At 67.1% G+C, this 51,944-nt stretch carries 50 protein-coding genes (1 of these 50 only partly in view); 22 read left to right on the top strand and 28 right to left on the bottom strand.

The window, feature by feature from the left end; all coding sequences use genetic code 11:
* The 4 genes from AC3A6B_RS26245 to AC3A6B_RS26230 form a co-directional block, all read right to left on the bottom strand.
* A partial coding sequence (locus tag AC3A6B_RS26245) for a HAMP domain-containing protein (RefSeq protein ID WP_487839577.1) occupies window positions 1-551 on the bottom strand: 551 nt, incomplete at its 3' end.
* 111 nt (window positions 552-662) lie between these two features.
* On the bottom strand, window positions 663-872 hold the full coding sequence (locus AC3A6B_RS26240) for a hypothetical protein (RefSeq protein ID WP_487839576.1): 210 nt from the start codon (window positions 870-872) through the stop codon (window positions 663-665).
* Window positions 873-925: 53 nt separating this feature from the next.
* Complete coding sequence (locus AC3A6B_RS26235) at window positions 926-2,314, bottom strand: phenylacetate--CoA ligase family protein (protein ID WP_487839575.1); 1,389 nt, start codon at window positions 2,312-2,314, stop codon at window positions 926-928.
* Between the two features lie 86 nt (window positions 2,315-2,400).
* Window positions 2,401-3,348, bottom strand: coding sequence for an adenylate/guanylate cyclase domain-containing protein (locus AC3A6B_RS26230; RefSeq protein WP_487839574.1), 948 nt, complete (start codon window positions 3,346-3,348; stop codon window positions 2,401-2,403).
* A 192-nt stretch (window positions 3,349-3,540) separates the two neighbouring features.
* On the opposite strand from AC3A6B_RS26230, the gene AC3A6B_RS26225 reads away from it, so the two are divergent.
* Window positions 3,541-3,984, top strand: a complete 444-nt coding sequence (locus AC3A6B_RS26225; RefSeq protein WP_487839573.1) for a hypothetical protein — start codon at window positions 3,541-3,543, stop codon at window positions 3,982-3,984.
* A gap of 30 nt (window positions 3,985-4,014) precedes the next feature.
* Here the strand turns inward: AC3A6B_RS26225 and AC3A6B_RS26220 are convergent, their stop codons facing one another.
* The 4 genes from AC3A6B_RS26220 to AC3A6B_RS26205 are packed head-to-tail and all read right to left on the bottom strand — an operon-like array spanning window position 4,015 to window position 6,839.
* Complete coding sequence (locus tag AC3A6B_RS26220) at window positions 4,015-4,947, bottom strand: LD-carboxypeptidase (RefSeq protein ID WP_487839572.1); 933 nt, start codon at window positions 4,945-4,947, stop codon at window positions 4,015-4,017.
* Window positions 4,944-6,020, bottom strand: a complete 1,077-nt coding sequence (gene tadA, locus AC3A6B_RS26215; protein ID WP_487839571.1) for a tRNA adenosine(34) deaminase TadA — start codon at window positions 6,018-6,020, stop codon at window positions 4,944-4,946. Before tadA ends, AC3A6B_RS26220 begins: the two co-directional genes overlap by 4 nt.
* Window positions 6,010-6,204, bottom strand: coding sequence for a hypothetical protein (locus AC3A6B_RS26210; protein WP_487839570.1), 195 nt, complete (start codon window positions 6,202-6,204; stop codon window positions 6,010-6,012). The genes tadA and AC3A6B_RS26210 overlap by 11 nt, the downstream gene beginning before the upstream one ends.
* Window positions 6,201-6,839 carry an FMN-binding negative transcriptional regulator gene (locus AC3A6B_RS26205; protein WP_487839569.1) on the bottom strand — a complete coding sequence of 213 codons (639 nt, stop codon included), beginning with the start codon at window positions 6,837-6,839 and terminating at the stop codon, window positions 6,201-6,203. The genes AC3A6B_RS26210 and AC3A6B_RS26205 overlap by 4 nt, the downstream gene beginning before the upstream one ends.
* A 214-nt stretch (window positions 6,840-7,053) precedes the next feature.
* On the opposite strand from AC3A6B_RS26205, the gene AC3A6B_RS26200 reads away from it, so the two are divergent.
* A complete protein-coding gene (locus AC3A6B_RS26200) occupies window positions 7,054-9,324 on the top strand; it encodes a glycoside hydrolase family 3 N-terminal domain-containing protein (protein ID WP_487839568.1) in 2,271 nt (756 codons plus the stop codon).
* A 43-nt stretch (window positions 9,325-9,367) separates the two neighbouring features.
* Window positions 9,368-10,420 carry a DUF72 domain-containing protein gene (locus AC3A6B_RS26195; RefSeq protein WP_487839567.1) on the top strand — a complete coding sequence of 351 codons (1,053 nt, stop codon included), beginning with the start codon at window positions 9,368-9,370 and terminating at the stop codon, window positions 10,418-10,420.
* Here the strand turns inward: AC3A6B_RS26195 and AC3A6B_RS26190 are convergent.
* The gene (locus AC3A6B_RS26190; protein ID WP_487839566.1) at window positions 10,391-10,975 is read right to left on the bottom strand and encodes a TetR/AcrR family transcriptional regulator; all 585 of its coding nucleotides are present in this window, start codon (window positions 10,973-10,975) and stop codon (window positions 10,391-10,393) included. The two genes, AC3A6B_RS26195 and AC3A6B_RS26190, sit on opposite strands and share 30 nt — an antisense overlap.
* 110 nt (window positions 10,976-11,085) lie before the next feature.
* Between AC3A6B_RS26190 and AC3A6B_RS26185 the strand changes: the two genes are divergently transcribed.
* The 5 genes from AC3A6B_RS26185 (at window position 11,086) to AC3A6B_RS26165 (ending at window position 15,300) form a co-directional block, all read left to right on the top strand.
* Window positions 11,086-12,108 carry an NAD(P)-dependent oxidoreductase gene (locus AC3A6B_RS26185; protein WP_487839565.1) on the top strand — a complete coding sequence of 341 codons (1,023 nt, stop codon included), beginning with the start codon at window positions 11,086-11,088 and terminating at the stop codon, window positions 12,106-12,108.
* Window positions 12,105-13,109: an NAD(P)-dependent oxidoreductase gene (locus tag AC3A6B_RS26180; protein WP_487839564.1), complete on the top strand. Its 1,005-nt coding sequence runs from the start codon at window positions 12,105-12,107 to the stop codon at window positions 13,107-13,109. The genes AC3A6B_RS26185 and AC3A6B_RS26180 overlap by 4 nt, the downstream gene beginning before the upstream one ends.
* A 32-nt stretch (window positions 13,110-13,141) precedes the next feature.
* Window positions 13,142-14,248: an alpha/beta fold hydrolase gene (locus tag AC3A6B_RS26175; protein WP_487839563.1), complete on the top strand. Its 1,107-nt coding sequence runs from the start codon at window positions 13,142-13,144 to the stop codon at window positions 14,246-14,248.
* Between the two features lie 66 nt (window positions 14,249-14,314).
* Entirely contained in the window at window positions 14,315-14,794 is a 480-nt protein-coding gene (locus AC3A6B_RS26170) for a tetratricopeptide repeat protein (RefSeq protein ID WP_487839562.1), read from the top strand.
* Window positions 14,795-14,823: 29 nt separating this feature from the next.
* A complete protein-coding gene (locus AC3A6B_RS26165; protein ID WP_487839561.1) occupies window positions 14,824-15,300 on the top strand; it encodes a tetratricopeptide repeat protein in 477 nt (158 codons plus the stop codon).
* A 136-nt stretch (window positions 15,301-15,436) separates the two neighbouring features.
* Here the strand turns inward: AC3A6B_RS26165 and AC3A6B_RS26160 are convergent, their stop codons facing one another.
* Window positions 15,437-15,982 carry a 2'-5' RNA ligase family protein gene (locus tag AC3A6B_RS26160; protein WP_487839560.1) on the bottom strand — a complete coding sequence of 182 codons (546 nt, stop codon included), beginning with the start codon at window positions 15,980-15,982 and terminating at the stop codon, window positions 15,437-15,439.
* A gap of 26 nt (window positions 15,983-16,008) precedes the next feature.
* Window positions 16,009-17,352 carry an MFS transporter gene (locus AC3A6B_RS26155; RefSeq protein WP_487839559.1) on the bottom strand — a complete coding sequence of 448 codons (1,344 nt, stop codon included), beginning with the start codon at window positions 17,350-17,352 and terminating at the stop codon, window positions 16,009-16,011.
* Window positions 17,353-17,524: 172 nt separating this feature from the next.
* Here AC3A6B_RS26155 and cyoA point away from each other — a divergent pair, with 172 nt between their 5' ends.
* The 8 genes from cyoA (at window position 17,525) to AC3A6B_RS26115 (ending at window position 25,113) form a co-directional block, all read left to right on the top strand.
* Window positions 17,525-18,583, top strand: coding sequence for a ubiquinol oxidase subunit II (gene cyoA / locus AC3A6B_RS26150; protein WP_487839558.1), 1,059 nt, complete (start codon window positions 17,525-17,527; stop codon window positions 18,581-18,583).
* A gap of 13 nt (window positions 18,584-18,596) precedes the next feature.
* The gene (gene cyoB / locus AC3A6B_RS26145) at window positions 18,597-20,600 is read left to right on the top strand and encodes a cytochrome o ubiquinol oxidase subunit I (RefSeq protein ID WP_487839557.1); all 2,004 of its coding nucleotides are present in this window, start codon (window positions 18,597-18,599) and stop codon (window positions 20,598-20,600) included.
* The gene (gene cyoC, locus AC3A6B_RS26140) at window positions 20,593-21,234 is read left to right on the top strand and encodes a cytochrome o ubiquinol oxidase subunit III (protein WP_487839556.1); all 642 of its coding nucleotides are present in this window, start codon (window positions 20,593-20,595) and stop codon (window positions 21,232-21,234) included. The genes cyoB and cyoC overlap by 8 nt, the downstream gene beginning before the upstream one ends.
* Window positions 21,231-21,671, top strand: coding sequence for a cytochrome o ubiquinol oxidase subunit IV (gene cyoD, locus AC3A6B_RS26135; protein ID WP_487839555.1), 441 nt, complete (start codon window positions 21,231-21,233; stop codon window positions 21,669-21,671). Before cyoC ends, cyoD begins: the two co-directional genes overlap by 4 nt.
* Before the next feature lie 5 nt (window positions 21,672-21,676).
* Window positions 21,677-22,441, top strand: a complete 765-nt coding sequence (locus AC3A6B_RS26130; RefSeq protein ID WP_487839554.1) for an SURF1 family protein — start codon at window positions 21,677-21,679, stop codon at window positions 22,439-22,441.
* Entirely contained in the window at window positions 22,425-23,723 is a 1,299-nt protein-coding gene (locus AC3A6B_RS26125) for an ATP-binding protein (RefSeq protein WP_487839553.1), read from the top strand. Before AC3A6B_RS26130 ends, AC3A6B_RS26125 begins: the two co-directional genes overlap by 17 nt.
* Window positions 23,713-24,252 (top strand): response regulator transcription factor, encoded by a 540-nt coding sequence (locus AC3A6B_RS26120; protein WP_487839552.1) that lies wholly within the window; start codon window positions 23,713-23,715, stop codon window positions 24,250-24,252. Before AC3A6B_RS26125 ends, AC3A6B_RS26120 begins: the two co-directional genes overlap by 11 nt.
* A 117-nt stretch (window positions 24,253-24,369) precedes the next feature.
* Window positions 24,370-25,113: an EAL domain-containing protein gene (locus AC3A6B_RS26115; protein WP_487839551.1), complete on the top strand. Its 744-nt coding sequence runs from the start codon at window positions 24,370-24,372 to the stop codon at window positions 25,111-25,113.
* Window positions 25,114-25,117: 4 nt separating this feature from the next.
* Here AC3A6B_RS26115 and AC3A6B_RS26110 read toward each other — a convergent pair whose 3' ends face one another.
* From AC3A6B_RS26110 to guaB, 5 genes are all read right to left on the bottom strand, one after another.
* Window positions 25,118-27,007, bottom strand: a complete 1,890-nt coding sequence (locus AC3A6B_RS26110; protein ID WP_487839550.1) for a GspE/PulE family protein — start codon at window positions 27,005-27,007, stop codon at window positions 25,118-25,120.
* A 5-nt stretch (window positions 27,008-27,012) separates the two neighbouring features.
* Window positions 27,013-30,153, bottom strand: coding sequence for a sensor domain-containing diguanylate cyclase (locus AC3A6B_RS26105; RefSeq protein ID WP_487839549.1), 3,141 nt, complete (start codon window positions 30,151-30,153; stop codon window positions 27,013-27,015).
* A 98-nt stretch (window positions 30,154-30,251) separates the two neighbouring features.
* The gene (locus AC3A6B_RS26100; RefSeq protein ID WP_487839548.1) at window positions 30,252-31,622 is read right to left on the bottom strand and encodes a hypothetical protein; all 1,371 of its coding nucleotides are present in this window, start codon (window positions 31,620-31,622) and stop codon (window positions 30,252-30,254) included.
* Between the two features lie 281 nt (window positions 31,623-31,903).
* Window positions 31,904-33,517, bottom strand: a complete 1,614-nt coding sequence (gene guaA / locus AC3A6B_RS26095; RefSeq protein WP_487839547.1) for a glutamine-hydrolyzing GMP synthase — start codon at window positions 33,515-33,517, stop codon at window positions 31,904-31,906.
* A gap of 94 nt (window positions 33,518-33,611) precedes the next feature.
* Complete coding sequence (gene guaB, locus AC3A6B_RS26090) at window positions 33,612-35,081, bottom strand: IMP dehydrogenase (protein WP_487839546.1); 1,470 nt, start codon at window positions 35,079-35,081, stop codon at window positions 33,612-33,614.
* Window positions 35,082-35,230: 149 nt separating this feature from the next.
* On the opposite strand from guaB, the gene AC3A6B_RS26085 reads away from it, so the two are divergent.
* The gene (locus AC3A6B_RS26085) at window positions 35,231-35,752 is read left to right on the top strand and encodes a DUF4124 domain-containing protein (protein WP_487839545.1); all 522 of its coding nucleotides are present in this window, start codon (window positions 35,231-35,233) and stop codon (window positions 35,750-35,752) included.
* Window positions 35,753-35,759: 7 nt separating this feature from the next.
* On the opposite strand, the gene AC3A6B_RS26080 is transcribed toward AC3A6B_RS26085, so the two are convergent.
* On the bottom strand, window positions 35,760-36,092 hold the full coding sequence (locus AC3A6B_RS26080; RefSeq protein WP_487839544.1) for an RnfH family protein: 333 nt from the start codon (window positions 36,090-36,092) through the stop codon (window positions 35,760-35,762).
* The gene (locus tag AC3A6B_RS26075; RefSeq protein ID WP_126835366.1) at window positions 36,092-36,538 is read right to left on the bottom strand and encodes a type II toxin-antitoxin system RatA family toxin; all 447 of its coding nucleotides are present in this window, start codon (window positions 36,536-36,538) and stop codon (window positions 36,092-36,094) included. Before AC3A6B_RS26075 ends, AC3A6B_RS26080 begins: the two co-directional genes overlap by 1 nt.
* A 62-nt stretch (window positions 36,539-36,600) precedes the next feature.
* Here AC3A6B_RS26075 and smpB point away from each other — a divergent pair, with 62 nt between their 5' ends.
* From smpB to AC3A6B_RS26050, 5 genes are all read left to right on the top strand, one after another.
* The gene (gene smpB, locus AC3A6B_RS26070; RefSeq protein ID WP_028250248.1) at window positions 36,601-37,077 is read left to right on the top strand and encodes an SsrA-binding protein SmpB; all 477 of its coding nucleotides are present in this window, start codon (window positions 36,601-36,603) and stop codon (window positions 37,075-37,077) included.
* A gap of 13 nt (window positions 37,078-37,090) precedes the next feature.
* On the top strand, window positions 37,091-37,666 hold the full coding sequence (locus AC3A6B_RS26065) for an LbetaH domain-containing protein (RefSeq protein WP_487839543.1): 576 nt from the start codon (window positions 37,091-37,093) through the stop codon (window positions 37,664-37,666).
* A 51-nt stretch (window positions 37,667-37,717) separates the two neighbouring features.
* A complete protein-coding gene (locus AC3A6B_RS26060) occupies window positions 37,718-38,227 on the top strand; it encodes an RNA polymerase sigma factor (RefSeq protein ID WP_487839542.1) in 510 nt (169 codons plus the stop codon).
* 17 nt (window positions 38,228-38,244) lie between these two features.
* Entirely contained in the window at window positions 38,245-38,967 is a 723-nt protein-coding gene (locus tag AC3A6B_RS26055) for an anti-sigma factor family protein (RefSeq protein WP_487839541.1), read from the top strand.
* A gap of 73 nt (window positions 38,968-39,040) precedes the next feature.
* Window positions 39,041-39,430 (top strand): COG4315 family predicted lipoprotein, encoded by a 390-nt coding sequence (locus AC3A6B_RS26050; RefSeq protein ID WP_487839540.1) that lies wholly within the window; start codon window positions 39,041-39,043, stop codon window positions 39,428-39,430.
* Window positions 39,431-39,433: 3 nt separating this feature from the next.
* Here AC3A6B_RS26050 and AC3A6B_RS26045 read toward each other — a convergent pair whose 3' ends face one another.
* From AC3A6B_RS26045 to AC3A6B_RS26000, 10 genes are all read right to left on the bottom strand, one after another.
* Entirely contained in the window at window positions 39,434-39,862 is a 429-nt protein-coding gene (locus AC3A6B_RS26045; protein WP_487839539.1) for a hypothetical protein, read from the bottom strand.
* Window positions 39,863-39,933: 71 nt separating this feature from the next.
* Entirely contained in the window at window positions 39,934-40,803 is an 870-nt protein-coding gene (locus AC3A6B_RS26040; RefSeq protein WP_487839578.1) for a DMT family transporter, read from the bottom strand.
* A 34-nt stretch (window positions 40,804-40,837) separates the two neighbouring features.
* The gene (gene typA, locus AC3A6B_RS26035; protein WP_487839538.1) at window positions 40,838-42,670 is read right to left on the bottom strand and encodes a translational GTPase TypA; all 1,833 of its coding nucleotides are present in this window, start codon (window positions 42,668-42,670) and stop codon (window positions 40,838-40,840) included.
* Window positions 42,667-43,611, bottom strand: a complete 945-nt coding sequence (truB, locus tag AC3A6B_RS26030; protein ID WP_487839537.1) for a tRNA pseudouridine(55) synthase TruB — start codon at window positions 43,609-43,611, stop codon at window positions 42,667-42,669. Before truB ends, typA begins: the two co-directional genes overlap by 4 nt.
* 2 nt (window positions 43,612-43,613) lie before the next feature.
* Window positions 43,614-43,985, bottom strand: coding sequence for a 30S ribosome-binding factor RbfA (rbfA, locus tag AC3A6B_RS26025; protein WP_068685509.1), 372 nt, complete (start codon window positions 43,983-43,985; stop codon window positions 43,614-43,616).
* Between the two features lie 117 nt (window positions 43,986-44,102).
* Complete coding sequence (infB, locus tag AC3A6B_RS26020; RefSeq protein ID WP_487839536.1) at window positions 44,103-47,018, bottom strand: translation initiation factor IF-2; 2,916 nt, start codon at window positions 47,016-47,018, stop codon at window positions 44,103-44,105.
* Between the two features lie 24 nt (window positions 47,019-47,042).
* Window positions 47,043-48,527 carry a transcription termination factor NusA gene (gene nusA / locus AC3A6B_RS26015; RefSeq protein ID WP_487839535.1) on the bottom strand — a complete coding sequence of 495 codons (1,485 nt, stop codon included), beginning with the start codon at window positions 48,525-48,527 and terminating at the stop codon, window positions 47,043-47,045.
* 17 nt (window positions 48,528-48,544) lie between these two features.
* The gene (gene rimP, locus AC3A6B_RS26010; protein WP_487839534.1) at window positions 48,545-49,159 is read right to left on the bottom strand and encodes a ribosome maturation factor RimP; all 615 of its coding nucleotides are present in this window, start codon (window positions 49,157-49,159) and stop codon (window positions 48,545-48,547) included.
* 160 nt (window positions 49,160-49,319) lie between these two features.
* A complete protein-coding gene (locus AC3A6B_RS26005; protein ID WP_487839533.1) occupies window positions 49,320-50,525 on the bottom strand; it encodes a YbfB/YjiJ family MFS transporter in 1,206 nt (401 codons plus the stop codon).
* Window positions 50,526-50,545: 20 nt separating this feature from the next.
* A protein-coding gene (locus AC3A6B_RS26000; protein WP_487839532.1) for an ABC transporter ATP-binding protein crosses the window boundary here: on the bottom strand, window positions 50,546-51,944 show its 3' portion. The gene runs 224 nt beyond the window's last position; the window shows 1,399 of its 1,623 coding nt (coding positions 225-1,623); the start codon falls outside the window, past its right edge — the gene reads right to left on this strand; it ends in the stop codon at window positions 50,546-50,548.

The raw sequence follows: 51,944 nt of genomic DNA, 5'->3' as shown, positions 1-51,944 counted from the left end.
TGGCGCGCGTTGTCGGCGTTCTGCTTCACGGTGCTGGTGAGTTCTTCCATCGAGGCCGCGGTCTGCTCCAGCGAGCTCGCCTGCTCCTCGGTACGTGAAGACAGGTCCTGGTTGCCGGCAGCGATTTGCCTGGATGCCACCACGATCGAATCGGTCGATGCCTTGATGCGCGTCACCACGTCGGTCAGGGTGTCCTCCATCTCGCCCATGCCGCGCAGCAGGCGTCCGAAATCGCCGCCGCGCTCGGTTTCGAATTCTTTGCTGAGGTCGCCCGAGGCCACGGTCTCCGCGATGAAGATCGCTTCGCCCAGCGGTTGCAGGATGCTGCGCGCGAGCCAGACGGTGCAGCCGATGCCCGCCAGCAGCGCGACGAGGCCGAGGCCCAGCATGAGGTTCTGCGTCGAATCGATACGCCGCGCGAGCTCCGGAGTGATGGAACTGCCAGCGATGTCATGGAGGCGCGCGATGCCGATCGCGACCGCTGTCGCCATCAACAGCAGCACGATCCCGAACCCCATACCCAGTTGGGCACTGATCTTCCAATTGCGCATGTGCTTTCCCGTCACGGCCGCCAATCTGGGCCGGGTTGTCAGGCATATCGGCAGCGCGAAGCCGAAATTTGAGGGCCCAGAACTAGGTGCAAACCCGAGGTCTGGGGCGCCTTACGCGTCCAGCGGCACACCGCCGCCGAAACGGGCCGTCCATTGATCCCACAGTTCCTGGTTGACGCTGGCGAACGGCCACTGCCATGCGGCCAGCATCTGGAGCTGGAAGTTCTGAGCCTGCATCAGGCCCTCGATGAAGGCGGCCTGCCAATCGAGGACAGGCTGCAAGTTGCCATAAGGAATGGGAAATGGGCTCGCGATGGTCATGCCGGTCTCCATGTTGATGCGTCGGCCAAGCCTAGTGGATGCCGCCCGGTGCTTCAAGCAGGCGCGGCAAGCACCCGCTGCACCTTGCCGCTGCGGCCGCGACGCCCTGTCTCGCCGCTTCGGCAGTGGATGTGCACGCCGGCCGCGCCCTGCTGGATCAGAAAGGCCGAGAGCGCCGCCCGGGCGCGCCGCAAGCTCGTATCCGCGGCCTTGCCGTGCAAGCCCGTGCGCAGCAGCAGATCGCAAGGCCCCTGCTGCTCGAGCTGGAAGTCGAACAGGCCCGCATCGTCTTCCAGCACCGTGCTCACCGCGAGCGGCAGGATGCGCACCATCCGTGCACCGGGGCGGCCCAGCCGCAGCGTGTCGTCGTTGCGGCCCTGCACCTCGATCACCGGATGATGGGAGCCGCAGGCGCAGGCCGAGGCGCGTTGCGTGACGCGGTCGCCCAGGTCATAGCGGATCAGCGGCTGCACATGGTTCGCGAGGTTGGTCAGCAAGGTGGTCGCGCCGGCCTCGCCGGCGGGCACCTGGCGGCCGCCTTCGTCGACCGATTCGAGGATCGCCCAATCGCAGTTCAGATGCAGCCTGCCGCAACGGCATTCGGCGGCGAGCGTCAGAAACTCGGAGGCGCCGTAGCTATCGGCCACCCGGCAACCCAGGGCCTGTTGCAGGAAGTCGCGTGTCGCCGTCGAGAGGTCTTCGCCGCCGGTCCACAGCTCGCGCGGCGCTGTCTCGAGCCGTCCGGCGAGGCGCTCCTCCGCCAGCAGCACGGCCACGCTGGGATAGGTGGCGATGACCGTGGGCGCCAGCGCATTCAGTTCTGCCACCAGCCCGCCGGCGGGCTGCAGGAACGAGATGCTGTGGAGGCTGCCGGCCAGCGCGGGATTCAGTCGCCGCAACCGCTCGACCGACACCGTGCTGGCGAAGTGGCCGCAGGTCGCTCCGACGAAGGCGACACGCTCGCCGACGGACCACGGGTCCATCATCCGCTGAAGCGGCCGCAGCGCGGGCCGCCGCCAGAACTCGAGCGCGTCGTACACCGCCATCGCCCGAGGGTCCTGCACGAAGACGCCCGGCTCGCCGCTGCTGCCCGAGCTTTCCCACACCACGTAGCGGCCGAGGAAGGGGTCGGCGATGCGAGCTCGGTCGGAAGCGAAGCGGCGCAGCGCATCGAGCCGCAGCGCGGGATCGGTGACCCAGTCATCGAACCGGCGCATCAATTCGGTCTTGTGCCCGATCGGCAGCTCTTCGAGGCGCAGGCGCGCCGGGTCGCGGCCTGCAAGCAGCTTGCGGTACAGGACCGATCCGCGCGCCGCGGACCTCAGAAGATCGGCCAGGCGCCGCGCCCGCCGGCCGGCCAGCGCTTCTGCACCCGCATGCGAGGCCACGGCCACGTCGGCGGCGACGAGGCTCGTGAGCCAGGGATCGAAGGGCGGCAGCATGGCATGGCGCGAGAGTGGCCGCCATGGTGGACGCACTCGCCCGCAATGCCAAGAAGATTCGCGCGCGGCGCGAGGTCGGCAGGGGCTTAGCGGAGATCGCGGCGGGCCAGCAGCACGTTGGCGCCGGTCGTATTGAACGAGATGGTCGGTGCGCTGAAATCGCTCAAGGGTGCACCCAGCCCGATCTCGCCGCTGCCGTGCAGCACGCATTCGTCGCGCCGCAGCGCGATCTCGCCGCTCGCGCCGGCGGTGCCGTGAAAGCGGACCCAGGTGCCGTAGGTGCTGACGTCGACCAGCACGCAACTGCCCTTGCGCGCCTCGATGCGCGCATGCAACCGCGAGACGCGCGGGTCGTTGACCACGAACTGGGCCTCGTCGACACGCCCCAGATGGATGGGCAGCTCCGCGGCGCGGAACATCGAGCGCACGTCCAGCCAGGCGAGTTCGATCTGCCCGAAGGAGGAGTCGGCGCCGCGCGCCGGCGGCACCAGGGAGGCCGGCATCGTGAGGAACTCCGAGACCTCGTCCTGCCAGTCGATGCGGTGGACGACCGGCATTTCGTTCTTGCCGCGGATATTGATCGGGCCGAGGCTGCGGTGGCGTACTTCGCCGCCCACCAGTTCGTCGACGACCGATTCCGTGGCCCAGATCTGGCTCGGGCCGGCCAGGTCGCTGAGCCGGGAAGCCAGATTGACCGCGTCGCCGTAGCAGTCGCCGTCGACCTCGACGACCTCGCCGCTCGCTACGCCGATCTGAAGCTCCATCCGGAGCGGTGCGGGCCAGGTCTGAAGCCGCTTCTGGTGATTGCGCTGGAGTTCCAGCACGGCCCGGGTGGCCGTCGCGCCGTTGGCGAATATCGCAAAGACGCCATCGCCCAGCGATTTCACGACGCGGCCACCGTGCGACTCGCAAACACCGCCGATCCACTGAATCAGTCTTGTGACAGTGTCGGTTGCACGCGCATTCCCCATGGCCTCGAAGACCCGGGTGCTCCCTGTCAGGTCAGCAAAAACGACAGTGGGGTGGGCGCTCATTTGTGCAATTTTTGGTAGCTCTCGCCGAGGGATTATGGCAAAGCATCAGAAAAACGCCCCGCCAGCGTGTCAAATCGGCTGGGATGCGGTTGCGCATGTTGCTTTTTCATTTCGATACAGGCGCTTGACGCTCATTTCATGTGTCACGTAGAACTTAGGTATCAATTCCTCGACCAACGCTTGAACTGATTCGTGAAGTATGTTGTTTTTGAACATGAAATGATGTTTCCACGCTTGTGTGGCGCGCTGCACCGCCTTAACGTTGCAACCCTCAAGGCTTCCGGCAAAACGCCTTCGTCTTTCATGGTGTCCTTCAGCAGTTTCTTCCGCTTTCTGTCGTTCCCCGGCCTCGGCTTGCGCCGCTCGGCGGACCGTCAGATGGGCCAGATCCGTACTGCGATGCTGTCGCTGCTGCAAGTCCACGGCGGCCATTCCGTTCAGCGCGTTGCGCAGCGGGTTCGCTTTGCCGGCGATCTCGAGGCGCTCTGGTACCTGCGCCAGGATGTGCTGACCGCGCTGAGCGCGATCGATGGCGAAGTCGCCGCACGCCGCCAGATGAGACAGATCAACCGCCTCTTCAAGGGCGGCCTGCCCGGCGCGATGGGGCCCAGACCGCATCACCGCATCACCACCTGAAAGGCTGCTGCATCGCAGCCTTTTTCTTTGTCAGTGCGCGTGCCGGTGTCCCCACACCATGAAGACATCCCGCGCGTCTGCCGCCAGTTCCACCTTCGCCCCCACGGGCAACAGCACCTTCGTCGGCACGTGACCGAAGGGCAGGCCCGCCAGCACCGGCACCTTGACCAGTTCGCGCAACCGTGAAACGACGGTCTGCATGCCGAAGCCGCGATCATGCGGCACCTTCTTGGCGCCCGTGAACTGTCCGAAGATCACCGCCTTCTGACGGGCCAACACGCCTGCGTGGCGCAACTGGTCGAGCATGCGTTCGACGCGGTAGGGATGCTCGTTCACGTCTTCGAAAAAGAGCACCCCCTTGTCGATCTGGGGAAAGTACGGCGTGCCCAGCAGGCTGGTGAGCACACAGAGATTGCCGCCCCACAGCGTGGCGCCGTGAATGCTGCGAAAGTCCGGCATTGCCGCGGCATGCCGGGCCGGCATGCGCCAGCCTGTTCCTTCGCCCTGCCCACTCAGAAGATCGTCGAAGCAGGCTTCCATGATGTCGTCGGCACCGTCCTCGGCGCCGAAGTCTTCGCCGAGCGCGGGTCCGGCCCAGCTCACCGCCCCGGTCTTCACCAGGAGCGCGCACTGCAGGGCCGTGAAATCGCTGAGTCCCACGAATTCGGTGCCCTGCTCGATCGCCTTGGTCACCGCCTTGTAGGGAATGGCATCGAGGATGCGCGTGAGCCCATAGCCGCCGCGCGAGATCAGCGCGACGTCGGCGCGGCTGGCGGCGGCGCGCGCGATGGCGGCCAGGCGGGTGGCGTCGTCGCCGGCGAAGCGCTGGTGGCTGTCGAGTGCGGCCTCGTCCAGTTCGACTTCATGGCCCAGCGCCTGCAGGCGCTTCACGCCGCGCCGGAATGCGGCCTTGTTGCGCACCGCGCTGGAGGGTGAGTAGATGTAGATGTGTTTCTTTTTCACGGGGCGGAGTATCCCATTGCGTCTCTTGCCAATTGGGCCGCCTGTGCGGCGTCGGGGCCCGAGATGCCCTGCGGGACCGGTCCCAGGGCGCGCAATGCGGCTTCGTATCCGCGATCCGGAAATGGCGCCCGCCATGCATCGGCCACGGACCCGCCGGCGTCGGGTGCCAGCAGCGTCAAGGGAACGCGCGCGGGCATGGCATTGCGCAGCAACGACGCGAGTTCGGAAGCGCCGGCACTGTGCACCAGGACCAGCGGGCCGGGCTGCAAGCGCTCCAGCCATTCGAGCAGTACGTCGCGATGCCAGCTCAGCAGGTGCACCGCCTCCCGCTTGGGCTTGTCGCTCTGGCCGAAGCCGATCAGGTCGGGTGCCAGCACGCGCAGCGCTCGCAGGGCCGCGAGGTGGCGGAAGAAGTAGCTCCATTCGCCCGGACCGTGCAGGCAGAGGCAGGTGCAAGCGGCGGCGCTCGGTCCTTCGTCGAGATAGTGCATGCGCCAGCCGTTCAGGCTCGGCAGATCGCTCACGTAGTTCGGCGCGAAATCGTAGTCGGCGAGCGCGCCGAACCGATCGGCGGGCGTGCGCAAGGCATCGTCGCGCAGGGGTTCGGCCGCTTCGCGCGCCGCGCTGCGGCGGCCCTTGAAGAAATCCTGCAGCAGATCGCCGCATTCCGCTGCAAGCACGCCGCCCTGTACCTGCGTGTGGTGGTTGAGCTGGCCTTGAGCGAACAGGTCGAGCACCGATCCCGCCGCACCGGTCTTCGGATCGGCCGCGCCGAACACGACACGGGCCAGCCGCGCATGCAGCATCGCGCCGGCGCACATGGCGCAGGGTTCGAGCGTCACGTAGAGCTCGCAGCCGTCGAGGCGGTAGTTGCGAAGCGCCGCACCGCCTGCGCGCAACGCATTCATTTCGGCATGCGCACTCGGGTCATGCCGCGCGACCGGCGCGTTGCGTCCGCTGGCGACGAGCCGGCCGTCCTTCACGAGCACCGCGCCCACCGGCACCTCGCCGGCCTCGGCCGCCAGCCGCGCTTCGGCCAGCGCGAGCTGCATCCAGTGCGCGTCAGTTGTCATCGGTCAGGGGGCGCGGCTGCTGCATCGCGGCGTCCAGCGATTGCTTGAACTGCTGCTGGATCTGCTGGCTTTGCGCGCTTGGGTCTGCTGCCGCTGCACTCGCGACGCCGCCCGTCTGCTTCCTGACCAGCAACCCGACGATGACGAGCACGAGAACGAGGCCGATCAGACCGAGGACCCTCATTTCAATTGCTCCATTGCGTCGGTCATGCCGAGCCGCTGCATCCACGCGGCCAGCGCCTGTTCGTCGGGCGTACCCTCGCTGTAGCGCGCGTACATGGCGGCATGCGATTCGCGGCGGTGCTGGTTGAGCTTGAGCTTGCACTGCAACGCTGTCACCTGCAGTTCGAAGCCGACGATGCCGTTCAGCATCTTGTGCTGGAACTCCTCGCCCAGATCGCGCCACTGCTGGGCGTAGGCCGGCTCGTGCTGGCCGATCAGGCGCTTGAGCAGCGCGTCCTTCTCGTCCGGCGTCTCGATCAGCCGGGCCTGCACCGTGCAGTGCACCGCCAGGTAGTTCCAGGTCGGAACGCGCGCGAGATCGGGGTACACCGATGGCGACATATAGGCATGCGGCCCGAGGAAGCTCGCCAGCGCCTGCGGCCGCGCCTGCAGGTAGCGCCAGTGCGGATTGGGCTTGGCGCAATGGCCGAAGAGAGCGAAGCCGCCCTCCTCGCGCTCGTCGAGCACCAGCGGCAGGTGCGAGACGTAGGGCAGCCCGTCGTCGTCGGTCGAGATCAGGCTGGCGAAAGAATGCTCGCGCATCAGCGTCGCGGCGATGGCGCGGTCTTGCGAGTTGAACTGGGGTGGCAGGTACATGAGGCGGCCCTGGTCGAGGATCGCCCGATTGTCCCCGAGTTGTCAGCGTGGCCTGCGGGTCTGCGGTCCATTGCGCGTAAAAGTCATAGGGGCGGTCGGCAATGCCCGGCGAAGCCGGCGGACGGCGGCGAATACGTTGATCGACGCAGGGACAGCGCCGTCGCGAGAGCCCGACGATTTGGCGAGCCATTCGGCGCACGCCAAAATGCGGGCGATGGTCTGCAGATTCCCCCGCCTCGTCTTCGCCCTCCTCTTCCTTCTCGCCTGCATCGCCGGTTGCGCCACGGGCCCCACGCCCGACGCGCTGAGCCCGATGTCGATTGCGCGCGTCGAGTCCCTCATCGTGCGCATGACGGTGGAGGAAAAGGTCGGCCAGCTGAGCCTCTACGCGCCCGCGGGCACCGACATCGTGGCCAATCCGCAGGCCGCGCGCCAGAGCCTGGAGCAGCAGCTGGCCGACATCCGCGCCGGCCGCGTGACCGGCCTCTTCAACAACGCGGGCCTCGAAGGCAAGCGCCGCGCCCAGCAGGCGGCGGTCAACGAGTCGCGCCTGGGCATTCCGCTCCTCTTCGGCGCCGACATCATCCACGGCTTCCGCACCGTGTTCCCGGTGCCGCTCGCCGAAGCCGCCAGCTGGGAGCCCGCCCTGGCGGAGCGCACGGCACATGCAGCCGCGGTCGAAGCCACGGCCGACGGCTTCCGCTGGACCTTCGCGCCGATGGTCGACATCGCGCGTGATGCGCGCTGGGGCCGCGGCGTCGAGGGCGCCGGCGAAGACGTCTACCTGGGCCGCCAGTTCGCGGCCGCGCGCGTGCGCGGCTTCCAGGGCAAGGACCTCGGGCGCGCCGACGCGATGCTCGCCACGCCCAAGCATTTCGCCGGCTACGGCGCGGCCGAGGGTGGGCTCGACTACAACACGGTCGATCTCTCGGAGCGCACGCTGCGCGAGGTCTACCTGCCGCCCTTTCGCTCGGCCATCGATGCCGGCGCGCTGTCGATCATGAGCGCCTTCAACGAGATCGGCGGCATTCCCTCGAACGCCAACCGCAACCTGCTGACCGGTGTGCTGCGCGGCGAATGGGGCTTCCAGGGATTCGTCGTTTCCGACTACACGGCCGATGAGGAGCTCATCGCGCACGGCTTCGCGGCCGACGGGCGCGAGGCCGCCAAGCGCGCCTTCCTCGCGGGCACCGACGTCAGCATGCAGAGCGGCCTGTACATGAAGTACCTGCCGGGCCTGGTGGCTTCGGGCGAGGTGCCGATGTCGCGCCTCGACGACGCGGTGCGCCGCGTGCTGCGGATCAAGCAGCGGCTGGGCCTGTTCGACCATCCCTTCCGCGGACTCGAAGAGAACCCATCCGGCCCGCGCTTCGACAGCCCTGCGCACCAGGCGCTGGCGCGCGATGCGGCCTCCCGCTCGATCGTGATGCTCAGGAACGACGGCGACGTGCTGCCGCTTTCGAAGTCTGGCCAGCGCGTCGCGCTCATCGGTCCCTTCGCCGGCGCCTCCGACCTCTTCGGGCCCTGGATGGTTTTTCCCGGCCAGACGCCGCCGGTGGGCATCGAGGAGGCGATCCGGAATTCGCTCGCCTCGCCCGAACTGCTCACGGTGGTGCGCGGCTCGGATGTCGATGCGCCGATTGCGGGCGGTATCGACGCCGCAGTCGCTGCGGCGCGCGAGGCGGATGTCGTGGTGCTTTCGATCGGCGAGAACGAGCAGATGTCGGGCGAGGCCCGTTCGCGCAGCGACATCGAGATCCCGCAGGCGCAGCAGGCGCTCGCCGACGCCGTCGCGGCCACCGGCAAGCCGGTGGTCGTGCTGCTGCGCAACGGCCGCGCACTGGCGCTCAAAGGCGCGGTGCGCAATGCGCGCGCGATCCTGGTCACGTGGTTCCTCGGCTCGCAGACCGGGCCGGCCATCGCCGACGTGCTGTTCGGCGGCGTCAATCCCTCGGGCCGGCTACCGGTGAGCTTTCCGCAGACGCCGGGCCAGGTGCCCTACTACTACAGCCACAAGCGCACCGGCCGTCCGCAGCTCGCCGATGCGCCGGCCACGTTCTACAAGGCGCGCTACCTGGACGCGAGCAACGATGCGCTGTTCCCCTTCGGCCATGGCCTCGGCTATGCGCGCGTGCGCTACGAGGGGCTGGAGCTGAGCCCGGGCCGCATGGCCTGGGACGGCACGCTGACCGTGCGCGCGCGCATCGCCAACACTGGCAAGCGCGAGGCCGAGGAAGTGGTCCAGCTCTATATCGGCAACCGCGCCGCCAGCGTCACGCGGCCGGTACGGGAGCTCAAGAGCTTCCGCAAGGTGCGCGTGCCCGCGGGCCAGACGATGTCGGTCGAGTTCACGCTCTCTCGCAGCGACCTGATGTTCATCGGGCAGGATCTGCAGCCGACGGTGGAGCCCGGCAACTTCGACCTCTGGGTCGGGCCCTCGGCGGTCGGTGGGCTGAAGGCCAGCTTCGTGCTGGCGCCCGAATGAGCCTGCGCGCCTGATCGAGAATGCGGGCTCCTCCCGCTGAACGATGCAAGATTCGCTCTTCGACGATTCCAACACACCGGCGTCCGCTTCGCCGGCGCCCGACAAACGTGCGCGCTCGACTGCTGCAGCCAAGGTCCAGCCCGCGCTGGCCGATCCTGCGCAGCAGGCGCTGGCGAAGGCGCTGCCGCCCCAGCTGCGGCTCGGCACCTCCTCCTGGTTCTTCCCCGGCTGGGCCGGACTGATCTGGGACGGCGACTACGAGCAGCCGGTGTTGTCGAAGCACGGGCTCAAGGCCTATGCGCAGCATCCGCTGTTGCGCACCGTTAGCGTGGACCGAAGCTTCTACCGCGCACTCTCGGCCAGCCAGTTCGCCGCTTATGCACAGCAGGTGCCCGAGGACTTCCGCTTCGTCGTCAAGGCACCGAGCGTGGTCGCCGATGCACTGGTGCGCGGCGAGGACGGGCGCGGCATGCAGCCCAATCCGGCTTTCCTCGACCCGGCGTTGGCAGTGCAGGATTTCGTTCAGCCGGCGCTCGACGGCCTGGGGGCGAAAGTCGGCGCGCTCGTGTTCCAGCTGAGCCCGCTGCCGGCGCCGATGCTGGCGCAGATGCCGGACTTGCTGCAGCGCCTGCGCCGCATGCTGCTGGCCCTGCCCGCGTTGCGCCCGGCCGCGCCGGATGGCGTGATCGCGGTCGAGGTTCGCAACCTCGAGTTTCTGACGCCAGCCTTCGCCGAAGTGCTGCGCGAGACCGGCGCCACCTACTGCCTCGGCCTGCACCCCAAGATGCCGCCGATCAGCGAGCAGTTGCCGATGCTGCGCGCGCTATGGCCCGGCCCGCTGGTCTGCCGCTGGAACTTGAATCGGCTGCACGGCGCCTACGGCTACGAGGAAGCCAAGCAGCTCTACGAGCCCTTCGACAAGCTGGTGCACCCGGACCCCGAGACACGCGGGACGCTGGCTCGCGTGATCGCCGCCACCACCGGCGCCGGCCATGCGGCCTACGTGACGATCAACAACAAGGCCGAAGGGTCGGCGCCGCTGTCGGTGCTGGCGTTGGCTCGGATCCTAGGCGGCCAGCCAACCGACGATCAATGAGGCGAGGCTCGCGGCCGCCGCCGCCTCGTCGATGCGCCCGCGGACCATGTCGCGCGCGATCGCGTCGCCGGCACCGATGATGCCGACGCAGCGCAGGCGCAATTCGTCGTCGGGCAGCTTCGAATAAGGCGCGAGTGCGTCGTGGTAGAGGGCGACGTAGCTGTCGATCAGCTCGCGCTGGAAGGCTTCCATTTCCTCGTCCCCCTTGAGCGCGGCCGCGATCGCATGCCATTCGGGACCCACCGAAGTGAAGCAGTTCATGTAGGCGGTGCTGACCACGCGCGCCACTTCTTCCAGCCGCCGCGGCGTTCGTTCGAGCGCCAGCAGCAGGGCCGCGACCTGGCGGTTGTCGATCTGTTCATAGAGCGCGATCAGGAGGCCCGATCGCGTCTTGAAGTGCTCGTAGGCGATCGGCTTGCTCACGCCCGCGCGCTCGGCCAAGTAGCCGAGCGTGAGGGCGTCGGTGCCCTGTTCCCGCACGATGGCGAGCGCGGTCTCGAGCAACTGTTCGCGGCGCTCGGCCTTGGGGAGCTTTCTGGGCGAAGGGTCGTTCATGGGGTGGGCTTGACAGCGTCTTCGGTCTGGATTCTACTTTCGGTAACTTACCAGTAGTAAGTTACTTGATGTAGATCGTATCTTACCAATCCCGGACAGGAGTTCCCACCATGCCAGCGCGTTCAGCAAACCCCGTGCTCATCATCGGCGGCTCGGGCGCCGTCGGCGCCCAGGCCGCGAAGGCCTTGCGCCGCCTGCACCCCGAACTGCCTATCTCCATCGGCGGGCGAAACCTGGCCAAGGCCGAAGCGGTGGCGCGGGAGATCGGCCACGCGGACGCGGTGGCGATCGACCTGTCGCGCGCCGACCTCGGCCAGCCCGCCGGCAAGACCTACAGCGCCATCGCGATGTTCCTGAAGGACGACACGATGCACTCGCTGGACTATGCGCAGGCGAATGGCCTGCCCTACCTCAGCGTCTCCAGCGCCAGCTTCGAGATCGGGCCGGAGGTGGCCTGGTTCATTCGCAAGCCGGAAAGCGCACCGGTCCTCATGGCCAGCAACTGGCTGGCCGGCGCTGCCACCTTTGCGACGCTGAAGTTCACGGCAGAGTTCGAGGCCGTCCAGACGATTGCGATCTCGCTCGTGCTCGACGAGAAGGACATGGGCGGTCCCGCAGCCTACGTGGACTACGAACGCATCACCCGGGCCGCGGCCAGCGCGCAGATCCTGAAGAACGGGCAGTGGATGTGGGCGACCGGCGATGACGCCGCGCGCCGCTTCAAGGACTCGGCAGGCGTCGAACAGCAGGGCCAGGCCTACGCGCCGCTGGACGTGCTGAGCCTGGGCGCCGCCACCGACGCGCATTCGATCCGCCTGGACCTGGCCGTCGGCGAGAGCGCGTCGCGCCGGCGCGGCGAGCCCTTCTCGACCGAGATCATCGTCGAGATGAGCGGCCGGCTGAAGCACAACGGCCAGCCGGGCCGCACGCGCCACGTGCTGGTGCACCCGGGCGGCCAGGCGCCGGTGACGGCCGTGGGCGTGGCGCTGGGCATCGAGCGCCTGCTCGGCCTGGCCGGCGGCGCCGCAGTGCAGCCCGGGCTGTATCTGCCCGACGTGCTGATCGAGCCGGGCTATGCGCTTCGGCGCCTGCAGGAGGCCGGCTTGCAGATCGTCGAGGGAGGTCTGGCATGAAGCCCGTCCTGTTCATCGGCGGCTCCGGCCTGGTGGGCAGCCGGGCCGTGCGCACGCTGCGCCAGCTGCAGCCCGAGTTGCCGATCGCGATCGGGGCGCGCGACCTCGCCAAGGCCGGCGCGCTCGCACGCGAGATCGGCGGCGCCGGCGCCGTGAAGATCGACCTGGGCCGCCAGGACCTGGACCTGCCGGCCGATGCCGGCTACAGCGCCGTGGTCGTGCTGCTGAAGGACGCCGGCCTGCACTCGATGCGCTTTGCCCAGGCCCGCGCCCTACCCTATGTGTCCTTCTCCGACTTCGTGTTCGACATCGGGCCGGAGGTGGCGCTCTACGTGCGCAACCCGGGCAGCGCGCCGATCCTGCTGCTGGGCCAGTACCTGGGCGGCACGGCGGCGCTGGCCGCGCTGCATTTCGCGCGCGAATTCCGCCGCGTCGATTCGATCGCGATCGGGGGCCTGCTCGATGCCGACGACCTCGGCGGGCCGGTCGCGCAGGCCGACATCGAACGCCTGGGCCACGGCACGCCGCGTCCGCTGCTGCGACATGAAGGCCGCTGGCTGTGGCCGAACGAAGCCGAAACGAGTCGGCGCCTTGTCGATGCCGACGGCCTCGCGCACGAGGCGCAGGCCTACCCCCTGCTCGACGTGGTGAGCCTCGCGGCCGCGACCGGCGCGCCGTCGATCCGGGTCGACCTCGCGATCAGGGAGGGCCGGCGGCGCGCGGCGCCCTCGCACGAGGTGATCGTGGAGATCGCGGGGGAAGTGCAGGATGGCCGGCAGGGCGCCATGCGCCATGCGCTGGTCGACGGCGACGTCTACTCGGGCCTCAGCGCGCGCGGCGTCGCCTTGGCCGTCGAGCGCCTGCTGGGCCTGGCCGGCGGCCCGGCGGTCGCGCCGGGGCTCTACCACCCCGAGGAGTTGCTGGATCCGGCCTATGTGGTCGAGCGGCTCCAGGGCTTCGGCACGGAAATCCGGCGCTTGTCCGGCCATCTGGTCGATTGACCTTGGGGGACAAACGTCCTTAACTAAAGGCCGTGCAGAAATCGAGTCATCTATCCGCCGCCGGCCCGCCGCGCCCGCGGCAGGAAATACGCTTCGCGCGCGGCCACGACCAAGTGCAGCTGGCCTACGCGATGTCCGGCAGCGGCCCGCTGCTGATCAAGGCCGCGACCTGGCTGTCGCACCTCGAATACGACTGGGAGAGCCCGGTCTGGCGCCACGTACTGCACGGGCTCTCGGCCAAAGCCACCTTCGTGCGCTACGACGAGCGCGGATGCGGCCTGTCGGACTGGGAGGTCGACGATCTGGGCTTCGACAGCTGGCTGCGCGATCTCGAAACCGTGGTCGATGCGCTGGGCTCCGAAAGGTTCAGCCTGCTCGGCATTTCGCAGGGTGCATCGATCGCCATCGCCTACGCGGCGAAGCATCCGGAGCGCGTCAGCCACATGGTGCTGCATGGCGGCTATGCGCGCGGGCGCCTGGTGCGCAGCAACACGGCCCTGCAGCGCGAAGAAGCCGAGATGATGTGCAAGCTGGCCGAACTGGGCTGGGGCAAGGAGGACGCGTCCTTCCGCCAGTTCTTCACCAGCCAGTTCATTCCGGGCGGCTCGGCCGAGCAGCACCGCTGGTTCAACGAGCTGGAGCGCATCTCCAGCTCGCCCGCCAATGCCGCGCGCTTCATGCGCGAGTTCAACCGCATCGATGTCACGCATCTGCTGGGCGAGGTGCGCTGCCCGACGCTGGTGCTGCACAGCATGCGCGATCTTCGCGTCCCCTTCGCCGAAGGGCGGCTGATCGCGAGCGGGATCCGCGGTGCGCGCTTCGTGCCAATCGACAGCGGCAACCACCTGCTGCTCGACGAGCCCGGCTGGGCGCATTGGTTGGCCGAGGTGCGCAGCTTCCTGCCCGCGGCGGCGCCGGCGCACGGCCCGGTGTTCGATGCGCTCACCGGCCGCGAGCGCCAATTGCTCGAGCTGCTGGCCCAGGGCCGCGACAACGCGCAGATCGCAGCAACGCTGGGCCTGTCTGAAAAGACGGTGCGCAACCACCTGACCAGCGTGTTCGCCAAGCTGGAGGTCGACAACCGCGGCCGCGCGATCGTGCTGGCGCGCGACTCGGGCTTCGGCAAGCTGACCGCCTGATGCGCCGCCCCGGCGATGGCGCAAATCTTCAAGACGAGGCCGGCGCCGCTGCCTATTCTCGGCAGCATGAAAAAGACGACCTTCCGCCTCGCCGCCGGCGCTCTTCTCTCCGCACTCGCGCTGCACCAGGGCGTGCACGCCGTGGATTCGGCATCCCTGCCGGCCTCGGTCCGCCTCGCGAACGCGAGGGCGCTGATCGAAGCCAAGGACTGGAAAGGCGCCATCGCGGAACTGCAGGGCGTGGACGCCCCGAACAACGCCGACTGGAACAACCTGATGGGCTTCAGCCTGCGCAAGGCCAGGACGCCCGACTATGCGGCGGCCGAACGCTTCTACGACACCGCGCTGCGCATCGAGCCCAGCCACCGCGGGGCGCTCTCGTATTCGGGCGAGCTCTACCTGGTGCTGGACAATCTGCCCAAGGCACAACAGCGGCTGACGACGCTGAAGCTGGTCTGCAACAACGCCTGCTTCGAACAGGAGCGGCTCAGCCAGGCCATCGAGCGCTACAAGGCGGCCGGCAACAAGTACATCCCCGAGCCCTGAGATCCGCCGCGGCGCTGCAAAATGGCGCCATGAAGCAGCTGCATCGATTCGCCGCCGCCGCCCTGCTCGCCACCCTCTCGCTGCAGCCGGCGCTCGCGGCCGATACCGATTCGACGCCGCCCGCGCTCCGGCTGGCGGCCGCCAGGGCGCAGATCACGGCCAAGAACTGGCCGGCAGCCATCGCCGAACTCAAGCGCCTGAACGATACGGGCAGCGCCGACTGGAACAACCTGATGGGCTACAGCCTGCGCAAGAACAAGTCCGCGCCGGACCTGGAAGGCGCGCAGCGCTTCTACGACGCCGCCCTGCGCATCGACCCCAACCACCGCGGCGCCCTCGAATACTCGGGCGAGCTCTACCTCGTGAAGGGCGATCTGCCGAAGGCGGAGGAGCGCCATGCGCGACTGGTGAAGCTGTGCACAGTCCCTTGCGAGGAGCTCGACGACCTCAGCAAGGCGATCGAGAAGTACAAGGCCGCGGGCGGCAAGTACCTTCCGAAGGAATAGCCGCTCTCAGGCCGGCCTGCCTCTGCCGATGCCCGTGTCGGTGATGTATCCGCATCCCAGGCAGCTGTCGCCGCGCGTGCGGGTCTTTCGTGGACCGGGTGGCGGACCAGATGCAGCGCGGCGGCTGACCAGGCGCTCAGCCGCGCAAAGGCAGGCGCGCCAGCACCTCGTGGCGGCTCTGGCCGATCAGGCTGCGCACGAGGACGAATTCGCGCGCAGTCCAGGCGATGGGCTCGATCGGGCGCGCGTCGACGTGGCGGTCGTCGTAGAGCAGCGTCAGGTGCGGCGTGTAGTGCCCGCCGCCGTGGTCCGCTAGCGCGTCGACCAGGGCGTGCTGCAGCGTCCTCACGGTCACTAGGCCGTCTTCGCCCAGCAGCACCAGCGGCATCTTGCTCGCCTTGCGCGAGAAGCTGCCGACGCGGTCGAAGCCGAGCTTGAAGGGCGGCATGGCGGCGACGGCCTGGGCGACCCTGACCGACGCCTCGGCGATTTCCCGCGGGAAGTACGGAAAGTTGCCCACGAGGTGCAGCGTCACATGGAAGCGCTTCGCGCCCAGCGGCTTGCCCTTGAGCCCGAAATCGACCTGCAGGTCGCGCGCCAGCTTCTCGATGCGCGCGATCGCGGCCGCGTCGGGAAGCAGCGCAAAGAACAGCCGGTCGGTCGACGGTGGCCCGGTTGCCACGCCGTCCAACGATGGCTACGCGGGCATTACGGCTGGTCGCGGGCCTCGAGCGCGCGGTTGATCCCCAGCGCCGCCAACGTGCACGCCGCGCCCGAGAGCAGATAGACGCTGACGTAGGCGAGCCCGAAGTGCGCCGACAGGCCCAGCGCCACCAGTGGGGCGAACGCGGCGCCGATGAGCCAGGCCAGGTCCGAGGTGAGCGCAGCGCCGGTGTAGCGGTACTTGGAGATGAAATTGGAGGTCACGGTGCCCGAGGCCTGGCCGTAGGACAGGCCCAACAGCACGAAGCCGACCAGGATGAAGATGTCCTGGCCTACGGTGCCGCCGTCGAGCAGGATCGGCGCGAAGCCGCTGAAAACCGCGATCAGGATCGCCAGCACGCCCAGCGTCTGGCGCCGGCCGAAGCGGTCGGCGATCCAGCCCGATGCGACGATGCCGCCGGCCGCGAGGAATGCGCCGACGATCTGGATGCCGAGGAATTCGGTGATGGACTGCTCCGAATAGAGCCGGATCCACGACAGCGGGAACACGGTGATCAGGTGGAACAGCGCATAGCTGGCCAGCGCGGCGAAGGCGCCGATCAGCAGGTTGGAGCCTTGGTTGCGCACGAGCTCGACCACGTCGGTGGGTTCCAGCTCCTGCTCGTCGAGCAGCACCTCGTACTCGTGCGTGACTACCAGCCGAAGCCGTGCGAACAGCGCCACGACGTTGATCGCGAACGCAACAAAGAAGGCGTAGCGCCATCCCCAGGCAAGGAAGTCGGCCTGCGAAAGGCTGGCATAGAGGAACGCGAACAGGCCGCTGGCGATGATGAAGCCGACCGGCGCGCCGAGCTGGCCCAGCATCGAATACCAGCCGCGGCGATTCGGGGGGGCGTTGAGCGCCAGCAGCGAAGGCAGGCCGTCCCAGGACCCGCCCAGCGCCAGCCCTTGGCCGATGCGGAAAATCGAGAGCAGCACGATGGCCGCGAAACCCGCTGTCTCATAGCCGGGCAGGAACGCGATGCCGACGGTGGAGGTGCCCAGCAGGAACAGCGCCATGGTCAGCTTGGTGCCGCGCCCCCACCGGCGCTGCACCGCCATCGAGATCACGGTGCCGAAGGGCCGCGCGATAAAGGCGAAGGAAAAGATCACGAAGGCGTAAAGTGTTCCCTCCAGCAGGTCCTCGAACGGAAAGAACAGGGCCGGGAACACCAGCACCGACGCGATGCCATAGACGAAGAAGTCGAAGTATTCGGATGCGCGCCCGATGACCACGCCGACCGCGATTTCGCCCGGCGCGACCTTCGAATGGTCGGCAGTGATAAGGCGGGCATCCCTCTCGAGGGTTTCAGACGAGGGTTCGGAAGGGGCGTGGCTGATGCTGGACATCGTGCGTGCTTCGGGTTCAGGGGGCTTGCAAGGTCGCTCAGGGTCGCATCAGATGCGGTTTTACGCCATAGGACAAAACGTCCAATCGCCAAACAGGGTCGATGGACGTACATTTTGCGCTCATCCGCAATCCGCGTTTTCCCGCGGCCTACGTTTTTTCCTCGCTCCAGGCATGCCATTCCTCAAGACCCTTCGCGGACCGGCCCTCCTCGTGCTCGCTGCCCTGCTGGCGGGCTGCAACATGGTGGTGCTCAACCCGTCCGGCGACGTGGCCGCCCAGCAGGGCCGGCTGATCGTGGTGTCCACGATGCTGATGCTGCTGATCATCGTGCCGGTCATCGCCCTGACCTTCTTCTTCGCCTGGAAGTACCGCGAGTCCAACACCGAGGCGACCTACAAGCCGGACTGGGACCATTCGACGCAGCTCGAACTGGTGATCTGGGCCGCCCCGCTCCTGATCATCATCGCGCTCGGTGCGCTGACCTGGATCAGCACGCACACGCTCGATCCCTACCGGCCGCTCGACCGCATCGATTCGCGGCGCCCGGTGCCCGACAACGCGAAGCCGCTGGTGGTGGAGGTGGTGGCGCTGGACTGGAAATGGCTGTTCCTGTATCCGGAGCAAGGCATTGCCACGGTCAACGAGGTCGCGGCGCCGGTGGACATGCCGATCCAGTTCCGGATCACGGCCTCCTCGGTGATGAACTCCTTCTACATCCCCGCGCTCGCCGGCCAGATCTATGCCATGCCCGGCATGGAAACCAAGCTGCACGCGGTGATGAACAAGGCCGGCACCTACGAAGGCATCTCCGCCAACTACAGCGGCGCCGGCTTCTCCGGCATGCGCTTCAAGTTCCACGGCATGAGCCAGGCCGACTTCGATCGCTGGGTGCAGAAGAACAAGGCCGAAGGCCAGGCGCTCAGCCGCGAGGGCTACATGCAGCTCGAACGCCCGAGCGAGCGCGAGCCGGTGCGCCGCTATGCCAGCGTGGCGCCGGGCCTGTACGACGCCATCGTCAACCGCTGCGTGGAGCCCGGCAAGATGTGCATGAAGCACATGATGGCGGTCGACGCCAACGGCGGCGCGGGCCGCGGCGGCCTCTCGCCGCTGGCGATGACCACCGTGCCGCGCGGCGATCTGGGCCTCCCGATGCGTACCCTCGCCGCCGAGATCTGCACCATCGACAACCCGACCGGGGCGCCGCTCGCCGTCCGGACGACGATCCAGTAAGCCCTTCATCACGATGCCCGACCATCCCGATCTGACCAAGCTCGTCTTCGGACGCCTGACGTGGGAGGCATTTCCCCTCCACGACCCGATCCTCCTGGCGACCTTCGTCGCCGTCGTGCTGGGCGGCATCGCCCTCCTCGGCGGGATCACGTACTACCGCGTGTGGGGCACGCTGTGGCGCGACTGGATCACCAGCATCGACCACAAGAAGATCGGCATCATGTATATCGTGCTCGGCCTGGTGATGCTGCTGCGCGGCTTCGCCGACGCGATCATGATGCGGCTGCAGCAGGCGATCGCCTTCGGCGACGCGGCGGGCTACCTGCCGCCGCACCATTACGACCAGATCTTCACGGCGCACGGCGTGATCATGATCTTCTTCGTCGCCATGCCGCTGATCACCGGCCTCATGAACTACGTGGTGCCGCTGCAGATCGGCGCGCGCGACGTGGCCTTCCCCTTTCTCAACAACTTCAGCTTCTGGATGACCGCGAGCGGCGCGGTGCTGGTGATGATGTCGCTGTTCGTCGGCGAATTCGCCAAGACCGGCTGGCTCGCGTATCCGCCGCTGTCCGGCATCGCCTACAGCCCGGACGTCGGGGTCGACTACTACATATGGTCCTTGCAGGTCGCCGGGGTCGGCACCTTGCTGTCGGGCGTGAACCTGATCGCGACCATCGTGAAGATGCGCGCGCCCGGCATGACCCTGATGAAGATGCCGGTCTTCACCTGGACGGCGCTCTGCACCAACGTGCTGATCGTGGCCGCCTTCCCCGTGCTCACCGCGGTGCTGGCGCTGCTCTCGATGGACCGCTACGTCGGCACGAACTTCTTCACCAACGAGCTCGGCGGCAATCCGATGATGTACGTCAACCTCATCTGGATCTGGGGCCATCCGGAGGTGTACATCCTGATCCTGCCGGTGTTCGGCGCCTTCTCGGAGATCGTGTCCACCTTCAGCGGCAAGCGCCTGTTCGGCTATGCGTCGATGGTCTACGCGACGGTGGTGATCACCATCCTTTCCTACCTGGTGTGGCTGCACCACTTCTTCACCATGGGGTCCGGCGCCAGCGTCAACTCCTTCTTCGGCATCACCACGATGATCATCTCGATCCCGACGGGAGCGAAGATCTTCAACTGGCTATTCACGATGTACCGCGGGCGCATCCGCTTCGAGGTGCCGATGCTGTGGACGATCGGCTTCATGGTCACCTTCGTGATCGGCGGCATGACCGGCGTGCTGCTCGCGGTGCCGCCGGCCGATTTCGTGCTGCACAACAGCCTGTTCCTGATCGCGCACTTCCACAACGTGATCATCGGCGGCGTGGTGTTCGGCGCGTTCGCCGCGATCACCTACTGGTTTCCGAAGGCCACCGGCGTCAAGCTCGATCCGTTCTGGGGCAAGTGCTCCTTCTGGTTCTGGCTGACCGGCTTCTATTTCGCCTTCATGCCGCTCTACGTGCTCGGCCTGATGGGCGTCACGCGCCGCGTGAGCCACTTCGAGGACGCGTCGCTGCAGATCTGGTTCCAGATCGCCGCCTTCGGCGCCTTCCTGATCGCGCTGGGCATCCTCTCCTTCCTCATCCAGCTGGTCGTGACCTTCCGCAAGCGCGAATCGCTGCGCGACACGACAGGCGACCCGTGGCACGGCCGCACGCTGGAGTGGTCCACCTCCTCGCCGCCGCCTGCCTACAACTTCGCCTTCACGCCGCGCATCCACGACAACGACGCCTGGTGGGACATGAAGCAGCGCGGCTACGAGCGGCCGCGGGAAGGCTTCACCCCGATCCACATGCCGAAGAACACCGCCGCCGGCTTCGTGCTGGCCATGCTCAGCGCCGTCATGGGCTTCGCGCTCATCTGGCACATGTGGCTGCTGGCCGGCGTGTCCTTCGTCGTGCTGATCCTCGCGACCATCATCCACACCTTCAACTACAAGCGCGACTATCACATCCCGGTGGACGAGGTCGTCCGCACGGAAGGCGATCGCACCCGACTCCTGGCCGGCCATGTCTGAGATCACCGCCCCCTCCCCCCGCGGCGCCGTGAGCGCCGCACCGAACCCGCTCTTCCACGTCGTGGACGAGCACCATCCCGAGAACGGCACGCTGCTCGGCTTCTGGCTCTACCTGATGAGCGACTGCCTGGTCTTCGCCTGCCTGTTCGCGATGTACGGCGTGCTGGGCCGCAGCTATGCGGCCGGCCCCTCGGGCGCCGACCTGTTCGAGCTGCCGCTGGTCGCGGTCAACACCGCGTTGCTGCTGCTGTCGTCGATCACCTACGGCTTCGCGATGCTCGAGATGCTGAAGAAGCGCACCGGCGCGACGCTCGCCTGGCTGGCCGTCACCGGCGTGCTGGGCGCGGGCTTCATCGGCATCGAGCTCTACGAGTTCGCGCACCTGATCCACGAAGGCGCCGGCCCGCAGCGCAGTGCCTTTCTCTCGTCCTTCTTCACGCTGGTGGGCACGCACGGCCTGCACGTGACCTTCGGCATCGTCTGGCTCGTCACGCTGATGATCCAGGTCGGCAAGCACGGGCTGATCCCGGAGAACCGGCGGCGGCTGCTGTGCCTGTCGATGTTCTGGCACTTCCTGGACGTCGTGTGGATCGGCGTCTTCACCTTTGTCTACCTGATGGGATCTCTGTCATGAGCACCGCCCGGCCGCCCGAAGGGGCTCGCACCGCAGCTCACAGCGCGGAGGTTGCCCAATCCGATGCGCACGACGTTCACGAACACGACCCGCATGTCGAAGCGGACCTGCACATCAGCCTCAAGGGCTACCTGACCGGCTTCATCCTGTCGGTGATCCTGACCGCCATCCCCTTCTGGCTGGTGATGGGCAAGGTGTTCGACAAGCCCGGCCTCACGGCCTTCGTCATCCTGGGCTTCGCGGCCGTGCAGATCGTGGTCCACATGATCTATTTCCTGCACCTGAACGCCAAGTCGCAGGGCGGCTGGAACATGCTCGCGCTGATCTTCACCGTCGTGCTGGTCGTGATCACGCTGAGTGGCTCGCTGTGGGTGATGTTCCACCTCAACCACAACATGATGCCGGCCTCGATGCACGAGATGCGCAACGCGCCTTGAGCGCAATGCGTTCCAGGCCGGCGCTGGCGGTGCTTGCCGCGGCCGGCGCCCTGCTCTTCATCCTGTTCCTGGCCTTGGGCACGTGGCAGCTCGAGCGGCGCAGCTGGAAACTCGAGTTGATCGAGCGCGTCGAAGGGCGCGTGCATGCGCCGCCGGCGGATGCCCCCGCACCCGCGCAATGGCCGCACGTGAATGCGGCCGACGACGAGTACCGGCACGTGCGGCTGGCCGGCCGCTTTCTCCATGAGCGTGAAACCCTGGTCCAGGCCTCGACCGTGCTGGGCGCGGGCCACTGGGTGCTGACGCCGCTGCAGACCGCGCAGGGCTCGGTGGTGCTGGTCAACCGCGGCTTCGTGCCGCCGGAGCGGCGCGATCGCACAACGCGCGCCGCCAATGCGCCGACCGGCGAGGTCGAGATCACGGGCCTCCTGCGCATGACCGAGCCCGGCGGCGGCTTCCTGCGCAGCAACGATCCTGCGGCCGATCGCTGGTTCTCGCGCGACGTGCAGGCCATCGCCGCGGCGCGTGGCCTGGCCGACGTGGCGCCCTTCTTCGTGGACGAGGATGCAGCGCGGTCGCCGCGGCAAGATGCCACGGCCGAGCCGCGCTGGCCGGCCGCCGGCTTGACGGTGATCGCCTTCCCCAACAACCATCTGGTCTACGCCTTCACCTGGTATGCACTGGCCCTCATGGTCGCGGGCGCGGCCTGGCTGGTGGCGCGTACGGAGCGCATCGCAACGAGAGCAAAAAGGGATGCAGCAGAACACTGAAGCCCGCGACTCGGCTGGCCTGAAGAACATGCAGCAGCTGATCCAGCTGCGCTGGATGGCCGTCGGCGGCCAGATCCTGACCATCGCCATCGTCCACTTCGGCTTCGGCATCCGCCTGCCGCTGGACCACATGGGGGCGGCGCTGGCTTTTCTGGTGGCTTTCAATCTCTTCAGCCTGCTGCGCTGGCGCCGGCGGCAGGAGGTCGCGGACGGCGAGCTCTTCATCGCGCTGCTGGTCGACGTCGGAACGCTGACCGTCCAGCTCTATCTCAGCGGCGGCGCCACCAACCCCTTCATCTTCCTGTACCTGCTGCAGGTCAGTCTCGGCGCCGTGCTGCTGCGCCCCGGCTACACCCGCACGATGGTCGCCGTCACCGCCGCCTGTTTCATGGGGCTGACCTTCATCCATCGCCCGCTGGCGATCCCCATGGACAACGCGCGCGGGCTCGCCAGCCCGTACATCCAGGGGCTTTTGATCTGCTTCGCGCTCAACGCGGCGCTGCTGGCGATCTTCATCACGCGCATCAGCCGCAACCTGCGGGCGCGCGACGCGCACCTGGCCGATCTGCGCCAGCGCGCCGCCGAGGAGGAGCACATCGTGCGCATGGGCCTCCTGGCGTCGGGCGCGGCCCACGAGCTCGGTACGCCGCTCGCGACGCTGTCGGTGATCCTGGGCGACTGGCAGCGCATGCAGCCCTTTGCCGCCGAGCCCGAGCTGCGGCAGGAGATCGAGGAGATGCAGGCCCAGGTGGCGCGCTGCAAGACCATCGTGAGCGGCATCCTGCTGTCGGCCGGCGAGGCGCGCGGCGAATCGCCGGTGCAGACCACCGTCCGCGCCTTTCTCGACGAGCTGGTGGCCGAGTGGCGCGCCACGCGCTCGCCCGACGCGCTGGCCTACGCCAACGCCTTCGGCGACGACCTGCCGATCATCTCGGATTCGGCGCTCAAGCAGACCATCTACAACGTGCTCGACAACGCGCTCGAGGCCTCGCCCGGCTGGGTCGGCATCGATGCGGCACGCGATGGCGACGAGCTGGTCCTGACCGTGTCCGATGCCGGCCCGGGCTTCGCACCCGGGATGCTGGCGCAGCTGGGCAAGCCTTATCAGTCGAGCAAGGGGCGCCCCGGCGGCGGCCTGGGCCTGTTCCTGGTCGTCAATGTGGCGCGCACCCTGGGCGGCAGCGTGGCGGCGCACAATCGGCCGGAAGGTGGTGCCGCCGTGACACTGCGACTGCCGCTGGCGGCGATCCGATTCGAGGAGATCGCAGGCAATGGAAACTGACGAACGACTGCTGCTGATCGTCGAGGACGATGCAGCCTTTGCGCGCACCCTCTGCCGCTCTTTCGAGCGCCGCGGCTACACGGTGCTGCAGGCCACGACCGCCGAGCAGGTGACGGAGATCCTGAAGACCCACTCGCCAGGCTATGCGGTCGTCGACCTCAAGCTCGCCGGCGGCGCCTCCGGCCTGGCCTGCGTCCAGATGCTGCATGCGCACGATGCGCAGATGCTGATCGTCGTGCTCACCGGCTACGCCAGCATCGCGACCGCCGTGGAAGCCATCAAGCTCGGTGCCTGCCACTACCTGGCCAAGCCCTCCAACACCGACGACATCGAGGCCGCCTTCGGCCGCGCCGAGGGCGACGCAGACGTGGAACTGACCGAACGCTCGACCTCGATCAAGACGCTCGAATGGGAGCGCATCCACGAAACGCTGGCCGAGACCGGCTTCAACATCTCCGAAACGGCCCGGCGCCTCGGCATGCATCGGCGCACGCTGGCGCGCAAGCTCGTGAAGCAGCGGGTGAAGTAATACCAAGGTGCGACTTTTCGCTCACCTGTGGTCACTTTGTCTATTTGCGCCGCCGGACTACACAGGCTCGCCAGCACAATGCAGTCTTTGCAACCACCGCCTGCGAGGTCCGTTCCAGTGACAGCCGAAACAACAGCCGACGCCGACACCCGCGGCTTCGACTCGGGGTTCACGATGGCCTTCCAGCCCATCGTCGACCTCGCGCGGCGGGAAATCTTCGCCCATGAGGCGCTGGTGCGCGGAATGACCGGGGAAGGCGCTTCCGAAGTGCTTGCGCGCGTGGACCCGCAGCAGCGCTTCGCCTTCCACGAAGCCTGCCGCGTGCGGGCCATCGAGATGGCCTCGGCGCTGGGCATGGAATCCAAGCTCAGCCTCAACGTCATGCCCAACGACGTGGCCGGACAGGAAGAATGCTTTCGCACCGCCATGGCCGCGGCCAAGCGCTTCAACTTTCCGATCAACCGCCTGATGTTCGAGATCACCGAAGGCGAGCGCGTCGAGGACCTGCCCGGTCTCGCGGCGGCCTTCCACACCTTCAAGCGCTACGGCTTCACCTCGGCCATCGACGACTTCGGTTCGGCCTATGCAGGCTTCGAGCTGCTCGCCGCCTTCCAGCCCGACGTGGTGAAGATCGACATGAGCCTGGTGCGGGACATCCACATCGACCCGGTCCGGGTGACCATCGTGAAGGGCTTCGTCGCCACCTGCGACGAGCTGGGAATCAGGGTGATCGCGGAAGGCGTCGAGGCTGCGGAAGAAGTGCGCGTGCTGCGCGCGCTGGGCGTGGATCTGTTCCAGGGCTACCTGTTTGCGAGGCCCACTGTCGCGGCCTTGCCGGTCGTGGCATGGGATGCCGCCTGAGCCCTCACACGTTGCTGGTCGCGCGCACTTCCTCGATCGTCGTCTGCCCTGAAAGAACCTTGGCGATGCCGTCCTGACGCAGGGTGCGCATGCCTTCGCGCAGCGCCGCTTCCTGCAGTTCTTCCGCGCGGGCGCCGCTTTGCACCAGGCGGCGCAGCGTCTTCGACATCGCCATCAGTTCGTGGATGCCGACGCGTCCCTTGAATCCGGTGTCGCCGCAGTGCTTGCACCCCGCGCTCGCGAAGCTCATGAGCCGCCCGTCGCGGGCATGGCGGCGCTGCCAGGAGGCGAGCACGGCCTCCCGTTCTGCCGGCGAATCCTTCTTCGCGAACGCGTGCAGGTAGTCGGCCAGCAGCTCCTCGATTTCTTCCGGGCTCGCTGGGCGGCTGCTGATGCAGTGGGTACAGAGGCGGCGCACCAGCCGCTGCGCCAGCACCGCCAGCAGCGAGTCGGCGAAGTTGAAGGGGTCCATCCCCATGTCGAGCAGCCGCGTCACGGTTTCGGGCGCGCTGTTGGTGTGCAGGGTGGACAGCACGAGGTGGCCGGTCAGCGATGCCTCGATCGCCGTCTTGGCGGTTTCCTCGTCCCGGATCTCGCCGACCATGATCACGTCCGGATCCGCGCGCACGAAGGCCCGCAGGGCCTTGGCGAAGGTCCAGTCGATGCGGGGATTGACCTGCACCTGCCGCAGGCCCGCCTGCGTGATCTCGATGGGGTCTTCGGCGGTCCAGATCTTTCGTTCCGGCGTGTTGATGTGCATGAGCGCCGAGTGCAGGGTCGTGGTCTTGCCCGACCCCGTCGGCCCGACGCAGAGCACCATGCCGTAGGGGCGCTCGACCGCCGCAGTCAAGCGCGCGAGATTGCGCTCGGAAAGCCCGAGCTGGTTCAGCGCGATGGGCTTGGCCGAAGCAAGAATGCGCATCACCACGTCCTCCAGCCCGTTGCTGGTCGGGACGGTCGCCACGCGCAGCTCGATGCGGTGCTGCGGGGAGAACTTGGCGAAATTGATCTTGCCGTCCTGCGGCTTGCGCTTCTCGCTGATGTCCAGGTCGCACATGATCTTCACGCGCCCGACGATCGCGTTGCGGTAGCTGGGCGGGAGTTCGAGGTAGGTGTAGAGCCTGCCGTCGCGGCGAAAGCGGATGCGGGTTTTCTCCTGCCCCGGATAGCTCTCGATATGGATGTCCGACACGCCCTCGCGGTGCGCTTCGAGAATCATGCTGTTGATCATGCGCACCAGCGAGTTGTCCGATTGCTCGATCGGCGCCTCCTCGTCGGCGGCGGGCGCACGGCCTTCCTTCTCGAGCGTCTCCAGCAGTTCGCTGGTGCCCGCCATGTCGAAATCGATCGGCCGGCTCGGGTCGGAAGGCATCAGGCCGCCTTCGGCCGGGGCGCCGATCTTTTCGTAGGCCTTGTGCAGCACGCTGTCCAGGTCCAGGCACTGTCCCACCACCGGGACCACCTTCATCTGGGCGATGAATTCCGCTTCGTCGAGGGCCGCTCGCCGGCCGGCCGGATCGTCGAGCGCGACGATGAGGCGCCCTTCGTGAATCATCAGCGGCATCACCTGCAAGCGCCGTGCGGCGCCATGGCTGATCTTGCGCAGGGCTTCCGCAGCGGCCGGGAACTGATGCAGGTTGACGAGGGGGTAGCCCATCTTTCGCACCAGCGCGGTCTGCAGCTGGGAGCGGCTGACCACGCCCATGCGCACCAGGGTCTCGCCCAGCGGCACGCTGCGATCGAGCTGCTGCTGCGCCAATGCGGCGCTCAACTGTTCGTCCGTGATCATGCCCAGGGACACCAGCGCCTGGCCTATACGCACGATCGGCATGCGGCTTTGCGCTGCGATGTCTCTCAACAATTGCTCTGGCGTGATGACTTCGGCAGACGACATGGCCTCTAACTCCTGTTGGATTGGCGCCGGGAATTCTGAGACTCCCCGGCAAGATTGTCAGCAGAGAACTCGAACCTGTTGCGCCCGGCCGCCTTGGCGCCGTAGAGCGCGGCGTCTGCACGCGCCAGCAGTTCTTCGGCCGTGACGGAAGAATCGGCCGCTTCGTGAAATGCGACGCCGATGCTGGTCGTGACATCCAGCGGTTGGCCGTCGATCTGGAAGGCCGGAGCATGAACCCGCCCGACGATCTTCCGCGCTACGGCTGCGGCCGCTTCCTGCGTGCTCGGGTTCTCGAGCACGACGACGAATTCGTCGCCCGCGAGCCGTGCCACGGTGTCTGTGCTGCGCACGCAGGCCAGCAGGCGTCTTGCGTACTCGGCCAGTACCTCGTCGCCGGCCGCGTGGCCGAGCGTGTCGTTGATCGACTTGAAATGGTCGATGTCCAGGAACATCAGCGCGATCGCGCTGCCCGTGCGCCGGGCACGCGCCATGGCATTCGGCAGGTACTCGTTGAAGGCGAGCCGGTTCGGCAAGCGGGTCAGCGTATCGACCCGCGCCAGCTCGATCAACTGGCGCTCCACCTGCTTGAGCGCAGTGATGTCCAGGCTGAGCGAAAAAATGCCGTGCGTCGAGCCGTCCGGGCCGACGTCGGGCACGTAGATGACGTGGGTGACGCGATCGAAATCCGCTTTTCTGGTCTCGGCCTCGAACTCGACGCGCTCGCCCGCCAGCGCGCGCTCGAGCATGGCCTTGCGGGCCAGGTACAGCTCGGGGCCTGCCACGTCGCGGATATGGCGGCCCACGAGCGCGGACGGATCGAGTCCCAGCCATTCGCGGTAGGTCGCATTCGCGAAAGTGATCTTCTGCTCGCGGTCGATGTACGTGATCAGCGCCGGCAGGTTGTCCGTGATGGTGCGCAAGCGCATCTCGCTCTCGGCCTGGCGCAGCTCGGCTTCCTTCAGGGCGGTGATGTTGAAGGTCATCAGGTAGAAGCCCTGCACCTGCCCCTGCAGATCCTTGTCCGGGATCAGATTGACCTGGAAATACCCGTCCTTGCCGTGGAGCGGCGCCTGGATCGGAAAGCGCACGGCCTTTCCTGCCAGCACCGCGGGAATGTGCGGCACGTGCTGCGCGTACACCTCCTCGCCCACCGCGGACCGCAAGGTCACGCCGTCGAGCGGACCATCGCCCAAGCCTGCCATCTGCCGCGCCCGGCTGTTGCCGAACAGGCAGTTCTCCTCGCGATCGAAATAGCCCACCAGCGCCGGAATGCTGTCGGTGACGTCGCGCAGCCGCTTCTCCTGCTCGCCGAGCGCCTTGCGCACCCTGACCTCGTCGGTGATGTCGAAGGTCATCGCGAACACGCCCTGCACCATGCCGACATCGTCCTGGTCGGGGATGTAGTGGGCCTTGTAGGTCCGGTCGCCGATGCCCAGTGCCGCATCGCCCCTTTTCTCGATGATCACCGTCTCGCCCGCCAGTGCGCGCCGGTAGTAAGGCTCGACCACGGCGAAGTCCGCCTTTCCGCGAACCTCGGGCATCGACTTGCCGACCATCGCATCGTTCTTGTGCAGCGCCTTGATGTGGGCGTTGACGAAGGTGTAGCGCAACGATGCGTCGACGTGCGAGACGAGTGCCGGAATACTGTCCGCAATGGTGCGGATCTGCGCCTCGCTGTGCGCGAGACTGAGTTCGATGCGCTTGCGCTCCGTCACGTCGGAGGTCATCGCGTAGTAGCCGCGGACCGATCCCGATCGATCGCGATCCGGGATGAGGTCGGTCTGGAAAAAACGGGCCTGCTCGCCGCCCCTCACCGAGCCTCGCCGTTCGAAGGTCACGGGCTCGCCGCCCAACACCCGCTGCAGGTAGCGATCCGGAATGGCGCTGTCGTCCGCGCCGTGCAGACCTCGTGCCGGCTGGCCGACGAGCTCGGATGCGCTGCGGCCCAGTTTGTCGCACAGCCGGGCATTCACGAAGCCGAAGCGTCCTTGCGCATCCACATGCGACACCATGGCGGGGAGATGGTCGGTGATGTCGCGCAGGAATTTTTCGCTGGCTTGGCGCTGCAGCATCAGCTCGTCGAAGGTTCGCGAAAGATCGCCGATCTCGTCGCGCGGGTAACTGCGTGACGCCGCGACTTCGGCGGGCGCGGCTTGCGCATCCCGCATGTGCCGGTGCAGTTCCGTCAGCGGCTTCAGCTGGCGCCGCACGACGACCAGCGCCATCGTGCCCGCCAGCAGGCCGAGCACGAGCGCCCCGCCCCAGGCCGCGCGCTCGATGGCATCGATCCGGGCGAAGGCCTCGTTGCGCGGATACATCGAGCCTAGAACCCAGTTGGCGTGGCGAATGCGCTTGAAGGCGTACAGGCCATGCACGCCGGCATCGTTGATCCCTTCGGTCTTGCCCTCGAAGCCCTCGATCGGGCGATCAATCTCGGGGTCGTCGCCCTTCACTGCGCTGGATGGATTCAGGACACGGGCCTCGCGGGGGTGGTCGACCACGACGCCGTCCGTGGTCGTGATGAACAGGTAGCCGGTCTCGCCGAACTTGACGTCGGCGAGCGAACCCAGAATGTTCCGCTCCTTCAGGTTGATGGAGGCCGAGATCACGAACTGCACGTCTCCCGTGCGGTCCATCACGGGTTCTGTGATCGCCACCTGCGCCAGGCCGTTGAGCCGATTGCGGTACGGTTGCGAGATCACGCCGGCCATGGATCTGACCGTGTCCGAAAAATACGCACGGTCCTTGATGTTCAACCGGCCGATCTGTTGTGCGCCGTTGAAGTTGGCGACCAGATTGCCATCGATGTCCAGGAGGGCGACGTTGTCGAAGGCGCGCCGAAGAGACTCGTGCTGTTTCAGGAAGGCCTGCAGCGGCGCAGCGTTCGTGAATCCCTGCGTCTCCACGCTTTCGGCGAAGGTCTTCAGCAGGGTTCGCCGGCTCGCGAACTTCTGGTCTACCGCCTCTGCAATGGTCGACACGCGCGCGAACTGCTCGTTCGCGATCGACGCCTGCATGCTGGCCTTGACCAGGTGCAACGCGATCGTCGCAATCGTGAACGTGGCCGCCAGCACCACCGCCGCAACGCCCAGACTCAGGCGCGTGTTCAGGCTGATGCGGCGGCTCTTTAGAACGGATGGATTCATTCGATGGGCACGCCGGCGCGCCGGCGTGCCAGGAGCTTCCCCGATCTGCGCGGTGCAGGCAAGCGGGGAGCACTCCTGAATACAAACGATCTACACCACTACTTCAAAGCGGCGCCCCCTCGTGCGAGGTACTGACCCGACAGGCGGGCAAATTGGCCGCCGTCGGTGCTGATCGAGGTTTGATGGGCTCCCCCTGAGCTGAAGACGATGGCGAAAGTGTGAGTGTCACCGTACTCCTGGGTGTTGCGCAGCATGTAGTCGACATGGTTGTCGCGATAGTGCAGGTCTGTGCCACCGGGCGTGGCGGACGGCACGCCCATCGGCGTCTGCCACCACAGGATCGGCAGTCCATTGCCCAGGGCGGCGCGATAGTCCGAAATCTGCCTCTGGGACTCGTGGAAGTTCGGGCTGGTGATGTTGCTTTCGTCCCAATAGAACGGGCCGCTTCGTCCCGTGCATTCCGCGGGAGGCGATGGGACTTCCCTGCAGCCCGCGTCGCGGTCGCTCGTCTGGGCGACGATGAAGTCCGCCTGATGTGCCCCGACCGCCCGCATCTGCGCGCCGACCGCGGCAGCGGTGCCGCTCCAGAACGCGGGCGGGAACCCCACCAGCGCCTTGGGCGCGATCTGCCTGCCCATCTGCACCAGGCATTGGCCGAGGCCCCCGGCGGTGTTCGGCAACCCGGAACATTCTGGCTGGTTGTTCACGGAGGCCGCCATCTGCGTCGCATCGCGATTCGGCGCTTGCGCCGCAACGAACCCCCAGAAGTCCGGCTCCAGATTGATCAGGACGGGCGTACCGAGGGCTGCAATGCGCTGGTACATCAGCCGGACCTGCGCCCAGTAGTTGTTCATGAAAGTCGCGTTGGCGATTCCGCTCAAATTGCCCTCGCCGTTCGCAGTCATCTGGTACAGCGTGAACATCGGAATCGCGCCGTAAGCCTGGATGGCCTGCGCGGTGTACGTGATATACGCACCGTCGGGACTGTTCCAAGTGGGCCAAGCGCCGGTACCAACGCCCACGAGGTAGGCGTCTACGATATCCGGACGAATGCCCTGGCTTTGCATCTGCGCGAGGCTATTGCCCGCGCCGAGTCCGACCAACACCCGAGAGGGCTTGCCGAGCTTGGCCACCAACGCGACGGTCGCCGCAACGGGCGAAACGCCTTCATCTGTGCCACCGGCGCCACTTGTGCCGCCGCCGCTTTGGCTGTCGCCACCCTGGCTGACGGCATTACCGCCTTGGCTGCCACTGCTGCCGACCAAGCCGCCACCTTGAGTACCGCCGCCTCCGCCACTGCCGCCACCGCAGCCGAACAGGAGCACCGAAAGCATCAGTGCAGAGACGCATCGTCGAGGAAACATGATCATGAAAAAGGCGCTTTTGAGATTGAAAGAAGACCAGCCGCCGCACGGGTCGCGCACGTCGATTCTGGGGATCTGCCGGCGACTTGAGCTGTCGGCACTCATGTCCAACGGCATGTCGCTGGCCCGGGACAGATCCGCTCGCCGGCCGTGGCTCAAAGTGCACGATCCATGCCCACTTCCCTGCCAAGGAAGCACACGCGAATTGATTCAGAAAAGTGACATGGAGCGTCGCTCCGGATTCGACGTGCGACAGCTATGGTCAGCTTTTCGCCCGGCCATCAACCCCAGCCACCACCAGGGTTCCGCTGTCATGCAGATCGTCGGCCAGGCCCTTGCCTGCGAGGTCTTCCAGCTCTCCGGCGTCGTCTACCGGCAGCGCCGAATCACTCCCACTCGATGGTCGCCGGCGGCTTGCTGCTCACGTCGTAGGTCACGCGGTTGATGCCGCGCACCTCGTTGATGATGCGGCCCGAGACCTTCTTGAGCAGCGCATAGGGCAGCTCGGCCCAGTCGGCGGTCATGAAGTCGCTGGTCTGCACGGCGCGCAGCGCGACCACGTAGTCGTAGGTGCGGCCATCGCCCATCACGCCCACGCTCTTGACCGGCAGGAAGACGGTGAAGGCCTGGCTGGTCAGGTCGTACCAGCTCTTGCCGCTGGAGGCGTCCTTGAAGTTGCGCAGTTCCTCGATGAAGATAGCGTCGGCGCGGCGCAGCAGGTCGGCGTATTCCTTCTTGACCTCGCCAAGGATGCGCACGCCCAGGCCCGGCCCGGGGAACGGATGGCGGTACACCATCTCGGGAGGCAGGCCAAGCGCCACGCCGAGCTCGCGCACCTCGTCCTTGAACAGGTCGCGCAGCGGCTCCAGCAGCTTCAGGCCCAGCTGCTCGGGCAGGCCGCCCACGTTGTGGTGGCTCTTGATCGTGACGGCCTTCTTGCTCTTGGCGCCGCCGGACTCGATGACGTCGGGGTAGATGGTGCCTTGGGCCAGCCATTTCGCGCCCTTGGCGCCCGCGCTGGTGAGCTTGGCCGCTTCCTGCTTGAAGACGGTGACGAATTCGCCGCCGATGATCTTGCGCTTGGCCTCCGGATCGCTCACGCCGGCCAGCTTGCCGAGGAAGAGCTCGCTCGCATCGACGCGGATCACCTTGGCGTGCAGCTTGCCGACGAACATGTCCATCACCATGTCGCCTTCGTTCAGGCGCAAGAGGCCATGGTCGACGAATACGCAGGTCAGCTGGTCGCCGATGGCGCGATGGATCAGCGCAGCGGCCACCGAGGAATCGACGCCGCCCGAGAGGCCGAGAATGACTTCCTCGTCGCCCACCTGCTCGCGGATCTTTGCGACGGCTTCGGCGATGTGGTCGCGCATCACCCAATCGGGCTTGGCGCCGCAGATGCCGAGCACGAAGCGCTCGAGGATCGCCTTGCCCTGCTGCGTGTGCGTGACTTCGGGGTGGAACTGCAGTGCGTAGAAGTGCCGGTCTTCGTCGGCCATGCCGGCGATCGGGCAGCTCTCGGTCGAGGCCATTAGCTTGAAGCCCGGCGGCAGCTCGGTGACCTTGTCGCCGTGGCTCATCCAGACATTGAGCATGCCGTGGCCTTCATCGGTCGTGAAGTCGGCGATGTCGCGCAGGAGCTCGGTGTGGCCGCGCGCGCGCACGGCGGCAAAGCCGAACTCGCGCTTGTGGCCTCCCTCGACCTTGCCGCCCAGCTGGTGCGCCATGGTCTGCATGCCGTAGCAGATGCCGAGCACCGGCACGCCGAGCTCGAACACCGCCTGCGGCGCCTTGTCGGTCGTCTCTTCGTAGACGCTCGCGTGGCTGCCGGAGAGGATGACGCCCTTCAGGCTGCCGTCCTTCGCGTACTCGCGCACCCACTCGTCGCTGACGTCGCAGGGGTGGACTTCGGAGAGCACATGCGCTTCGCGCACGCGGCGGGCAATGAGCTGGGTAACCTGGGAACCGAAGTCCAGGATCAGGATTTTTTGGTGTTGCATGGGAGGTCAGTCGGCGCCGGGCCGCCCCAAGCCGACTGCGGCCCCCTCGGGGGGCAGCGTCGTACACGAAGTGACAAGCGTGGGGGTCATCTATTCACTCTGCGCGGTAGTTCGGCGCTTCTTTCGTGATCTGCACGTCATGCACATGGCTCTCGCGGATGCCGGCGGTGGTGATCTCGACGAACTCCGCCTTGTTCTTCATCTCCTCGATGGTCGCGCAGCCGCAGTAGCCCATGCTGGCGCGCAAGCCGCCGGACATCTGGTAGACGATCGACACCATCGAGCCCTTGTAGGGCACGCGGCCTTCGATGCCCTCGGGCACCAACTTGTCGGCGTTGGGGTTGCCGGTGGTCGATTCCTGGAAGTAGCGGTCGGCGCTGCCCTGCTGCATGGCGCCGATCGAGCCCATGCCGCGGTAGCTCTTGTAGCTGCGGCCCTGAAACAGCACGATCTCGCCCGGCGCCTCTTCGGTGCCGGCGAACATGCCGCCCATCATCACGGTGCTGGCGCCCGCCGCGATGGCCTTGGCGATGTCGCCCGAGTAGCGGATGCCGCCGTCGGCGATCAGCGGGATGCCGCTGCCCTGCAGCGCGGTGGCGACGTTGTCCACCGCCATGATCTGCGGTACCCCCACACCGGCCACGATGCGCGTGGTGCAGATGGAGCCGGGGCCGATGCCGACCTTGACCGCGTCGGCACCCGCATCGGCCAGCGCGCGGGCGGCGTCGCCGGTGGCGATGTTGCCGCCGATCACGTCGACCTGCGGATAGTTCTTCTTGACCCAGCGCACGCGCTCGATCACGCCGGCACTGTGGCCGTGCGCGGTGTCGACCACGATCGCGTCGACGCCGGCCTTCACCAGCGCTTCGACGCGCTCCTCGGTGCCCTCGCCCACGCCGACCGCCGCGCCCACGCGCAGCCGGCCGCTGGCGTCGCGCGCGGCGTTCGGGAAACTGGTTTGCTTGGTGATGTCCTTGACGGTGATCAGGCCCTTGAGCTCCCAGGCGCTGTTGATGACCAGCAGGCGTTCGAGTTTGTGCTTGTTGAGCAGCGCCTTCGCTTCGGCAAGCGTGGTGCCGTCGGGGACGGTGATGAGCTTCTCGCGCGGCGTCATGATCTCGCTGACCGGCACGTCGTAGCGGCTCTCGAAGCGCAGGTCGCGCCCGGTCACGATGCCGACCACCTTGCCGCCATCGAGGACCGGAAAGCCCGAGATGCCCAGTTCGTCGGACAACTGCATGACCTGCAGCACGGTGTGGGTGGGCGTGATCACCACCGGGTCGCGCAGCACGCCGGATTCGTAGCGCTTCACCTTGGCCACCTGCGCGGCCTGCTCAGCGGCGGTGAAATTCTTGTGCACGATCCCGATGCCGCCTTCCTGCGCCATCGCGATCGCGAGGCGCGCTTCGGTCACGGTGTCCATCGCCGCGGAGACCAGCGGCAGGTTCAGCGTGATGTTGCGGGAGAGTCGGGTGGCGAGGGAGGTGTCCTTGGGCAGGACCTGGGAGAACGCTGGCACCAGCAACACATCGTCGAAGGTGAGCGCTTTGCCGAGAAGGCGCATGGGTGAAGCTCCAAAAGACGGATTGTAACGATGGCTCGGTACTTACCCGGGCCATGGGTGAATGGCCCGGCGGCAGGAATACCGTTGTTACGTTGCAAAAACGCCCGCAAGTACGTTGCAAAACGTAAGGCGGCGCTAAACTGCCGGCCATGAAAATCGCGCAGCTGCTCGTACTCGGATGGATCTCCTTGCTGTCGCTGGGCGCCAATGCCCAATGGCAGTGGATCGACAAGGACAACAAGAAGGTCTTCAGCGACACGGCGCCGCCGCCCGAAGTCCCCGAGAAGAACATCCTGCGCCGGCCGGGCGCGCCCTCGTCGCGGTCGAACTCCAGCCCTGCACCGGCCGCTGCGCTCGAGGCCGATGCCGCCGCGGTTGCACCGCGCGTTGCCGCCAGCGGCGCCAAGCCCACCGGGGTCGACAAGGAACTCGAGGAAAAGACGCGCAAGGCCGAGGAAGCCGAAAAGGCCAAGAAGGCCGCGGAAGCGCAAAAGATCGCCCAGGCCAGAGCCGAGAACTGCACCCGCGCGCGCCAGGCCAAGGCCACCTTCGACAGCGGCATCCGCGTGGCCCGCCTGAATGCGCAGGGCGAGCGCGAGATCATGGACGACAAGGCGCGGGCCGTCGAGCAGGAGCGCCTGCAATCGGTGATCGGCGCCGACTGCAAGTAAGACGGGCCTAGTAGCCCGCTTTACCGCCCTTGCGGCGCTTGGCGAACAAGCCGGTTCCGCGTGCGCCCTGTTTCTTGAATCGCTCGCGCCGTGCGACCTTGGGGTCCACCGTGAGCGGGCGGCAAAGCTCGATGCGGTCGAGATCAGCCAGAGCCTGATCCCATTCCACCGCCTGGCCCCAGATGCCGGGCTGCATCGCCTGCCAGTCGAGCTGCGGGAATTGAAGCGGCAGATGGCTTGCGCGCACGGCATCGCGCACCGTCGCGCCTTCGGGCACGCCCAGCAGCTCTTCGAACACCTGGCGCGGCGCCGGCGAATACGCCACGGTCACCTGCAGCATCAGGCCTTGTCGTAGATGTGCTCGGCGCGCTTGACGAAGGCCTCCACGAGATTGGATGCGACCTTGTCGAACACCGGGCCCACCAGCGCCTGCAGCGCGAAATTGCTGAAGCCGTAGCTGAGGTTGAGCTCGACGCGGCAGGCCCGCTCGCCCTCCTCGCCCACGGGGGTGAACTTCCAGACGCCGTCGAGATTGGAGAACGGCCCGTCGACCAGCTTCAAATGCACCTCGCGGCCCGGCACATGGGTGTTGCGGGTGGTGAAGCTGTGATGAAAGCCGCTGAAAGCGAGGCCGACTTCGGCCGTCATGCCGGCGGCGTCGTGCTCGATCACCTTGGCCCTGTCACACCACGGCAGGAACTCGGGATACTTCGCGACATCCGTGACGAGGGCGTACATCTCTTCGGCGCTGTACCAGATCAGGATGGACTTGTGAACTGTTTTCATAGAATCGGCACAGCGTGCGCGACGGATTGTATTGAAGCCATGCAGCCCTCACCTGACACACCATGGCCACAAAAAAACAAGACACCTCCTCCCGGATCGCGGACAACAAGAAGGCCGCGTACAACTATTTCTTCGAAGAACGCTTCGAGGCCGGCATGGTGCTGGAGGGCTGGGAAGTCAAATCGCTGCGCGAAGGCAAGGTGCAGCTGACCGACGGCTACGTGGTGATCCGCGACGGCGAGCTGTTCGTGATCGGCTGCCAGATCAACCCGCTGCGCTCGGCATCGACGCACGTCACCCCCGACTCGGTGCGCACCAAGAAGCTGCTGCTGCACAAGGAGCAGATCCGTCGCCTGATCGGCAAGGTCGAACAGAAGGGCTATACGCTGGTCCCGCTCAACCTGCATTGGAAGGCGGGCAAGGTGAAGTGCGAGATCGCGCTGGCCAAGGGCAAGGCCGAGCACGACAAGCGCGACACCATCAAGGACCGCGAAGGCAAGCGCGAGGTCGAGCGGGCCATGAAGAGCCGCAGCCGCTGAAGGAAGAAGCACCATGGCCCTCCAACCCCTCGACGCCGCGCGCGTCAACCCGCTCGAAGGCGGTCCCAGTTTCTCGCTTTCCAACCGGCTGCGGCGTGCTGCCTGGAACCTGAGCTGGGCGCTGCTCGCCTCCTGGACGCCGCCGCAGATGCGCTTCTGGCGCCGCTTTCTGCTGAAGCTCTTCGGTGCGCAATTGGGCGAATCGAGCGACGTGCGCGGCAGCGCGCGGGTCTGGTATCCGCCGCACCTGCACCTGGCCGATCGCGCGATGCTGGCCGAGCGCGTCATTTGCTACAACATGGCGCCGATCCGGCTGGAGCGCGCCGCGCTGGTCTCGCAGGGCGCGCACCTGTGCGCAGGCAGCCACGACATTTCTTCTGCGAGTTTCCAGTTGACGGCGAGCCCGATCACCATCGGCGCCAACGCCTGGATCGCGGCCGAGGCTTTCGTCGGGCCCGGCGTAGAAGTGGGCGAAGGCGCGGTGCTGGGCGCCCGCAGCGTCGCTTTCCGTTCCCTGGAGCCCTGGACGGTGTACGGCGGCAACCCTGCCAAGCCGATCAAGCGGCGGGTTCTGCGCAGCGAGCGCTGAATCTTTCGGACACGGTGGAATAAACCGTGCCCCCATGGCGTTAGTGCAGCGATGGAATCCCGCGCGCTCGTCGACCACATCCCCAGCCTCAGGCGCTATGCACGCGCGTTGACGGGCGACGCCTGGGCTGCCGATGACCTGGTGCAGGACACGCTGGAGCGCGCCTGCAGCAAATGGCGCTTGTGGATCGTGGGCAGCGATCTGCGCGCCTGGCTCTTCACGCTCATGCACAACCTGTTTGCCAGCCAGGTACGGCGCGCGCTGCCGCGCGCCACGGTGGACATCGACGACGTGGCGCACGAACTGAGCAGTGCCGACGGCCATCGCGACCGGACCATCGACCTGCAGCGCTGCCTGCTGCGCCTGCCCGAGGAGCAGCGCGCCGTGCTGCTGCTGGTGGCATTGGAAGACCTCTCCTATGCGCAGGTCGCCAGGATCCTGGACATCCCCGTGGGCACCGTCATGTCGCGCCTCTCGCGAGCCCGCGTCCGGCTTCAGGACCTGATGGAAGGCACCGAGTCGCCGGTATCGGGCCGCCCCGGTCTGCGTCGCCTCAAGTAGTCCGCATCTGATCCGCCATGAACAGCCCCACGCCGCCTCCCGACACCGATCAGCTCGCCTGGCAAGCCCAGCGCGACGCGCTGCGCGAATTGCATCGCGAAGTGCTCGCCGAACCCGTTCCCAAAGCTCTGCTGGCGGCGGCCGGACAGCTCGAGGATCGCCGGGCCCGGCGGTCGCGCTGGACGCGCTGGGGCGGGATCGCAGCGAGCGTGCTGATCGCTTTCGTCGCCGGCTGGGTCGGCAGTCATCAATGGTCGGCATCGCAGCAGACCGGCGCCGCACTGGCCCGCGCGCCGGCTGCACGCGAGTTCGTGCATGCCGCCTCGGTGGCGCACGCGGTCTATGCGCCCGAGAAGCGGCATCCGGTCGAAGTGGCCGCAGCCGAACAGCAGCACCTGATCCAGTGGCTCTCGAAAAGGCTCGACAGGCCTCTCAAGTTGCCGGACCTGTCGGCCGAGGGCTACGCGCTCGTCGGCGGCCGTCTGCTGCCGGGCAGCGAGGGGGCGCGGGCACAGTTCATGTTCGAGCGCGCCGATGGCGAGCGCGTGACGCTCTACCTCGGCAGCCTGGCCACGGCGGCAGCGCCTGCGCACGCGGGCGAAACGGCGTTCCGCTACTCGGCGGACGGCCCCGTGCCGAATTTCTACTGGGTCGATCGCGGTTTCGGCTATGCATTGGCGGGCAAGCTGCCGCGCGATGCGCTGCTGAGACTCGCGGGCGCGGTGCACCGGCAGCTTTGAGGAAAGGCACGGGCGCTAGACTGGCCTGGCCTCAATTTTTGTTTGAGATTTTTTAACCCGAAGGAGAAACTTCATGAAACTGCTCAGCGCTTCGATTCTTGCGGCCGCCCTGCTCGCCGGATGCGGCAGCATGTCCAGGACCGCATCGGCGCCGGACACTCCGACCCGTACCGCCGACGGCGTGCTCGTCGGCCCCACCGGCATGACGCTCTACACCTTCGATCGCGATACGGCCGGCAGCGGCAAGTCCACCTGCAACGGACCCTGCGCCACCAACTGGCCGCCGTTGATGGCGGCCGACACGGCCAAGCCGATGGCCGCGTACACCATCGTCGTGCGCGACGACGGCAAGAAGCAATGGGCCTACAAGGGCTGGCCGCTCTACTACTGGGCCAAGGACACTAAGGCCGGCGACAAGACCGGCGATGGCGTCAACAATGTCTGGAAGGTCGCGCGGCCCTGAGGCTCAGCAACGGCCCTTCTTGGCCTGTCCCGGCGGGCAGTGATGGCCGCCGGGGCCGTGATCGTCATGCCGGCCATGACGTTCATGGCGATCGTCGTCATGGTCGCGGTGCTTGCCGCCTTTGCGCTTCCAGTTGGGCTCGGCCCAGCGCCAGCCGCCGTCGGCACGCACCCAGCGGCCCGGCGCGTAGTCGTAGTCGGGGCGCGCACGCTCCCAGTAGCCCTGGCGCCAGCCATAGGCGTCCTGATGCCATTGCCAGTTGCCCGGCACCCAGACATAGCCGACGCGCGGCGCCGGCACGCGCTCGAAGCGCGGCGCCGGCGGCGCCACGGCGATGAGGCCCGGCACATGGATGTTGACCGACACCTGGGCGCTTGCGCTCAAGGAGGCCGCAGCCAGCGCACCGGCCAGCAGGAACGTGGAAAGTCGCATCGATATCTCCCTCTTGAAATGGAAGTCAAACGGCCCTGGGATTGCACCGGATATCGGTAGAAATCCCAGGTCTAGTGGGTCCCCGGCAAGGGTACCGCAGCCGCGCGGCGATCACGCAGCCCGAGCAGTTCGTTGAACACCAGCGCGCCGATCACGAGCGCGCCACCCGTCACCACGCTCGACGCCGGCTCCTCGCCGGCCCCGATCCAGGCCAGGGCAATGCCGAAGACGATCTCCAGCAGCGCGAGCAGCGCCACCTCGGGCGCCTTCAGGATGCGCGCGCAGATGACCGACAGCACACACGGGATCGCGAGCTGGAACACGCCCAGGAAGGCGAGCAGGCCCAGGTCATGTGCGTTGGCCTGCATCGGCCAGGCCAGCGGCAGCGTGACCAGCGACGAGATCGCGGCGCCGACCAGCACCGAAGGCACCAGGTCGATGTCTTGGCCCTTGGCATGTGCATGCTGGACCACGGTCCAGTTGCAGGCGCCGGCCAGGGGTACGCACAGCGCCACCAGCGTGCCGGCCAGGAGGCCGTCGCCGAGCTGGGTGCCGTACATCCAGCCGATGCCGACGCCCGCCAGCACGATGGCGGCCCAGGTGCGCGCCGGCAGCCGGTGACCGATGAAGATGCGGGCGGCGAGCGCGGTGAAGAGCGGCCCCAGGGCCATGGTCACCAGCACGTTGGCCACGCTGGTCAGCGTGAGCGCGACCATGAAGGCGGTGAACATCACGCACCAGCAAGCGCCCGAGATCCACAGCGCGCGGCCGCCGTCGCGGATCTTCGCGAACACGGCGCGGCCCTGCCACAGCGGCAGGATCACGAGCAAGGCCAGCAGCGTGAAGAAGCTGCGCCAGAACGTGATCTCGAAGCTGCGCGCGTGCTCGAGGTGGCGCGTGACCACGCCCGCCGTGGCCCACATGAGGGTCACGGCAACCATCAGCCAGACCGCGCGGCCGTGAGACAGCGCAGTCTTAGGCGGTGTCGCGGCTGGCGCGCTTGCGCTCATGTTCCTTCAGGAAGCGCTTGCGCAGGCGCACGCTCTTGGGCGTGATCTCGACCAGTTCGTCGTCCTCGATGAATTCCACGCCGTATTCGAGCGTGAGGTCGATCGGCGGCGTGATCTTGATCGCATCTTCCTTGCCCGAGACGCGGAAGTTGGTGAGCTGCTTGGTGCGCGTGGCATTGACCACTAGGTCGTTGTCGCGGCTGTGGATGCCGACGATCATGCCTTCGTACACCGGGTCGTTGGCCCGCACGAACATGCGGCCGCGATCGTCCAGCTTGCCCAGCGCGTAGGTGAAGATCTCGCCGTCGTCCATGGAGATCAGCACGCCGTTCTTGCGGCTGCCGATCTCGCCCTTGTGCGGCTCGTAGCTGTCGAAGATGTTGGAGATCAGGCCCGAGCCGCGCGTCAGGTTCAGGAACTCGTTGGTGAAGCCGATCAGGCCGCGCGCCGGGATGCGGTACTCGAGGCGCACGCGGCCGCGGCCGTCCGGTTCCATGTTGACCAGCTCGCCCTTGCGCTCGCCCAGCGCCTGCATCACGCCGCCCTGGTGCTGGTCTTCGATGTCGGCGGTCACCAGTTCGATCGGCTCGTGCTTCACGCCGTCGACGTCGCGGAACACCACGCGCGGCTTGGAAACAGCCATCTCGTAGCCCTCGCGGCGCATGTTCTCCAGCAGGATGGTCAGGTGCAGTTCGCCGCGGCCCATGACTTCGAAGACGCCTTCTTCGTCGGTCTCCTTGACGCGCAGCGCCACGTTGTGCTGCAGCTCCTTCTGCAGGCGGTCCCAGATCTGGCGGCTGGTGACGAACTTGCCTTCGCGGCCGGCCAGCGGGCTGGTGTTGACGCAGAAGTTCATCGTCAGGGTCGGCTCGTCGACCCTGAGCATGGGCAGCGGCGCCGGATTCGCCGGGTCGGTGACGGTCACCCCGATGCCGAGGTCGGCAATGCCGTTGATCAGCACGATCTCGCCCGGACCGGCCTCGGTAGCTTGCACGCGCTCCAGGCCCTGGAAAGTCAGCACTTGGTTGACCCGGCCCTTGACGGACTTGCCGTCCGGGCCTTCCATCACGACCACATCCATCATCGGCCGGATGGTTCCGGCGTTGATGCGGCCGACGCCGATGCGACCCACGAAGGTCGAGAAGTCGAGTGCGGAGATCTGCAGCTGAAGCGGCGCTGCCGGATCTCCCGCATGGGCCGGCACGTGCTTGAGGATGGTGTCGAACAGGGCCGACATGTCGGGGCCCCATTGCTCGCCGTGCTCGCCCTCTTCCATCGACGACCAGCCGTTGATGCCCGAGGCGTAGACCACGGGGAAATCGAGCTGCTCATCCGTCGCGCCGAGCTTGTCGAACAGGTCGAAGGCGGCGTTGACCACGTAGTCGGGGCGAGCGCCCGGCTTGTCGACCTTGTTCACCACCAGGATGGGCTTGAGACCCAGGGCCAGGGCCTTCTTGGTCACGAAACGGGTCTGGGGCATCGGGCCTTCCTGGGCGTCGATCAGCAGCACCACGCCGTCCACCATGCTGAGCGCACGTTCCACCTCGCCGCCGAAGTCGGCGTGACCGGGGGTATCGACGATGTTGATGTGCGTACCTTTCCAGGTCACGGCGCAGTTCTTGGCCAGGATCGTGATGCCACGCTCCTTTTCGATGGCGTTGTTGTCCATCACGGTGTCGACCACTTTCTCGTGTTCGGCGAAGGTGCCGGACTGGCGCAGCAGTTGGTCGACCATGGTGGTCTTGCCATGGTCCACGTGGGCGATGATGGCGATGTTGCGAATCTGGTTGGTGCTCATGGTGTCGCTTCGGTCAAAAGTGTCTGCTGGATTTCGATGGGGTTCAGCAAGCGCCCCGGGATCAGTTCGCCGGCCGTGATGTGCGCCGTGCCGAGGAATGCATGCGGCTCGCGGCCGAAGACGGCGACTTCCGCTGCGTCGGGCCAATCGCCGCGACGGCGCAGGCCCGAAAGAAAGCGTGCCGCATCTTCGGCGCCGAGCATGACGCTCGTGTGGCCGGCCACCAGGGCTTCGGTCGGCAGCAGCCGCGCCAGGCGCTCTTCCTCGCCCATCGTTTCCAGCGCTTCCAGCGTCACGCATTGCGAGACTTCGAAACCGCCGGTGGCGATGCGGCGCAAGGCGGTGAGATGGGCGCCGCAGCCGAGCGCTTCGCCGATGTCCTCGCCGAGCGTGCGGATGTAGGTGCCCTTGCTCACGGTCGCGCGGATACGGATCTGGTTGTCGTTCACGCGGCCGAGCGCCAGGGTATGGATCACCACGTCGCGCGCGGCGCGTTCGACCTCGATGCCGTCGCGTGCATATTCGTAGAGCGGCTTGCCGTCCTTCTTGAGTGCGCTGTGCATCGGCGGAACCTGCCGGATCGGGCCGGTGAACTGCGCTTCGACGCGCGCCAGGTCTTCGGCCGTCACGGCCACGGGCCGGTCGGCGATCACCTCGCCTTCGGCGTCGCCGGTGGAAGTCTTGATGCCCAGCCGCGCGACGGCTTCATAGGTCTTGTCGGCATCGAGATGCAGCTGGCTGAACTTGGTCGCCGCGCCGAAGCACAGCGGCAGCACGCCGCTCGCCAGCGGATCGAGGGTGCCCGTGTGGCCTGCCTTCTCGGCGCGCAGCAGCCACTTGGCCTTCTGCAAGGCCTGGTTGCTGGAAAGACCCAGCGGCTTGTCGAGCAACAGCACCCCGTGCACAGGGCGCCGCTGCACCCGTGTGCGTGGCGCGTTCATCTTCAGTCGTCTTTGGAACGTGAAGCGACGGCCTGCGCAATCAGCGCATTCATGTCGGCCGCGCGCTCTGTCGTGCGGTCGAACTGGAAATGCAGCGTGGGCACGGTGTGGATGTGCAGGCGCTTGAAGAGCCCGTTGCGCAGGAAGCCCGCGGCCTGGTTCAGCGCCTCGGTGGTTTCCACCGGGTCGCCGACGAGCAGGCTGAAGAAGACCTTCGCATGCGCGTAGTCGGGCGTGACCTCGACCGCCTGGATCGTGACCATGCCCACCCGCGGATCCTTCAACTCGCGCGCGATCAACTCCGTCAGATCGCGCTGGATCTGATCGGCGACCTTGAAGGCGCGGTTTGGAGTTGCTGCTTTTCTCTTGGGCATTTGATCAATCACTAGCGTCGCGAGATCGGGCTCAGTGCAAGGCGCGCCGTCGCAGACAGTACCTTGGTACGGCAAGACGGCTGCAACGCGGCAATGAGCTCGATATCGCGGCGCGCCTTACAACGTACGCGCAATCTCCTTGATCTCGAAGAACTCCAGCTGATCACCCTCTTTGATGTCGTTGTAGTTCTTGAGCTTGATACCGCACTCGAAGCCTTCGCGCACTTCGCGCACGTCGTCCTTCAGGCGCTTGATCGAGTCGATCTCGCCGGTGTAGACGACCACGTTGTCGCGCAGCAGGCGGAAATGCGCGCTGCGGTTGACCGAACCCGAGGTGACCATACAGCCCGCGACCGTACCGATCTTGGAGGCCACGAACACGGTGCGGATCTCGGCCGAGCCGATGACCTCTTCGCGCCGCTCGGGTGCCAGCATGCCGGCCATCGCCGTCTTCAGCTCGTCCACGGCGTCGTAGATGATGCTGTAGTAGCTGATGCCGACGTTGTTGCCTTCGGCCAGCTTGCGCGCGCCGGCATCGGCACGCACGTTGAAGCCGATGACCATGGCCTTGGAGGCGATAGCGAGATTGATGTCCGACTCGCTGATGCCGCCCACCGCGGCGTACACGACCTGCACCTTGACCTCCTCGTTGGAGAGCTTGAGCAGGGACTGCGCGAGCGCCTCCTGCGAACCCTGCACGTCGGCCTTGATGATGATCGGCACCATCTTGACTTCGCCCGCGTTCAGGTCCGAGAACATGTTCTCGAACTTCGCGGCCTGCTGCTTGGCCAGCTTGGTGTTGCGGAACTTGCCCGCACGATAGGTCGCGATCTCGCGCGCACGGCGCTCGTCGCCCATCACCATGAACTCGTCGCCGGCCTGCGGCACTTCGGTCAGGCCCTGGATCTCGACCGGGATCGAGGGGCCGGCCGTCTTGATGGTCTTGCCGTCCTCGTCGAGCATGGCGCGCACGCGGCCGAAGGTCGAGCCGGCCAGCACCACGTCGCCGGTCTTAAGCGTGCCGGACTGCACCAGCACGGTGGCGACCGGGCCGCGGCCCTTGTCGAGCTGCGCTTCGATGACCAGGCCCTTGGCCGCGGCATCCACCGGCGCCTTGAGTTCCAGCACTTCGGCCTGCAGCAGCACCTGTTCGAGCAGGTTGTCGACGCCCTGGCCGGTCTTCGCGGAGACCGGCACGAAGGGCGTGTCGCCACCGTACTCTTCGGGCACCACTTCCTCGGCCACCAGCTCCTGCTTGACGCGCTCGAGGTTGGCATCGGGCTTGTCGATCTTGTTGATCGCGACCACGATCGGCACACCCGCCGCCTTCGCGTGCTTGATGGCTTCCTTGGTCTGGGGCATGACGCCGTCGTCCGCCGCCACCACCAGGATCACGATGTCGGTGGCCTGCGCACCGCGGGCACGCATGGCGGTGAAGGCCTCGTGGCCCGGCGTGTCGAGGAAGGACACCATGCCGCGCTCCGTCTGGACGTGGTAGGCGCCGATGTGTTGCGTGATGCCGCCGGCTTCCCCCGCGGCGACCTTGGCGCGGCGGATGTAGTCGAGCAGCGAGGTCTTGCCGTGGTCGACGTGGCCCATGACGGTCACGACCGGCGCGCGCGGCAGGGCTTCGGCCAGCTGCGCCGACACATCCTCGTCGGTGAAGGCTTCCGGATCGTCCAGTGCCGCCACCACCGCCGTGTGGCCCATGTCCTCCACGATGATCATCGCGGTGTCCTGGTCCAGCGACTGGTTGATGGTCGCCATCTGGCCGAGCTTCATCAGCTGCTTGATGACTTCCGACGCCTTGACGGCCATCTTGTGCGCGAGTTCCGACACCGTGATGGTTTCGGGCACGTGCACTTCAAGCACGCGCGCCTCCACCGGCGCGGCCTGCACGCGTTCTTCCTGGCCGCCACGGTCGTTGCCGCGGCGCCCGCGCGGGCCCCCGCGCCAGTTGCCGCGGCCGACCCCGCCGCTGGCATCGCCCCGGGTCTTGATTTCCTTCTTCTTGGCCGTGTCGCCGGCCCAGCTCGACGAGAGCTTGGCCGACTTGACTTCCTTGCCAGCACCGGCGGCGCCGGGTGCCGTCGTGCCGGGCGCGGCCGGCGCCGCCGTCCGGGCGGCGGGCGTGGCCGGCTTGTGCAGCGTTCCCTTGACCGCGGCCTTGGCTTCAGGCGCGGGCTTCTCGGGCGCCTTGTGCGGCACCAGCACGCGCGCCGGCGCATTCATCATGGCGCGAATGGCTTCCGCCTCGGCCAGGGCCTTGCGGCGGCGCTCGTCGAGGTCCTTCGCGCGCGCGGCTTCCTCGTCGGAGCGGGCCTTCGATTCGGCCGCGGCCTTGGCCTTGGCGTCTTCCTTGACCTGGGCGGCGGCAGCCTCGGCAGCGGCCTTGCGGCTGCTCACCGCCGGTGCTTCCTCGGGTGCTTCGGGGGCACCTTCGGTCACCGTGGCCGGCTTCTCCGCGGCCTTCTTGCTGCGGGCGGCCTTAGCTTCCTGCTCGGCCTGTTCGGCGCGCTCGGCCTTCTCGCGCTCGCGCGCTTCGGCCTCTTCGCGCAGGCGACGCTTCTCGACCAGTTCTTCTTCCTGGCGGCGGATCAGCTCGGCCTGGCGGCGCGCTTCTTCCTCGCGGCGTGCGAGTTCGGCTTCGTCGATGCGCGGGGCGGCGGGCGCGGCGGCCACCGGCGCCTCGGCCGGCTGCTGCGCCGGCTCGGGCGTGGCCGGGTGGCCCTCGTCACGCTGGATGAAGGTGCGCTTCTTGCGCACCTCGACCTGGATCGTGCGGGCGCGGCCGGTGGCGTCGGCCTGCTTGATCTCGCTGGTCGACTTCTTGGTCAGCGTGATCTTCTTGCGCTCCGGCTCGACCGTGCCGTGGCTGGCTTTCAGGAAGCCGAGCAGGCGCTGCTTGTCGGCCTCCGTGAGCGCATCGGTCGGGGCGGCCTTGGCCACCCCTGCGCTCTTGAGCTGGTCAAGCAGGATTTCGGGAGTCTTCTTGAGCTCGTTCGCGAACTCGGCGACAGTGGTACTGGACATATTGGTTTCGTGCCTCCATGACCGTCACTCTTGGCCTGCGAACCAGTGTTCGCGGGCTTTCAAGATGAGGTGCTTGGCGTCATCGGCGCTCTGGCCGGTGATCTCGGTGAGTTCATCGACCGCGAGGTCGGCGAGGTCGTCGCGGGTATGCACACCCGCCTCGGCCAGTTTCGGAATCAGTTCAGGATCGAGTCCTTCGAGGTCGCGCAAATTCTGCGAGACGCTCTCGACGTTCTCTTCCCGGGCGATTTCCATCGTCAGCAGCGCATCCTTGGCGCGCGAGCGCAGCTCGTTGATCGTGTCCTCGTCGAAGCTCTCGATCTCGAGCAGCTCGGAAATCGGCACGTAGGCCACTTCTTCCAGGCTGGTGAAGCCTTCGGAAATCAGGATGTCGGCGATTTCCTCGTCGACGTCGAGCTTCTCCATGAAGAGCTTGCGGCTGGCATCCGTCTCGGTCGCCTGCTTCTGGGCCGACTCGTTGGCATCCATGATGTTGATCTTCCAGCCGGTCAGGTCGGAGGCAAGCCTCACGTTCTGGCCGCCGCGGCCGATCGCGATCGCGAGGTTTTCCTCGTCGACCACCACGTCCATCGCATGCTTTTCCTCGTCGACCACGATCGACGACACGTTGGCCGGCGCGAGCGCGCCGATCACGAACTGGGCCGGATCTTCGCTCCACAGCACGATGTCGACGCGTTCGCCGGCAAGCTCGTTGGTGACCGCGTTGACGCGCGTGCCGCGCACGCCGACGCAGGTGCCGATGGGGTCGACCCGCTTGTCGTGCGAGAGCACGGCGATCTTGGCGCGCGAACCGGGGTCGCGGGCGCAGCTCTTGATCTCAAGCAGACCCTGCTCGATCTCGGGCACCTCCTGGCGGAACAGCTCGATCATGAACTCGGGCGCCGCGCGCGACAGGATGATCGGCGCGCCGCGCAGCGTAAGGTCGACCTCCATGATCATGGCCCGCACGCGGTCGCCGTTGCGCAGGTTTTCCTTGGCGATCATCTCGCTGCGGCGCAGCCGCCCTTCGACGCGGCCGGCCTCGACGATGATGTCGCCCTTGTCCAGGCGCTTGACGGTGCCGGTGAAGATCTTCTCGCCGCGCGACATGAAGTCGTTGAGCAGCATCTCGCGCTCGGCGTCGCGGATCTTCTGCAGGATCACCTGCTTGGCCGCCATCGCGCCGATTCGGCCGATCGGGACCGACTCTACCGATTCCTCGATGTATTCGTCGACCTCGATGTCGGGCATTTCTTCCTTGGCTTCGAACAGCAGGATTTCCTGGTCGGGCAGCTGCAGGCCGGCCTCGTCCGGAACGACGTGCCAGCGGCGGAAGGTCTCGTAGTCGCCGCTGTCGCGGTCGACCGCGACGCGGATGTCCACGTCGCCCTGGTAGAGCTTCTTGGTGGCTTGCGCCAGGGCGGACTCGACCGCGCCGAAGACCACGTCGCGTTCGACGTTCTTCTCGCGCGAGATCGCATCCACCAACATCAACATTTCGCGATTCATGCCACCACTCTCCTTGTTCAGTCCGACACCGTCGTGTCGGGTTTGGGCCTGCGCCCCTTGAAATCCACTATCGGCGCAAGCCGCGCCTCGCGCAGCTCGTCCAATGCAAAACCCAGCGCCTGCAGGGGTGCAGGCGCGCGCTTCTTGCTGATCTTCTGACCGGGCTTCGGCTCGGGTGCATCGCTCCAGACGATCTGCCACCCCTGCGAGCCATCGGCCCCTGCGACCCGCTCCAGCGTGCCGCGAAATTTCTTGCGGTTGGCCGCCACCTGGCCAGCCGCCGCCGCGCCCATGGGCGCCTTCAGCGTGATGTCGATCACCTCGCCGGTGAAACGTTCGAAATCCTGCTCATTGCGCAACGGTCGGTCAATACCCGGCGATGACACCTCGAGCCGCTTGTAGTCGACGCCGTCCACCTCGAGCGCGAACTGCAGCTGGCGGGTGACCTTCTCGCAGTCCTCGACGGTGACGAAAGGCTCCGGCGCACCGGCTGCAGCCGCAGCTTCAGAAATGGGGCCGCTCCAGGGCAAATCAATCGTCACGCGCAGCAGTCCTCCGGCCGAGCGTTCGATCTCGACCAGGTCGTAGCCGAGTCCGGCCACGGTTTGTTCCACTGTCTGCTGCAATGCCACGTGTCTGTATGCGCCTTCTGGTGTGCTCCCGATGCCTGCCATCGCCACCCGCCTGCGGCATCGAGAAATGCTTCGACCAATAAAAAACGGGCGGTGAGTACCCGCCCGTTTGGTCGTGAGCCTCGAATTATATGCCAAACACGTGTAAGAACGTCGGTTTCTAGGTGGCCAAAGCGCCTTCCGGCCGGCGCGACCGCCACCAGACCCACGCAAAAAGCAAGGCGCCCAACGCCAGTACCGCCGCAGCCGCCAAAAGCGGCACCGTAAACGAGCCGGTGCGCTGGGCCAGCGGCGCCGCAAACAGCGGCCCGAGGATCTGACCCACGCCGTAGGAAGCGGTCGCGTAGCCGATCAGCCCGGCCGCGGCGTTGCCGCGCAGCCGGCGCGCATCCCGCATCGCGAACAGGGTGATGGTGGTGAAAGGCATGCCCAACAGCAAGCTGCCCAGCGTGAATCCGATGATGGTGGGCCAGGCCACGGAAAGCACGACGCCCAGGGCCTGCAGCGCATAGGCGATCGCCAGCAGCAACCGGTTGTCCCAGTGGACCGGCGCCCGCGCGCCGATCAGGGCGCCCGGGACGATCGCCAGGCCGAACAGCGGCCAGAAAAAATCGGGCCAAGGCGAGCCCGGCAAGGCCTGGCGCGCGATCACCGGCAGGAAGGTCGCCGTGATGATGTAACCGAAACCCGCCAGGCCGTAGAGCCCGACCAACCAGCGCGCGTCGCTGCGCGCGGCGGCAGATTCGGCCTCGCCAGGTGCCGCAGAATCGGCGGCCGGCGCCGCGGCGTGCGCCGTTGCGCCATCGTCGAAGACGCGCCAGACCACGGCGATCGCCACCAGCGACAGCAGGCCGAGGCCGATCCAGCCCGCCTCCGAGCCCCAGCGGCCGACCGCGCCACCGACGAGGCCGGTGATGGCAATGCCGACGCCCGGCCCGGCGTAGATCACGCCCTGCAGCGTGGGGGCGCCCGTTTCCGCCAGCCGCCGCAGGCCCCAGCCGGAGGCGAAGACGAAGGCCCAGGCGCTCATGACGCCGGCCGCCGTCCGCAGCACACCCCAGAAGCTGAAGCTGTCCCACAGGCCCATGCCGAGCAGCAGCGCCGCGGTGGCGACCAGCGCTGCGCGCACCATCGTGGCCGGCTTGAGCCGGATCGCCGCGCAGGACAGCGCGCCGACGAAGTAGCCGAGGTAGTTGAGCGAGGCCAGCACCCCACCCGCCTGCAGATCCAGCTTGCCCTCGTGCAGCATGATCGGCAGCATCGGCGTGAAGGCGAAGCGGCCCAGTCCCATCGCCACCGCCAGGCTCACCATGCAGGCGAGCGCCGCGCGCCAGGCGCCGCGCCGGTCGCTTCCGATCACCGACATTTCGTGCTCTCCAGTTTTCTCTAATCTGCCAGCGCCGCCGCCACCAGCTTCTGCGTGTAGGGATGTTCAGGCGCATCGAGCACGCGGTCGACGCCGCCCGATTCGAGGATCGCTCCGTCCTTCATCACGATCACCTGGTGCGCCATTGCGCGAATCACCTCGACGTCGTGCGTGATCAGCAGGTAGCTCAGTCCCCGCTCGCGCTGCAGCCGCTGCAGCAGGCCCAGCACCTGCTTCTGGATCGTGACATCGAGTGCGCTGGTGGGCTCGTCGAGCACCAGCAGCTTCGGGTCGACGATCAGCGCCCGCGCGATCGCCAGGCGCTGGCGCTGCCCGCCCGAGAACTCGTGCGGATAGCGGTCGAGCAGCGAAGGGAACTGCGCCTCGCTCAGGCCCACGTCGGCCAGCGCAGCCAGCGCGCGCTTGCGCCGGGCCGCGGGGTCGAGCTCGGGGGCGTGCACCGTCAGGCCTTCGCCGACGATCTGCTCGACCGTCATGCGCGGCGAGAGCGACGAGAACGGATCCTGGAACACGACCTGCATCTGGCGGCGCAGCGCCCGGTCGCTGGCGCCGCCGGCGTTCCAGCGCTGGCCGGCAACGCCGAGGCTGCCGCCGTGCTTGAGCAGGCCGAGGGCCGCGAGCGCGAGGGTCGACTTGCCGGAACCGGATTCGCCGACGACGCCCAGCGTCTCGCCCTGCGCGATGCGGAAGTCGGCGCCCTGCACCGCCACGAACTCGCCCTTGCGGAACCAGCCGGCCACCCCGGGCCGCGAAACCGGGTAGCTGACGCGCAGCGCCTCGGCTTGGAGCACCGGCGGTGCGGCCTTGGCCTCTGCGGGAACGGACGGCACGTCGCGCGTCGGCCGGCTGTCGATCAGCTTGCGGGTATAGGCATGCTGCGGCGCCCCGAACACGGCCGCCACGGCGCCCTGCTCGACGATGTGGCCGTCCTCCATCACCGCCACGCGGTCGGCGAAGCGGCGCACTAGATTGAGGTCGTGCGTGATCAACAGGACCGCCATGTGGTGCTTGCGCTGCAGCTCCGCCAGCAGTTCGAGGATCTGCGCGCGCACCGTGACGTCGAGGGCGGTGGTCGGCTCGTCGGCCAGGAGCAGGCGCGGCTTGCAGGCCAGCGCCATCGCGATCATGGCGCGCTGGCGCTGGCCGCCCGAGAGCTGGTGCGGAAACGCCCTCGCCCGCCGCGCCGGCTCCGGAATGCCGGTGTCGGCCAACAGCTGCACGGCGGCTTCCTGCGCGGCGCGCGCCGGCAGGCCTTCGTGCAGCTCGAGCACCTCAGCGATCTGGTCGCCCACGGTGTAGAGCGCGTTGAGCGCGGTCATCGGCTCCTGGAAGATCATCGCGATCTCCTTGCCGCGGATGCCGCGCAGCCGGGCTTCCGGCAGCGACAGCAGGTCGCGT

Source organism: Variovorax sp. Soil_C_33, assembly GCF_057656935.1.
The sequence above is the reverse complement of the archived record's forward strand: the minus strand, read 5'-3'. Positions and strand labels throughout refer to the sequence as shown.

What these genes read in the sequence shown, in the direction of transcription:
- AC3A6B_RS26240 (WP_487839576.1), bottom strand. Translation starts at nt 872, where the DNA reads ATGACCATCGCGAGCCCATTTCCCATTCCTTATGGCAACTTGCAGCCT.
- AC3A6B_RS26235 (WP_487839575.1), bottom strand. Translation starts at nt 2,314, where the DNA reads ATGCTGCCGCCCTTCGATCCCTGGCTCACGAGCCTCGTCGCCGCCGAC.
- AC3A6B_RS26230 (WP_487839574.1), bottom strand. Translation starts at nt 3,348, where the DNA reads ATGAGCGCCCACCCCACTGTCGTTTTTGCTGACCTGACAGGGAGCACC.
- tadA (WP_487839571.1), bottom strand. Translation starts at nt 6,020, where the DNA reads ATGACAACTGACGCGCACTGGATGCAGCTCGCGCTGGCCGAAGCGCGG.
- AC3A6B_RS26210 (WP_487839570.1), bottom strand. Translation starts at nt 6,204, where the DNA reads ATGAGGGTCCTCGGTCTGATCGGCCTCGTTCTCGTGCTCGTCATCGTC.
- AC3A6B_RS26205 (WP_487839569.1), bottom strand. Translation starts at nt 6,839, where the DNA reads ATGTACCTGCCACCCCAGTTCAACTCGCAAGACCGCGCCATCGCCGCG.
- AC3A6B_RS26200 (WP_487839568.1), top strand. Translation starts at nt 7,054, where the DNA reads ATGGTCTGCAGATTCCCCCGCCTCGTCTTCGCCCTCCTCTTCCTTCTC.
- AC3A6B_RS26195 (WP_487839567.1), top strand. Translation starts at nt 9,368, where the DNA reads ATGCAAGATTCGCTCTTCGACGATTCCAACACACCGGCGTCCGCTTCG.
- AC3A6B_RS26190 (WP_487839566.1), bottom strand. Translation starts at nt 10,975, where the DNA reads ATGAACGACCCTTCGCCCAGAAAGCTCCCCAAGGCCGAGCGCCGCGAA.
- AC3A6B_RS26185 (WP_487839565.1), top strand. Translation starts at nt 11,086, where the DNA reads ATGCCAGCGCGTTCAGCAAACCCCGTGCTCATCATCGGCGGCTCGGGC.
- AC3A6B_RS26180 (WP_487839564.1), top strand. Translation starts at nt 12,105, where the DNA reads ATGAAGCCCGTCCTGTTCATCGGCGGCTCCGGCCTGGTGGGCAGCCGG.
- AC3A6B_RS26170 (WP_487839562.1), top strand. Translation starts at nt 14,315, where the DNA reads ATGAAAAAGACGACCTTCCGCCTCGCCGCCGGCGCTCTTCTCTCCGCA.
- AC3A6B_RS26165 (WP_487839561.1), top strand. Translation starts at nt 14,824, where the DNA reads ATGAAGCAGCTGCATCGATTCGCCGCCGCCGCCCTGCTCGCCACCCTC.
- AC3A6B_RS26155 (WP_487839559.1), bottom strand. Translation starts at nt 17,352, where the DNA reads ATGTCCAGCATCAGCCACGCCCCTTCCGAACCCTCGTCTGAAACCCTC.
- cyoA (WP_487839558.1), top strand. Translation starts at nt 17,525, where the DNA reads ATGCCATTCCTCAAGACCCTTCGCGGACCGGCCCTCCTCGTGCTCGCT.
- cyoB (WP_487839557.1), top strand. Translation starts at nt 18,597, where the DNA reads ATGCCCGACCATCCCGATCTGACCAAGCTCGTCTTCGGACGCCTGACG.
- cyoC (WP_487839556.1), top strand. Translation starts at nt 20,593, where the DNA reads ATGTCTGAGATCACCGCCCCCTCCCCCCGCGGCGCCGTGAGCGCCGCA.
- cyoD (WP_487839555.1), top strand. Translation starts at nt 21,231, where the DNA reads ATGAGCACCGCCCGGCCGCCCGAAGGGGCTCGCACCGCAGCTCACAGC.
- AC3A6B_RS26130 (WP_487839554.1), top strand. Translation starts at nt 21,677, where the DNA reads ATGCGTTCCAGGCCGGCGCTGGCGGTGCTTGCCGCGGCCGGCGCCCTG.
- AC3A6B_RS26125 (WP_487839553.1), top strand. Translation starts at nt 22,425, where the DNA reads ATGCAGCAGAACACTGAAGCCCGCGACTCGGCTGGCCTGAAGAACATG.
- AC3A6B_RS26120 (WP_487839552.1), top strand. Translation starts at nt 23,713, where the DNA reads ATGGAAACTGACGAACGACTGCTGCTGATCGTCGAGGACGATGCAGCC.
- AC3A6B_RS26110 (WP_487839550.1), bottom strand. Translation starts at nt 27,007, where the DNA reads ATGTCGTCTGCCGAAGTCATCACGCCAGAGCAATTGTTGAGAGACATC.
- AC3A6B_RS26105 (WP_487839549.1), bottom strand. Translation starts at nt 30,153, where the DNA reads ATGAATCCATCCGTTCTAAAGAGCCGCCGCATCAGCCTGAACACGCGC.
- AC3A6B_RS26100 (WP_487839548.1), bottom strand. Translation starts at nt 31,622, where the DNA reads ATGAGTGCCGACAGCTCAAGTCGCCGGCAGATCCCCAGAATCGACGTG.
- guaA (WP_487839547.1), bottom strand. Translation starts at nt 33,517, where the DNA reads ATGCAACACCAAAAAATCCTGATCCTGGACTTCGGTTCCCAGGTTACC.
- guaB (WP_487839546.1), bottom strand. Translation starts at nt 35,081, where the DNA reads ATGCGCCTTCTCGGCAAAGCGCTCACCTTCGACGATGTGTTGCTGGTG.
- AC3A6B_RS26085 (WP_487839545.1), top strand. Translation starts at nt 35,231, where the DNA reads ATGAAAATCGCGCAGCTGCTCGTACTCGGATGGATCTCCTTGCTGTCG.
- AC3A6B_RS26080 (WP_487839544.1), bottom strand. Translation starts at nt 36,092, where the DNA reads ATGCTGCAGGTGACCGTGGCGTATTCGCCGGCGCCGCGCCAGGTGTTC.
- AC3A6B_RS26075 (WP_126835366.1), bottom strand. Translation starts at nt 36,538, where the DNA reads ATGAAAACAGTTCACAAGTCCATCCTGATCTGGTACAGCGCCGAAGAG.
- smpB (WP_028250248.1), top strand. Translation starts at nt 36,601, where the DNA reads ATGGCCACAAAAAAACAAGACACCTCCTCCCGGATCGCGGACAACAAG.
- AC3A6B_RS26065 (WP_487839543.1), top strand. Translation starts at nt 37,091, where the DNA reads ATGGCCCTCCAACCCCTCGACGCCGCGCGCGTCAACCCGCTCGAAGGC.
- AC3A6B_RS26060 (WP_487839542.1), top strand. Translation starts at nt 37,718, where the DNA reads ATGGAATCCCGCGCGCTCGTCGACCACATCCCCAGCCTCAGGCGCTAT.
- AC3A6B_RS26055 (WP_487839541.1), top strand. Translation starts at nt 38,245, where the DNA reads ATGAACAGCCCCACGCCGCCTCCCGACACCGATCAGCTCGCCTGGCAA.
- AC3A6B_RS26050 (WP_487839540.1), top strand. Translation starts at nt 39,041, where the DNA reads ATGAAACTGCTCAGCGCTTCGATTCTTGCGGCCGCCCTGCTCGCCGGA.
- AC3A6B_RS26045 (WP_487839539.1), bottom strand. Translation starts at nt 39,862, where the DNA reads ATGCGACTTTCCACGTTCCTGCTGGCCGGTGCGCTGGCTGCGGCCTCC.
- AC3A6B_RS26040 (WP_487839578.1), bottom strand. Translation starts at nt 40,803, where the DNA reads ATGGTTGCCGTGACCCTCATGTGGGCCACGGCGGGCGTGGTCACGCGC.
- typA (WP_487839538.1), bottom strand. Translation starts at nt 42,670, where the DNA reads ATGAGCACCAACCAGATTCGCAACATCGCCATCATCGCCCACGTGGAC.
- truB (WP_487839537.1), bottom strand. Translation starts at nt 43,611, where the DNA reads ATGAACGCGCCACGCACACGGGTGCAGCGGCGCCCTGTGCACGGGGTG.
- rbfA (WP_068685509.1), bottom strand. Translation starts at nt 43,985, where the DNA reads ATGCCCAAGAGAAAAGCAGCAACTCCAAACCGCGCCTTCAAGGTCGCC.
- infB (WP_487839536.1), bottom strand. Translation starts at nt 47,018, where the DNA reads ATGTCCAGTACCACTGTCGCCGAGTTCGCGAACGAGCTCAAGAAGACT.
- nusA (WP_487839535.1), bottom strand. Translation starts at nt 48,527, where the DNA reads ATGAATCGCGAAATGTTGATGTTGGTGGATGCGATCTCGCGCGAGAAG.
- AC3A6B_RS26005 (WP_487839533.1), bottom strand. Translation starts at nt 50,525, where the DNA reads ATGTCGGTGATCGGAAGCGACCGGCGCGGCGCCTGGCGCGCGGCGCTC.